Origin of the sequence: Dermacoccus sp. Tok2021 (assembly GCF_019895135.1) — a bacterium.
GTDB lineage: Bacteria > Actinomycetota > Actinomycetes > Actinomycetales > Dermatophilaceae > Dermacoccus > Dermacoccus abyssi.
In genome coordinates this window covers 1-57306 of the sequence record NZ_JAGTHU010000007.1, presented here as the reverse complement: position 1 = coordinate 57306, position 57306 = coordinate 1, and the positions used below count along the sequence as shown (strand labels likewise).

Here is a 57306-nt window from a genome sequence, read left to right as displayed (position 1 = left end):
CTCGTCGCCCAGATCCGTGGCGTAGTCGTCGGAGCGTGGGAGGCGAAGTGCGAGGTGACCTCCAACGCGAAACACCCAGTTGCTGCTGCCGGAGGCCGGGCTCGGGCGCACGGCAAGCTGGGCGAGGTGCGGTGCCTGCTCGCGCAGGAGCTGAGTGGCCAGCGCGGCGTCGGGTGCAGAACTCATGGTGTCGGGAGTTTTACAGCCGGATCCTCGCGCGGCGACCGATTTTCCCCAGCGTCGGGCGAAACGCAGCGTCAGGCGCGCAATGCGACGACGGTGATCTCGTGCCGGTTGTGCTGCAGCTGTCGGGCGAAGGTGATGTCGTACGCCTCGCTCAGCATGTTCATCGCCTCGTCGGCCTGCTTGACCGGGTTGTTCGTGCCCAACTTCAGCGTGACGATCGCCGTTGCGCCCGGGTTCAGCATGTCGGACGCCTCGAGCATCGTGTGGGCCGACAGCTGCGGGGGCATCCGCATGTCGTTGACGATGAGGTCGACCCGACGCGGGAAGGTAGCGACGAACTCCCCGGCCGTCGTCCGGTGGTGTTCCACGCCGCCCAGGTCGAGCACGCGCTGGTCGAGACCGGCCGGGTCGACGGCGTGCACGTGGCCGTACCCGCGCGAACGCAGGATGCGTGTCCACCCGCCAGGGCTGGCGCCGAGGTCGACGGCCACGTCCCCCTCGGGCAGGTCGATGTGGGTGAACAGCTCCTCGAGCTTGAACTCCGCGCGGCTGACCTGCTCCTTGCGCGAGGCAAGACGGATGCGTCCACCCGCCCAGTCGGACAGGGCGTAGCGCGAGGGCGTGACACCCGTCGTCACCCGGTCCTCACCGAGGCAGACCGACAACGCGAGGTCGGCGCCGCTGGGCACGACCCGGACGCCCTCGTCCATGAGTATCTCGAGGAGGGGCCGACGCACCTTGCCGGGCGCCCACGGGCCCTGCCCCGAATCCCATGTGTGCAGGGAGATGGCCGAACCGGGCGTGTACTCGCCGGAGTCGGCCAGTGCCTCGAGGCGCGTGGCGATGCCGTCGAAGGCCCACTCGGCGATCTCCTCGGCGTCCTCGTGCTCAAGGGACTTCGTCGTCGCGTGCTTCTCGACGGCGGCGAAGTGCTTGCAGAAGCGCAGGTAGCCGGACGAGGCGAGTTCGTGAAGTCGCTCGATGCCGCCGTTCTTCAACTGGACGAAGCCCGCGTCCTCACCCACGCGCGTCACCTTCTCCACGTCGGCCTCGCGGCGTAGTTCGACGACGGCGAAGCGGTAGTAGTCGGCGGTCGTGGAGAACAGGACGGGAAGGTCGATCACGTCAGTCAGTCTAGGCGTGAGGACGCGTACGGCCGCCGCCCCGGGAAGGGGACGGCAGCCGCAGCGCGTGGAACGGGTGAGCGATCAGCTCGTGACGTACTCGTCACCGTCGTCGATGTCGTCGAAGACCGCGGCGTCGATGCGGTTGCGCACGAGGAACCAGCCGCCGACGAGCAGGAGTACGAGGATCGGGCCGCCGAAGCGAACGGCAGCGGCCGACTCGGGGCTGCTGTCCGTCGGGTCGATCGCGATGAGCACGAGAACCGCAGCGAGGAACGCGAGCGCGATGATGTTGAGCACCGGCGCACCCTTGAGGCGGAAGTCCGGACGCTCCAGCTCGCCGCGCGCGGCCTTGCGGACCATCATCATGTGCGAGATGAGGATCATCGACCAGACGCCGATGATGCCGACGGTGGCGACCTCGAGAGCGATCTCGAAGGCGTGCGACGGCCACTTGAAGTTGATGACGACGCCGATCGCACCGAAGGCGGCCGTCGCCAGGATGGCGGCGTAGGGAACCTGGGTGCGGCTCATCTTGCCGAGGATGCGCGGCGCCGTACCGGCCACGGCCATCGAGCGCAACACGCGGCCGGTCGAGTACAGGCCCGAGTTCATCGACGACGCGACGGCCGAGATGAGGACGACGTTCATGATGTCTGCCATGCGCACGCCACCGACGTGGAAGCCCACGCGGTCGAGCACAGTGACGAAGGGCGACTCGCCCTGCTTGTACTGCGCGGTCGGCAGGAGGAAGCACAGAAGCGTGATGGTGCCCACGTAGAAGATGAGGATGCGCCACAGCACCGAGCGGACGGCCTTCGGCATGACCTCACGCGGGTTCTCGGTCTCACCGGCGGCGACGCCGATGAGCTCCATGGCGGCGTAGGCGAAGATGACGCCGGTCAGCAGTGTGAACATCGGCGAGACACCGTTGGGGAAGAATCCCGAGTCGGTGATGTTGTGAACGCCGGCGCTGGCGGGCTTGCCGCCGCCCGAGAGGTCCTGGCCCACGATGATGAAGTAGATCGAGGCGAGCATGATCAGGATGATCGTGCCGACCTTGATGGCCGAGAACCAGAACTCCATCTCGCCGAACAGCTTGACGCCGACGAGGTTGATGGCCAGGGCGGTCACGAGAGCGATGGCGGCCCAGCCTCCCTGCGGAAGGGCGTCCTTGAGCGGGCTCCAGAAGATGAGGAAGCTCGCGATGACGGTGGAGTCGGCGATGAGCGTGAACGCCCAGTTGGTGAAGTGGAACCAGCCGGCGGCGTACGCGCCCTTCTCGCCGATGAACTCGCGGCTGTAGGACACGAAGGCGCCCGAGGAGGGGCGGTAGAGCACCATCTCACCGAGCGCGCGCACCACGATCATGGCGACGGCGCCGCAGATGGCGTAGGCGAAGATGAGCGACGGGCCTGCGGAGTGCAGACGCCCGGCCGATCCCATGAAGAGGCCGGAGCCGATGGCGCCACCGATGCCGATCATCTGGATGTGGCGGTTCTTCAGGTGCTTGGCGTAGCCGGCGTCACCGGAGTCGCCGGAGCCGCGAGGTGCGGCCGGCGGCGCGTCGAGAGTTGAGGACATGCCGAGCCTTTCAAGGGGAAGGGCCTTCCCGCTGACCCCGTGACTCGAGTGGGCGGAAAAGTGCCGTGCGTCACGGTAGGGCTCGCTCAACTCCCGAAAAACAAGACGATGCTGCGTCGCCGCGACCAACCTGTGAGACGGACTGCGCTGCAGCGGTATTCGACCTAACTAGAGGTGTGGCTCACTGCAAGATGAAGTCGATCTGTGACCTGTGGAGCGCTTGGTAGACGACTACCGTCAGGTAATGCAGGTCACAATTCGATGCTCCTTCGCGGATCACGTGAACCGGACACGGCAAGAGGCGCACCTCCCGAATCGGGAGATGCGCCTCTCGTACAAGCGGTGTCAGACACCGAGAACGATCAGTTCTTGAAAGCGTCCTTGATCTTCTCGCCGGCCTGCTTGAGGTTGGCGACGCCCTGGTCGCCCTTACCCTCGGCCTCGAGCTGCTCGTTGTCGGTCGCCTTGCCGTAGGCCTCCTTGGCCTGGCCGAACTTATCGTCCTTGGCGTTGTCCAGCTTGTCGTCGAAACCCATTGCTGAACTCCTTTCACTCGATGACAATTGCTTCGACCCTACTCCGGGCCCTTCGCCCTGGCCAGAGGTTTTTCTCCGGCTCACCCGGGTGGGTGGAGCTCCAAGCGCTGACCGGTCCAGCGTCGGCGCAACATCCGGTCATGGCTCGCGACGACGACCGCCCCGGGGTAGTCCGCCAGGGCACGCTCGATGTCTTCGGACAGGAGCAGGGAGAAGTGGTTGGTCGGCTCGTCGAGCAGCAGGACGTCGGGCGGCAGCGCCAACAGGACGGCGAGGTCCAGCCGGCGCCGTTGCCCGACGCTCAGGCTGTTCACCGGCCGGGTCTCGTCGCGCCCGGCGATCAAACCGAACGTGGCCAGCGGACGCCTGGCAGCGAGTTCGGCGCCGACGAGTTGCTCGTACGTGTCGCGGACGCTGTCGTCACCGCTCACTTCGGCGTCCTGGCCGAGCAGGGCGACGCTCACGCGCGGGGCGACGGTGACGCTGCCGCCGTCGGGAGCGATGCGCCCCGCAAGAGCCTCGAGCAGTGTCGACTTGCCGCATCCGTTCGGGCCCTCGACGAGCAGACGCTCTCTGGCTGCGAGCGCGAGACTCGTCGGTCGTAACCGATCTCGGACGGCGACGTTCGACGCCGTGACGAGCGCCCCGCTCGGCAATTCGCCGGCGCGGCGGGCTGCGGCGAGCGACCGATCCGCGTTGAACCGCAGGTGCTTCGGCGGTTTGCGCACCTGCTCGTTCTCGAGGCGCTCGAGGGCGGTGCGGGCATCGTTGACCCGGCGAGCGACGACGGTGGCATTGCGGTCGGAGTAGAACTTCTTCGCGCCGCGCGCCTCGGTGCGCGGCCCGCGCTCGGGGTGCCCGACGCGGTGATCGTCGTGCAGGCGCCCACGCAGCCGGTTCAGTTCGTCCTGCTCGCGCTCGTACTGCTCCTGCCAGCGCGTCAGTTCGTCGGCCCGGGCGACGACGTACTGCGAGTAGGTACCGGTGAACAGGGTGAGGCCGTGGGCGGAGCCTGCGTCGGAGGCGTCGGCGACACGATCGACCTGACGGTGCGGCATCGGCCGCGGATCGAGGTCGAGCAGGTGGCTCACCGACTCGTCGAGGAAGGCCCGGTCGTGGCTCGCCATGAGCACCGGTCCCGGCCATGTGTGGAGCATGCGCGCGAGCAACTCGGCGCCACGGTCGTCGAGGTGGTTCGTCGGCTCGTCGAGCAGGAGCGTCTCCGGTCGGCGCACGAGCATCCACGCGAGGGAGAAGCGGGCGAGTTGGCCCCCGGAGACCTCGCGCACGGGGCGCTCGCGGGGGATGTCGGCGATACCGAGGCCTTCGACCAACTCGTCGATCGTGTGGTCGAGCTCCCACACGCCGCGGCGTTCGGCCTCGGCGAGGGCGAGCTCGAGTCGAGTACCCGCTCCGGGGTCGTCGGGGTGCGCGGCCAGGTGCTCACCGGCCGACGTCACCTCGTCGCCCAGAGCGCGCAGGGGCGCGGCGGCGTCCCGGAGCACCTCATCGGCGGTGAGATCGAGTGAGAACGGCGGCTGCTGGTGGAACAGGCCGACCTCGCCGGGCGCGCTCACCGTCCCCACGTCGGCGTCCTCGAGGCCCGCGACGATGCGCAGGAGCGTCGACTTGCCGGTGCCGTTCTCCCCGATGAGCGCGGCCCGTTCGCCCGCGGCGACGGCGAACGAGATGTCGGTCAGGACGCGGCGGTCGGGGTAGCTCTTCGAGATGCCGTCGAGACGAAGGTGTGTACCGCGGGGTGGGTTCGGATGCATGGGCCTCCTCGGGTCCGGAAGCTCCCACCGTACGAGTGGGGCGCCGTCGCCGGCACCCGATTTTTCGCCGGGCTCAACCGGTCAGCGCGGCTCGTCGATCTCCTCGCGGGTGCGGCCGGTGTCGCGCAGCTTCGTGTCGAGGCTGACGCGCTCGTCGAAGACGAAACACTCGCCCTCCCAGTCCTGCTCGGCGTCCGGCATCTGCTGGAAGTAGTTGAGGATGCCGCCCTGCAACTGGAAGACCTCGAGCCCCAGATCCTGCATCCAGGGGCTCGACTTCTCACAGCGGATGCCGCCCGTGCAGTACATCGCGATCTTCGCGCCGTTCTCGCGCCACTCGTCAGCGTGGTCTTCGACGTAGTCGGCGAAGTCGCGGAAGTTCACGACGCCCGGATCGACGGCGTCACGGAAGCGGCCGACGCCGTATTCGAAGCTGTTGCGGTTGTCGAGGACGACGACATCGTCGCGGCGGATGAGTTCACGCCACTGCTCGGGCGGCACGTCAGTCGCGTGCACGTCGTCCATGCGGTTCGGCATGTCGAGGCCGTCGACGCCGAGGGGCACGATCTCCTTCTTCGCCTTGACGAGCATGCGACGAAACGGCGGGCGCTCGAACGCCGTGCGCTTGACGACGATGCCGTCGAAAGCGTGAGCGACCGTCGCGTCGGCGCTCGCGGTCTCGAGGAAGGCATCGATCTGCTGCGGCGTGCCGGCCAGCATCCCGTTGACGCCTTCGGACGCGACGAGCACCGAACCGCTGAGCCCGTGGGTGAGTGCGCGCAGACGCGCCACGGCGGCGTCGACGTCGTCGAAGGCGACGAATCGGTAGAACGCGATGTGGTCGCCGCGGGTGGGCAGGTCGTTCAACGTCGTCGGGTCGGGACGGCGATCACGCATGCTGCTCATGGCGACCATTGTCGCCCACGGCGCGCTCACAGCGCGGTGACGGGACGTTTGACAGCCTCATCACAGCCGCGGGCCGTTCTCTCGGGCGGTGGGGGTGGCCCGCGTTGTGCGAGCTGCCCTCAACTCCTCATGAGAGAAGGGAAGAAGATGTTGAACAACACGACGAAGATCGTGGCCGGCCTCGGCGCGGCGGGCACGCTGGCCGTCTCCGGAGCAGCGCTGGCGAACTCGCAGTCGCCGGCTCCCACGCCGTCCAGTTCCTCGAGCACGCAGGCTCAGCCCGGTGACGCGGGCAAGGGCGGCCCCGGCGGTCACCAGCACACCGAGGTGACCGGAGCGACGAAGACGAGCGTCGTCAACGCCGTCAAGGCCAAGGATGCCGCGGTCTCGATCGAGCGCGTCATGGCTGATCCGGACGGCTCGTACGACGTGCTGGGCACGAAGAGCGGTGCGAAGGTCATGGTCGAGGTGAGCAAGGACCTCAAGACGGTCGAGGTGCGCACCGGCGGTCCGGGCGGCCCCAGTGGGCGTGATGGGCGCGGCGGGCCCGATGGTCACGACGGCAAGCAGCGCCCCGCCGACGTCACCGGCTCGACCCTGACGAGCGTCAAGAGCGCCGTGAAGGCGAAGGATGCTGCGGTCACCGTCGAGCACGCGTTCAAGACGCCCCAGGGTGGCTACGTCGCGCTCGGCACGAAGTCGGGCCAGCGCGTTGCCTACGCGGTGAGCGCGGACTTCAAGACCGTCACGCTCGACTCCCACGGTCCGCGTGGAGGCCACAGCCCGCACGGCGAGCGCGGTCAGGGCGGGTCGACGCAGCAGTCACCGTCTGCGGGCCAGGGTTCGGCTTCCTCCTCGGCCTCGACGGGCGCCGTCAACTCCTGATTTCGCGGCATCCATCGGCTTCGGGGCCGAGCAGCGCCTCGCGCGTGGCTCGGCCCCGAATGCGTGGGAGCCCTCAGTCGTCGTCCTCGGCGTCCGCCGTGGGGTCGGAGGCACCCGCGTCGACGATGTTCGGGTCGTCCCACCCGACGAAGCGCCAGTCACCCGGGCGTCCCTCGAGCGTCACGACCGTGGTGTTGAGCAGGCGCTTGTGCTCGGCGTCCTTGGGCGTGATGCCGGACGCCTGCGACGTCGCCCAGAGGCGGATGACGGCGCCGTGGCTGACGACGGCGACCGCTGCGTCGTCCGCGAGCCCTTCGACGGCGCGCGCGATGGCTGCCTCGTAGCGTTCGAGAACCGAGTGGCCGTCCGGGCCGCCGGGCATCCGCTCGTCGAGCTCGCCCTCGGACCAGTCGAAGACGGTCGTCAGGTAGGTCATGTGTGACTCGTGCGTCGTCATCATCTCGAGATCGCCGGCCCCCACTTCGCCGAAGCCCTCGTCCTGCAGAGGCTCGAGCGCCCGTGCGCGAGTGAGTGGCGCGGCCGTCAGAACGGCGCGGCGGTGCGCTGAGGAGACGACGCGATCGAGGGGTGTGCCGTCGAAGCGGCGCACGAGATCCTCGGCCTGGCGCATGCCGAGATCGGTGAGGCCGGCGCCGGGCAGTGCGGTGTCGAGGGCACCTGCGACGTTGTTCGGAGTCTGTCCGTGCCGAATGAGGTGCAGCGTGGTCATGCCCCGATTGAATCACCGCAGCCGGCACCCGCCGGGAGCGTGTCTCGCGGTCGAGAAGGTGCGGTGACGCCCGACCTTCGCCATGATGAAGCGATGAAGCCTTCCCCCGCCGTCTTGTGCCTCGTCTCCGTCCTCGGGCTGAGTGCCTGCAGCGGCGACGGTGGATCGGACGGTTCGAGGAACGGCGAGTCGAAGGCATCGACATCGAACTCAGGAACGTCGGCGAACTCCTCGCCGCAGCCGTTCAACGGAAAGACCTCGTGCACGGACGTCGTCTACGTCGGTGACTCGGTGAGTGTCGGCATGGTGAGCAAGGACCAGATTCCGAACCGGGCGGAGCGGCTCGAGGCGCGCTTCGCGAACGTCGGCGTCAAGAACCTGTACGTCAACGCCTCCGGCGGCCGGTCTGTCTTCGAGCGCTTCATGAACCGGCCCAACGTCATGGACGTGCTGACGCCGAAGCTCACCTCGACGTTCAAGGGCTGCTACGTCATCGCCACCGGCACGAACGACGCGGCGAACGACCACACCGGCAGCAACATGAAGATCCGCCAGCGCATCGACACCGTCATGAAGGCGACGAAGGGGCGGCCCGTGTTGTGGCCCCTGCCGGCGACGATCGCGACGAACGGGTCGTACAACGACGCGTACATGCGCGACATGGATGCTCAACTGCGCGACGCGACGAAGCGCTACCCCAATCTGCGTCTCTACGACTGGCGAGCCGAGCGCGAGGAGGAGTGGGTTGAGGGGGATCGGATCCACGACGACCGTCTCGGCTCGCGCTACCGTGCCGCGATGTACGCCAACGCCCTGGCCGTCGCGTTCCCCCAGGGGCGCCCGGCGAACCCGAGCACCGTCGTCGGCTCGGCGTGGGGCAAGAAGCCGTCGCCGGCGAACCGGCCGAAACTGCCGTCGGTCAAGGGGGACGCCGTGGCGTTCTGGGCCGGCGACAAGAAGGCGGTCGAGCTGTACGAGAGCGGTCGCAAACCCTGAGCCATCCGAAAGGGAGTTGGCTGCGCGCCACTCACTACGTCGGTAGTGTGATCTGCGGCACAACTTCCGAGATCTGGTGGTGACGGTGATGACGACGACTGCAGAGCTCGTCAGTGGCGTGGTGACGAACAGGGTGAAGCCCCTCGTGCGCTGGGGCCTGACGCATGCGGTGCCGAGCCGCGTCCTCAAGGACGGAGCCGACAAGGGTGACCTCCAGGCGCGCCTCACGGTCGAGGCCCAGAACCTCTCGCCCGAGGAGATCGCCGAGCTGTTCAGCCAGATCCGCGCGCAGGGTCCGCTCGTGCGCAGCAAGTTTTCCTACGTCAGCGTTGACCACGCCGTCGTCAAGGAGGTGCTCAGCTCCACCCAGTTCCGCACCGGCTTCCCCGGTGACGACCGCCCGGCGATTTCGCGCCTCGTGCAGTGGGCACGGCGCGAGGGCCTGCACCCCGTGGAGCCGCCGTCGATGCTCGTCACCGACGGCGACGACCACACGCGCTACCGCAAGCTCGTCTCGCGGGTGTTCACCGCGCGCGCCGTCGAGGGGTTGCGCGAGCGGACGGAGGCAATCGCTGCCGACCTGCTCGACGAACTCGCGGCCAGGGGCGGGCCGGTCGACCTCGTCGCCGCCTACTGTGAGAAGCTGCCGGTCGCCGTCATCTCGGAGATCCTCGGCGTTCCCGAGAGCGAGCGGGCCAACGTCCTGCGCATGGGCGGACATGCCGCAGCGAGCCTGGACCTCGGCATCGACTGGTCGACGTTCCGCACCGTCGACGGCGCCCTCGACGAGTTCGACGAATGGCTCGGAAAGCACTTCGACCACCTGCGCGCCAACCCCGGTGACGACCTGTTCTCGACGCTGCTGCACGCCACGGACGACGAGGGGCGCCTCAGCGAGCGTGAGCTCAAGGCCACCGCCGGCCTCGTGCTCGCCGCCGGGTTCGAGACCACCGTCAACCTGCTGAGCAACGCCATCCGGCTGCTCGTCGAGCACCCCGAGCAGTTGGCGGGCCTGCGAGCCGACCCGTCCGGTTGGGGCAACGCCGTCGACGAGGCACTGCGCTACGACCCGCCCGTACTGCTCACCGGCCGCTCGGCGGCCGAAGACACCGAGGTGGCCGGACAGCGCGTGGGTGAGGGCTCGATGACGACGCTCGTGCTCGCCGGCGCGAACCGCGACCCGCAGGTCTTCGACAACCCCGACGCCTTCGACGTTGCGCGCGAGAACGCCCGCGACCACCTGTCCTTCTCCGCGGGCAGGCACTTCTGCCTCGGAGCGGCGCTCGCGCGCATGGAGGGGGAGGTGGGCCTGCGTGCCTTCTTCGACCGCTTCGACGTCGAGTTGCTTCCCGGGGCGGGCCGCCGACCGACACGCATTCTGCGCGGGTACGAGACGCTTCCCGCCCGCCTCGTGCAGCGCTCGAACTGAGTGGTTCCGAGGCGTTGTCGCAGCCGCAGGGTAGGGTTGAATTGAGGAAGTAACCGACGCGCAGAGAGGCCGGCATCATGGGTCTGTCACCACTTGAATGGCCTGTCCTGCGTCAGGTGCGCTCGGGCGACTTCCTCGGCCGCGGCCCGGCTGTGACGAGCGAGAAGACGCGCACGCTCGAGCCGCGCACGACGACGGCCGACCGCAGCGTCCAGTCGGTGTGCCCCTACTGCGCCGTCGGCTGCGGCCAGCGCGTCTTCGTCAAGGACGAGAAGGTCGTCGCCATCGAGGGCGACAAGGACAGCCCCATCTCGCGTGGCCGCCTGTGCCCCAAGGGTGCGGCGAGCGAGCAGCTCGTCAACAACCCCTCGCGGATCAAGCAGGTGCTCTACCGCAAGCCCGGCGGCACCGACTTCGAGCCGATCGAGCGCGACAAGGCCATCGACATGGTGGTCGAGCGGTTCCTCGACACGCGTCGACGCACCTGGCAGGAGCGCGACGAGAAGGGCAACTTCCTGAGGCGAACGATGGGTATCGCCTCGTTGGGCGGAGCGACGCTCGACAACGAGGAGAACTACCTCATCAAGAAGCTGTTCACCGCAGCCGGGGCCATACAGATCGAGAACCAGGCGCGTATTTGACACAGCGCCACGGTTCCCAGTCTGGGGGCCTCGTTCGGGCGTGGTGGAGCCACTAATCCACTGCAGGACATGGCGAATGCAGACCTCATCATCATCGAGGGGTCGAACATGGCCGAGTGTCACCCCGTCGGTTTCCAGTGGGTGACCGAAGCCAAGGCGCGCGGCGCCAAGGTCATCCACATCGACCCGCGCTTCACGCGCACCTCGGCGGTGGCCGACAAGCACGTCACCATCCGTGGTGGCTCCGACATCGTCTTCCTCGGTGCGCTCATCAACCACGTCCTGTCGACGAACGCGTACTTCCACGACTACGTCGTCGCGTACACGAACGCCGCGACGCTCGTCAGTGAGGACTTCGTCGACACCGAAGACCTCGACGGGCTGTTCTCCGGCTACGACCCCGAGACGGGTCAGTACGACCAGAGCTCGTGGCAGTACGCCGACCCCTCCGGCGAGCAGGGCACGTCGAGCGACGAGAAGAGTGGTTCGTCCGGGCATCACGCGTCGGGTGGTGCGGAGTCACACGGTTCCGGCGGGCCCTCGCTCGCCCACGCCGAGGTGCTGCGCGACGAGACGCTGACCGATCCCCGCACGGTCTTCCAGATCCTCAAGCGTCACTACGCGCGCTACACACCCGAGCTCGTCGAGGAGGTCTGCGGCGTCTCGCCGGAGGACTTCCGCTACGTCGCCGATGCCCTCGTCGCGAACTCCGGGCGCGAACGCACCACGATGTTCGCCTACGCCGTCGGCTGGACCCAGCACGTCTCGGGCGCGCAGATGATCCGCTCGGCGGCCATCCTGCAGCTGCTCATGGGCAACGTCGGACGCCCCGGCGCGGGCATCATGGCGCTGCGCGGGCACGCGACGATCCAGGGGTCCACCGACATCCCGACGCTGTTCAACCTGCTGCCGGGTTACCTGCCGATGCCGCGCGTCGCGGAACACGAGACGATTGAGGACTACGTCGACTCCATCGTGTCGAAGGACGCGAAGGGCTACTGGGCCAACGCGGACGCGTACGCCGTCTCGCTGTTCAAGGCCTGGTTCGGCGAGCACGCGACGCCCGAGAACAACTTCGGACTCGACCTCATGCCGCGTCTGACGGGTGCCCACGGCACCTACCAGTCGACGATGGGCATGATCGACGGTGACGTCGAGGGCTTCTTCGTCCTCGGCCAGAACCCGGCCGTCGGGTCGGCGAACGGCAAGCTGCAGCGCAACGGGTTGCGTCACCTCAAGTGGCTCGTCGTGCGCGACTTCCAGCTCATCGAAACGGCCACGTTCTGGAAGGACGCGCCGGAGATCGCGTCCGGCGAGTGGAAGACCGAGGACATCGACACCGAGGTGTTCTTCTTTCCGGCGGCCACGCACGTCGAGAAGGCCGGCTCGTTCACCCAGACGCAGCGCCTCGTGCAGTGGCGCCACAAGGCCGTCAACCCGCCGGGTGACGCGCAGAGCGAACTCGACTTCTTCCACGAGGTGGGCGTGCGCATCCGGGCCCGCCTGGCTGATTCCGATGACCCGCGCGACCTGCCGCTGCAGGCCATGACGTGGGACTACGCGAAGGACGAGCACGGCGAAGTGGTGCCCGAATCCGTCATCGCGGAGATCAACGGCACCGACGCCGAGGGCAAGCCGCTTTCGACGTACGTCGATCTCGCGGCCGACGGCTCGACGTCGTCCGGCTGCTGGCTGTACGCGGGCGTCTACGCCGACGGCGTCAACCAGGCAGCGCGACGCAAGCCCGGTGACGAGCAGGACGAGACGGCCGCCGAGTGGGCGTGGGCGTGGCCGGCGAACCGGCGCACGCTGTACAACCGCGCGTCCGCAGACCGCGACGGCAAGCCGTGGAGCGAGCGCAAGAAGCTCGTGTGGTGGGACGAGGAGGCCGGTCGCTGGACGGGCCGAGACATCCCCGACTTCCCGGCGACTACGGCGCCCTCCTACCGGCCGGACAAGGGAGTCGGCGGGCCTGACGGCCTCGCCGGCGACGACCCGTTCATCATGATGGCCGACGGCAAGGCCTGGCTGTATGCGCCGCTCGGCCTCGTCGACGGCCCGCTACCGGCGCACTACGAGCCGGCCGAGTCACCCCTGGCGAACCCGCTGTACCGACAGCAGGCCAACCCGACGCGCGTCGTCTTCGAACGCAAGGACAACCTCAACGCGCCGAGTTTCGGTACGCCCGGCGGCGACGTCTACCCGTTCATGTTCACCGTGAACCGGTTGACCGAGCACCACACCGCCGGCGGCATGAGCCGGTGGTTGCCGTACCTCGCGGAACTGCAGCCGGAGATGTTCGTCGAGGTCTCGCCTCAGCTGGCGCAGGAGCGTGGGCTCGAGAACGGCGGATGGGCCACCGTCGTCTCGGCCCGTGCCGCGATCGAGGCGCGCGTCCTCGTCACGGAGCGAGCGCGACCGCTGCGCATCGGCGGACGCACGGTGCACACGATCGGTATGCCGTATCACTGGGGCTCGAGTGGGTTCGCCCAGGTGGCAGGCGATTCCGCGAACGACCTGTTCGGCGTCGTCCTCGATCGCAACACGCAGATCCAGGAGGGCAAGATCGGCATGTGCGACATCCGTGCCGGCCGGCGCCCCGAGGGTGAGGCGTTGGAACGGTTCGTCGCCGAGTACCAGAGCCGCGCGGGCACGACCGTCCAGACGGGCAACGACCTCGCCCAGGGTGACGTCGAGGAGAGTGAAGACGACGCATGAGCGCACTGACGAGTTACGTGGCGCGCCAGTTCGGCGGCGCGGGCGACCCGGCCGAGGAGGCCGCGTGGGGTACTCGTGCGGCGACGGAACGCACGGGCGGGGCCCCGAACGAGCCGCTCGCGGAGCGGGTCGGCTTCTTCACCGACACGTCCATCTGCATCGGCTGCAAGGCGTGCGAGGTGGCCTGCAAGGAGTGGAACCGCAACCCGGAGGACGGGTACGGGCTCACGGGCCACTCGTACGACAACACGGGTGAGCTCGGTTCCGACACGTGGCGTCACGTCGCGTTCGTCGAGCAGTCGGGGGAGCGCATCGCGGCGGCCCGGAAGTCGGGGCGCAAGCTGGTCGACCTCGGTATGCCGAGTGTGCGCAGTGCTGCGTCGACCGAGACGCCCAGTGGCGCGGTCGGCGTGCAGCCTGAATCCTCGCTCGACGTCGACGTGTTCGCTCTGGCGTCGTCGCCGGAGGGCCTGACGCCGACCGCCGGTAGCGACGTGCCCGATTTCCGCTGGCTCATGTCGTCGGACGTCTGCAAGCACTGCACCCACGCGGGGTGCCTCGACAACTGCCCCACGGGAGCGATTTTCCGCAGTGAGTTCGGCACCGTCGTCATCCAGGCCGACGTGTGCAACGGCTGTGGGTACTGCGTCGGCGGGTGCCCGTTCGGCGTGGTCGAGCGTCGTGAGAAGGATGCCGTCATCAACCACGGCAACGCGCAGAAGTGCACGCTCTGCTACGACCGGCTCACCGAGGGGCGGACGCCCGCGTGCGCGCAGACGTGCCCCACGACGTCGATCAAGTTCGGGCCGCTGTCGGAGATGACGCGCCTCGCCGAGGAGCGGGTGGCTGAGCTTCACGCCCGCGGCATGACGGAGGCGCGCCTGTACGGCGCGGGCAGTGACGACGGTGTGGGCGGCACCGGTTCGGTGTTCCTGCTCCTCGACGACCCGGAGGTGTACGGGCTGCCGCCCGACCCGGTGGCGCCGTCGCGACACCTCGCGTCGTCGTACAAGCGAATGCTCGCCGCGGCCGGTGGCATGGCGGCTGCGGCTGCCATCGCGTTCGTCGGGGGTGGCGTGTGACGAACCCGCTCGATTCCTACCGTGACCCCGAGGGTCCACGCCGCCGCCGTGGTGGCGGTGACAAGCGTCGCCGTCCGACGGACTGGTTGAACGACCGCCGCGAGGGACGCGGCGAGCGCGCGCTCGTGCCGGACGTGGAGTTCGACTCGTACTACGGGCACAACGTGGTCAAGCCGGTGCCGTGGGAGGCGCCGATTCCGATCTACCTCTTCACCGGTGGGCTGGCGGCGGGATCGCAGCTGCTCGCGGCTGGCGCGTACGTGACGGGGAACGCGCCCTTGCGACGCGTCACGCGCCTGACGTCCGGAGTGGCGACGGCGGTCAGCGGCGCTGCGCTCGTCGTGGACCTCGGGCGACCCGAACGGTTCTACAACATGCTGCGGGTGGCGAAACTGAGCTCCCCGATGTCGGTGGGTACGTGGATCTTCTCCGCGTTCGCCGGGGGCGCAGTGCCGCTCGCCGGGTTGGAGGCGCTGCGTCTGCTGCCGCGCAAGAACAGCGGTTCGTTGGCCTCGCTCGTGGGGCGCGCGGAAAACGCCGTTGCCCAGGTCGGTGGTGTGCGCCGCGGGGCGGTGGCGCCTCGGCGCGCCGGCGTTCTCGGATTCATCGAGGACGCACTCGAACGCGTGGAGGCGCCGAGCGCTGCGCTGGGTGCGCTGGCTGCCGGCCCGCTCGCGACGTACACCGCTGTGCTGCTGTCGAACACGGCAACGCCGACGTGGGCCGAGTCGCGTCACCACCTGCCGTTCGTGTTCGCCGGCTCGGCGTCGGCCGCGGCGAGCGGAAACGCGATGGTGTGGACGCCGGTGGCGCACGCGGGGCCGGCCCGTGCACTCGCGCTCATCGGGTCGTCCGTCGACCTCGTGGCTCTCAACCGGCTCGAGAAGCACCTCGACGCCCACGGCGTCGGCGAACCCTTGCACCACGGAACGGCCGGAAAGCTCAACAAGGCGAGTTTGGCGCTCAACGTGGCGGGCTTCGTCGGGACGGCGCTGTTCGCGCGGCGCTCGCGGGTGGCGTCGGTGCTTTCGGGAGCGTGCTTCGTCGCCGGTTCGGTGTGTACCCGTTTTGCCGTGTTCGAAGCGGGAATGGAGTCGGCGAAGGACCCGAAGTACACGATGGCGCCGCAGCGGCGCCGCCTCGACGAGCGCGGCGGGACCGGCAACATCACGGCGGGTCCGCGCACGGCCGACGGACGTCGTCCGCTGCCAGGGCCGGACGGTCACCCGGTCCTTCGGGACTGATGCAGAAACGCGCTGGTTGTGCACGATATTTCGTGCACAACCAGCACTTTCGCGCTCAATCTCTAGCGCACCCGAATGCCGGGTTCACCCGTCACGGTGCGGCCGATGATCGGCGCGCCCGGCACCTCGCCGATGACGAGGAGCCCGCCGGAGGTCTGGGCGTCGGCGAGCAGAAGCAGTTCGTTCTCGTCGACCTCGGACTCGATGTGCGGGGCCACCCAATCGAGGTTGCGGCGTGTGCCGCCGGAGACGTAGCCGTCACGTGCCGCCTCGCGGGCGCCGTCGATGTAGGGAACGGCTGCGGCGTCGATCTCCGCCGCCACGCCCGAAGCGCGCATCATCTTCCACAGGTGGCCGAGCAGGCCGAACCCCGTGACGTCCGTGGCGGCCTTGGCGCCGGCGTCGACCGCGGCGACGGAGGCGTCCCGATTGAGCGTCGTCATCACGTCGACGGCCTGGGCGAAGACCTCACCCGTGCGCTTGTGTCGGTTGTTGAGCACGCCCGAGCCGAGCGGTTTCGTCAGCGAGATCGGCAGGCCCGCCTCGGCGGCGTCGTTGCGCAGCAGCTTGGCCGGATCGGCAATGCCGGTGACGGCCATGCCGAACTTGGGCTCCGGGTCGTCGATCGAATGCCCACCGATGACGGGGCAGTTCGCGGCGCGACCGATGTCCGCGCCGCCGCGGAGCACCTCGGCCATGACGTCGAGGCCGATCCGTTCACGCGGCCACCCGACGAGGTTGATCGCGACGACAGGGGTGCCGCCCATGGCGTAGATGTCCGACAGCGCATTCGTGGCGGCGATGCGCCCGAAGTCGTACGGGTCGTCGACGACCGGGGTGAAGAAATCCGCGGTCGACAGGACGGCCTGGCTGCCGACACGGACCGCTGCGGCGTCATCACCGTCGTCGAGCCCGACGAGGACGCTCGGGTTCGGCTCACCGACGAGGCCCTTGACCGCCTCCTCCAACTCGCCGGGCGGGATCTTGCACGCGCACCCGCCACCGGAGGCGAACTGCGTCAATCGAATCGGCTCCATGGTCCGACCCTACGCACGGCTCTCACTGGGATGTGATCGGGGCCGGTGCGAACCTGGCGGCCTGAGATTCGCCTGCCGCAGGTCATGCACGATCGAATCGCGCCATCCGCGAAAGCGTGTTCGCTTGGTGAATGGACCAACATTCACTACCGTTGAACACGGAGGTGTCAGGGTTCCTGGTGGGCCCCCCGGTCCTCAAAACCGGTGAAACCGAGTATCTCGGTTTGGCAGGTTCGATTCCTGTCCACCTCCGCCAAACTTCTCCTCGCAGGCTCGGAAAGCTTTGGCCTGTTTTGCCGCGTCTTCCGGCCAGCGGCCTCGCAGGCTCGGCCTCTGGCTCGGTGCGACACGGGCCTTCCTCGCAGGCTCGGCCTCTGGCTCGGTGCGACACGGGCCTTCCTCGCAGGCTCGGCCTCTGGCTCGGTGCGACACGGGCCTTCCTCGCAGGCTCGGTCTCTGGCTCGGTGCGACACGGCGAGCTTCCTCGCAGGCTCGCCTGAGAGGATGGCCGGGTGAATGACGACCCGCGCCGCAGCATCCCGCGTACCGACGCACTGCTCGCCGATGCGCGCTTCGCTTCGGCTGTCCGCCGACTCGGCGTCGACGTCGTCAAGGCGTCTGTTGTCGAAGCCCAACGCCGCGCTCGCTCAGGAGAACTCGCGCCCGACGCCGTGGCGGCCGTCGCCCTCGAAGCGCTTCCCGGATCGGTGACGACGCTGCGCCGGGTCATCAACGCAACCGGAGTCGTCGTGCACACCAACATCGGTCGCGCGCCCCTCGGCGACGCTGCCCGCGAGGCGCTGCTCGCCGCGGCAGGTCACGTCGATGTGGAGTTCGACCCCACCACAGCACGTCGGGCACCGCGTGGCCGCGGCGCCCTCGAAGCCCTCCGCGAACGCGTCCCCGCAGCGGGGGGCGCCCTCGTCGTCAACAATGGGGCCGCTGCGTTGCTCTTGGCCTGCCTGACACTCGCCGAGGGGCGCGAGGTCATCGTCAGCCGCGGCGAACTCGTCGAGATCGGCGACGGGTTCCGTCTGCCCGACCTCCTCCAGTCCGCAGGAATCCGTCTGCGCGAGGTCGGTACGACCAACCGCACGCACCTTCGCGACTACGAGGCTGCGTCGGGGGACGCAGGGGCCATCCTCAAGGTGCACACGAGTAACTATCGCGTCGAGGGTTTCGCCGGTGTGCCGCGCGTTGCTGAACTCGCGACACTGGGCCTGCCCGTCGTCGCGGACGTCGGCAGCGGCCTACTCGCGCCCGAACGGGTCCTGCCCGACGAGCCCGACGCCGCGACGTGGCTCGACGAGGGTGCCACCGTCGTCACTGCGAGCGGCGACAAGCTCCTCGGCGGCCCGCAGGCCGGCCTCGTGCTCGGCGACGCCGACGCGCTCGAGCGCATCCGACGTCATCCTCTCGCTCGTGCTGTGCGCACCGACAAGCTGACGCTCGCAGCCCTCGAGGCAACCCTGCGAGGCCCCGTCCCGCCCGTCCTCACAGCCCTTCGGGAAACGCCGGAGACCCTTCGCGAGCGCACGGAACGACTCGCTCGCCGGGTCGGCGGCGACGTCGTCGAAGTGGACGCCCGCGTCGGTGGTGGTGGGGCCCCCGGTGTGCCGTTGCCGAGTCTCGCGGTTGCCCTCCCTGACAGCTTCGCGGAGCCCTTGCGGCTCGGCGAGCCGTGCGTGGTCGCACGGACAAACGGCGGGCGCACCCTGGTCGACCTTCGCTGTGTGCCAAGCGAATCCGATGACGAAGTGGGGGAGGCCATTCTCGCCGTCGCTGCTGCCGTGGGCCACTGACCATGCGGGTCATCGCCACGGCCGGGCACGTCGACCACGGCAAGAGCACACTCGTTCAGGCGCTCACCGGCACCGACCCCGACCGGTGGGCCGAGGAGAAGCGCCGCGGCCTCACGATCGACCTCGGATTCGCGGGTCTGGAGTTGCCAAGCGGTGAGCACGTCGCCTTCGTCGACGTGCCGGGTCACCGAAGGTTCATCGGCAACATGCTGGCCGGTCTCGGGCCCGCTCCCGCCGTCATGCTCGTGGTCGCAGCCGATCAGGGGTGGCAGGCGCAGTCGAGCGAACACCTCGACGCCATCGACGCACTCGGACTCGAGACGGGTCTGCTCGTCCTCACCCGGTGCGGCCTCGCCGACGCCGACCGCGTCGCCGAAGTGCGCCGCTCTGCTCTCGAGCACATCGCGCAGACCTCCCTCGGAGCCGTGCGCGTCGTCCAGACGGACGCCGTGCAGGGCGACGGCATCGGTGAACTCCGTTCGGCCCTCGACGACCTCGTGGCGGGCATGCCACCGCTCGACGGTGAAGGCTCGGTACGGATGTGGCTCGACCGCTCCTTCTCGGTCAAGGGTGCGGGCACCGTCGTCACCGGCACACTCGCCCACGGCACGTTGCGCGTGGGGGACGAGGTGAGCGTCGCGGGCGAGCGCGCGACGATCCGCTCTCTCCAGGTGCTCGGAGAATCGCGTGACGAGGTCGGCCCCGTCTCGCGTTGCGCTGTGGGGTTGCGCGGGATCACCCGGGACGCCGCTCCCCGCGGCAGCGCGCTGCTTCGTCCCGCCGGGGGTCTGGAGTCCACGACGATCGACGTGCGCCGTGAGACGGGTTGCGCGTGGTCGGAGTCCTCGCGTGAGGTCTCCGTGCACGTCGGCACTGCGGCTGTGCCTGCCCGTGTGCGGCCGTTCGACGACGAGACCGCCCGACTGCGGCTCGAATCACCGCTGCCGCTGCGGCTGGGGGATCGCGTCATCGTGCGCGACGACTCGGCCGCGCGCATCCACGCAGGCGCCACCGTGCTCGATCTCGACCCGCCACCGCTCGAGCGGCGCGGTGCTGGAGCCGCCCGCGCCGCGACGTTGGCGGGGTGGGAGAGCGGCCGCGCGTCCGATCTCGTCGTCGACCGGGGGCACGTTTCGGTCGCCTGGCTCGAAGGCGCCGGAGCGACGGGTTGGGGCGACTGGCCACTGGCTCTGCCGAACGGAGACGGCTTCGGGATCGTCGACCGCGTGGCGGTGTCGGCCGCGCAGGTGACCGCGTGGTCGCAACAACTCGACGAACTCGTGAGCGAAGACGCCCGTGACCCGCTGAGCCCTGGTGTCGCTGTTGCAGCGCTCGCGCGCGAACTCGACACGTCCCCCGCCGTCGTCCATCTGCTGGCCGCGGCCTCCGGCCTGGACGTGGACGCCGGACGCGTGCGGGGCGCCGAACACCGACGTGACCTGGGCGGAGCGGACACCGCCCTGGCCCAGCTCCGTGAACGCCTGCAGGCGAGCCCCTTCGATGCTCCTGAGGCCGACGACCTCACCGCTTGGAAACTCGGCTCCCGGGAGATTGCTGCCGCGGCCGAGCGGGGACTCGTGCTGCGCCTGCGAGCGCAGCCGGCGGACATCGTCCTGCTGCCGGATGCGCCGGCGCAGGCCATGCGTGAGCTCGCGGCGCTCCCGCAGCCGTTCACGACGAGCGATGCGCGTCAGGCTCTCGGCACGACCCGCCGTGTCGTCATCCCGCTTCTCGAGCACCTCGACGCTCGCGGCTGGACCCGGCGCGACGGCAATACCCGCACGGTTGTGCGGTGAGCGCTACGTCAGTGCAACGCGGGCGATGACGCCCAACGCACTCGTCGTCGCGAGGGCGAAAACGACCCGCTTGAAGCGAGCCTGATCGATACGGTGACGCAACGGCTGGGCCAGCAGCGCGCCGACGGCCATGAACGGCAGCCACCCGAGGCCGGCCGTCCAGGCGTCGCGAGGTAGCTGACCTCCGACGACGAGACCGGTGAGTGACAGTAGCGAACCGACGAGGAAGAACGGCGCGAGCGTGGAGCGTGCGCGTTGTGGCTGCTCCTCCTGAAGCGCGAGGCTGAAGAAGGGGCCGCCGATCGACGCAGCCGTCGCCGAGACGCCGGTGAGGGCGCCGGCGACGGACGACGTCACGGTCCCGGCGCGTACCCGCACGCGGGTGAGGGATCCGGCCACTGCGACGAGCACCATGAAGGCCACCCCGAGGGATATGGCGTCGCCAGAGGCTTGCGCCACGACCCAGACGCCGAGCGGCATGGTGAGCGCACGGAAGCCGGTGGCCCAGCCGAACGGGCGCCACAGGATGTCTCGCCCGTTGCGCAGGATCTCGACGACAGGCAGGGGCAGGACGACGAGCAGAAGCGCCGCCGGCATGACCTGCGGCGCGAACGTCACGACGAATGGCGCCGCGACGACGGCCAGGCCGAACCCGGCAATGCGCTGGACGAAGGCACCGGCGCAGACGAGGAGCCCGAGCAGGACGAACGTCGTCCCGCTCAGGCCCACGTCACAGCTCCGGTCAGCAGGATGTCGAGCCGCTTTTGTTCTTCTTGTACGTGCAGACGTGGACGGCCTTGCCGGCAGCGTTGCGCAGGGTGGCGGTTTCACCGCTGTTGTTCCACACGAAGCTGTTGCGGCTCACCGGCTTGAGGCCCTTGACGGCCTGACCCCAGTAGAGCGTCGTCGAGGAGTTCTTGCCCTGTCCGGAGCGAATGACGACCGACTTCTTGGCCCCGAGCTTGAAGCCCTTCGGGATGACGTAGACGTGCTTGGAGCCCCTGTCCGAAACGCGGTAGCCGCCGATGGTGATCGTCTTCGCGGTCGTGTTGGTGAGGGTGATGTACTCCTTGTTGAGGTTGGCAGCCGTCACCTTGTCGTTGCCCGGCAGGTCGACGACCCAGCGCGAGAACTTCACGGCGGGCGCCGCCTGAGCGGCCGGTGCCAGCATCGGGGCGGCGAGCATCATCGTGGCAGTGGCGAGTACGGGCATCGTGCGCATGGAAATGTCCTTCAGGATCAGGCGTGGTCGTGCACCCGACCCTGACGCGTCATCCTGACGTGGACCGCGCCTTGTGGGGCGGGCCGTTGCAGGTGCTCGAGGGGAGGCGCTTCGTGGCTGCGATGACAGCCAGGGTGATTCTACGTTCAACTACCGCCGGAGGTGAGCCGTTCGCCGGGAGAGGTGTGACATCCGGGCGTAGGAGGTTTCGGGAACAAAGCAAGAGACCCTCACCGAAGTGAGGGCCTCTTCCATCTGTCTCAACACAGAGTGCACCCGTAGGGATTCGAACCCCAAACCTTCTGATCCGTAGTCAGATGCTCTATCCGTTGAGCTACGGGTGCGGGCTGCGAGGCGCTTATCGCGCGTTGCAACGAGATAGAACTTTACACATCTGCAGGCCGAAACGCGAATCGGCTCCTGCCACGGGCTAACGGCCTGCTCAGCCGCCGTAGGGGAGCGTCGGCAGACCGATGACGCCGGGCGTACAGGCGAAGAGCGCACCGGCCTCGGGTTCCGCGTCGTCGGGCAGGTTCTCGCGCGACGTCGTGATGTAGAGCGTGTCGAGGTTGACGCCCCCGAAGGCCGGGCAGGTCACCTGCGAAGGGCCGACCTCGACGATCTCGGAGAGCTCGCCGGCGGCGTCGTAGCGGCGAACCGCGGACCCGCCGAACAGTGCCGTCCACACGCCGCCCTCGGCGTCGACCGTGAGGCCGTCGGGGTAGCCGATCCCGTCCTCGAGGCGGACGAAGGGGCGCGGGTTCACGAGGCCGTCCTCGGGGTTCCAGTCGAAGACCTGGATCGTGCGCGTCGGGGTGTCGTTGTAGTAGGCGAGGGAGCCGTCCGGCGACCAGCACAGGCCGTTCGAGATCGTCACGTCGCCGAAGACGTGCGACGGCATGTGGTTGGGGTCGAGACGCCACATCGACGCGGCGCCTTCGCTCTGGTCGTAGGCCATGGAGCCCATGTAGAAGGAACCGTCGGGGGAGCATCCGCCGTCGTTGAAACGGGTGCGCGGCTCGTGATCGGCGGGCCACAGGTCGTCGATGCGCTCGATGTCGTCGAAGTCGGCGGAGCGTGTGAGCGCGAAGCCGCGCTCCGTGGCGACGATCGCGCCGCCGCCGAGGCGGGGGCGCAGCGCTGCCGCGACGTCGCCGACGTGGAAGCGACGCACGTCGCCGTCGTCCTGCAGTTCGAGCACGTCGCCGGCAAGCATGTCGACGTAGCGCAGGGCCGCGTGCCCGTTGCCCCAGTCGTTGTGCCAGATGACACCCTCGCCGTGGTACGTGTGCGGTGTGGAGACTGCCTCGGCCTTCATGGCCCCAGGCTAACCTCCCGCGAAGATGGTGGGTTCGAGTGCCGGACTACGCTCAGACGTCCTCGGCCTTCGTGGTGGCCGGGTCCCACTTCGTCAGGCCGTCGTACTGCCAGCCGCGGTCCTTGACGGCCTCGCGCGACTCGAGGCGCATCGTCGGGGTGAGGCGGTCGAGGTAGAGGTAGCCGTCGAGGTGGTCGGTCTCGTGCTGGAGCATGCGGGCGAAGAAGCCGTGCCCCTCGAGGACGACCTCGTTGCCGTCGAGGTCGGTACCCGTCACCTTCGCCCAGTCGGCGCGCGCCGTCGGGAAGTGCTCACCCGGCACCGAGAGGCAGCCCTCGTTGTCGTTCTCCTCGTCGGCCTCGCCGGCGGGCACGCGGCCCTTCTCGAGCTTCGGGTTGATGACGACGCCCTTGCGGTTCTCGCCGAGGTCGTCGTCGGGGCAGTCGTAGACGAAGATGCGCTGCTTGACGCCCACCTGGTTCGCCGCGAGGCCGACGCCGTTCGCGGCCTCCATCGTCTCGAACATGTCGTCGACGAGGGTGCGGATGTCGTCCGTGATCTCCTTGACCCGCTTCGTCGGGGAGTGCAGAGCCTTGTGGCCGACGATGGTGATGGGGCGGATGGCCATGAACGAACCTCTGGTGTGACGTGGGCGGGTGGCCGCTCCGGGCTCGGGGCGACCAGCCAAGTTTACGCGGCCGTTCAGGTGTCCGAGCCGGCACGACGAAGGCCCCGCCCCAGCAGATTGCCGGAGCGAGGCCCTCGTGACCCGAAGGTGAGCGTCAGTGGCGCTCGTCGGACGAGTAGCGCTCGTCCTTCGTGAATCCTTCGCCCACCGAGGAGTCGAGGTCGGTGGCGTACACGCCGTCACCGACGCCGCCCTGCAACTGCGGGTTGCGACCGACGCGCGAGTGGCGCTGACCGTAGGCGAAGTAAATGATGAAGCCGATGAGGAGCCAGACGGCGAATCGCAGCCACGTCTCCACCGGCAGGTTGAGCATGAGGTAGAGGCAGATCGCCGCCGACAGCCACGGCAGAACCGGGCTGCCCGGCACCTTGAACGGACGCTCGAGATCGGGGCGGGCCTTACGCATGATCGGCACGGCCAGCGAGACGAGGAAGAACGCCGAGAGGGTACCGATGTTCACCATCTCTTCGAACTCGCCGATCGGGATGGTGGCCGCTGCAACCGCGATGAGGAAGCCCATGACGAGCGTCATCGGCACCGGCGTACCCGTCTTGGGGTTCGTCTTGGCCATGCCGCGCGGCAGGAGGCCGTCACGCGACATCGCGTACATGACGCGGGTGGCGCCGATCATGAGGGTCATGACGACGGTGGCCAGACCGGCCACAGCACCTGCGGAGATGATCTGCGCATAACCGGGGTGCCCCGCGTCTCGGAAGGCTGCTGCGAGCGCTCCCTTCGGGTCGATCTTGTCGTACTTCACCATGCCGGTGATGACGAGGCAGACGGACACGTAAAGGATGGTGCAGATGACCAGGGAGCCGATGATGCCGATCGGCAGGTCGCGCTTCGGGTTGCGGGTCTCCTCGGCCGTCGTCGCGACGACGTCGAAGCCGATGTAGGCGAAGAACACGAGGGCGGCACCTGAGATGACGCCCATGACGCCGAAGGCCTGCGGCTCCATGCCGGTGAGGATCTCCCACAGCGGGCGGTGCATCGTCTGCGACTCACCCTCGAGCTGCTGAGCCGGCGGGATGAAAGGGGTGTAGTTCTTCGCGTCGATGTACTGGATACCCATCACGATGATGAACAGCACGATGAAGACCTTGACAGCCACGAGCGCGAAGTTGATGCGCAGCGACTCCTTGATGCCGACGGCGATGAGGCAGGTCAGCGCGGCGACGAGACCGAAGGCGGCGAGGTCGAAGTGGTCGAACCAGCCGGTGCCTCCCTGCAGCTTCTCGGGCAGCTTGAGGCCCCACTCGCCGAACAGGATGTTGAAGTACGCGCTCCAGCCCTGAGCGACGACGCCGGCGGCGAGGATCAGCTCGAGGAGCAGATCCCAACCGACGATCCAGGCGATGAGTTCACCCATCGTCGCGTACGAGAACGTGTAGGCCGAACCCGAGACAGGCACGGTCGAGGAGAGCTCGGCGTAGCACAGCGCGGCGAGGCCACAGCAGACGGCGCCGAGCAGGAACGACAGGACGATGGCGGGGCCGGCCATCGTGGCGGCGGCGCTGCCGGTCACCGTGAAGATACCGGCGCCGATGATGACGCCGATACCGAAAACGGTGAGGTCGAGAGCCGAGAGATTCTTCTTCAGCTGGAACTCGGACGCCTCCGAGTCAGCGATCGAAGCCTCGATCGACTTGGTACGCAAAAGGCTCATAGGAGCGACCTTCCACAGGTGAGTTTTAACCGTGTGAGATTACTCGCCGTCTCGCCATGTGGAGGGTGTGTCCGCATACCGAGAGCGCCGGATGGTCTGTGGGGCGGTCGCGTGTTCGCGGCTCACCGACCAAGCCGAGTCATCGTCCGTGTCGTCCGATTCCTCGCCCACGTCACGAAATTCACCGTAAGCACGGTCACACTCGTCGGCCCAGAGCGGACGGCTGAAAGTGACCATTCCGTAAGGATCGGTCTCATCGCTGGAGCGCGGAACCGGTCCGCGGGTGCGACCGGGACGTTCGTCTGTCCCGAATTGCGTGTCGCGCGTGCGAACGCGGACCGGGAGTGTCTTGTTTTCGTCGCGGTACGGGTCGAACACCTCGTCCGAATGATGCGGATGCCGCGAGGGGTGGCCCTCGTCGTCACCGACGCCGAAGATGAGACCGCAGATCTCGCGGTACTTCGAGTCGGGCTCGCTCACGTAGTCGATGACGTTGAGCGCCTGCTCTTGGCCGGCCGACTCGATGACGAACGTGCCGTAACCGAGGATGCGCGCCGCAGGGGAGCGGTTGTACGACATGTCGGTCACCTTGGACAGCGGCATCATCGCGACCTTCTTGAAGAAGAGGCCGTGCAGGAGGATGAGGCGCTTGTTCGTGATGACGAAGGTCTTGTCCCACCACTCGAAGAGGCGCCAGAAGAAGTGAAGGAGGAGGACGAGCCAGATCCACCAGGCCGCATTGGTCACCGGGCCCATCCAGGCGGGGGCGCTGAGGCCCGCGACGACGACGAGGACGAGACCGAGCAGACAGGAGCTGAGGGCGGGCAGGAGCTGCGCCCAGTGCTGCTTCATCTCGAGAACGACGTGCTCGTTCCTGGCGAGGTACCCGGCGACGCTCTCGGACGGGCGGGTCGGGCGCAGCGGGCCCATGGCGTCAGCTCTTGCCGAGCAACGCGTCGAAGAACTCGCCCAGGTTGGTGACCGCGTTGCGCAGGACGTTGCCGATGGAGCGGACGACGTCCGCCGACTGACCGGGCGAGCTGAAGATGGCGTAGATGAGGAACGCGAACAACAAGAACTTCAGGATCGATTTGAAGTTGATCTTGTCCATTTCGATGTCTTCTCTCTCGGGTGGGCGACGCGCCCAAAGAGGGACGGGCAACTCGTGCATTCTTCCAGCGCCTGGGGTATGAGCGAAGAAGGCGCGCCGGGGCACGGATCAGTAGGCTCGCGCCTGTGGATCTGTCGATGACGTTGCGTGAAGCCCTCGAGCGCGAGGCATCGGGGACGGCGCTCAAGCAGTTGACGGCGGCCGTCGAGCGGCTGTCGACGCGTTACCGCGCGGTCGCTGCGGCGTCCGACCCCATCCTCGCCAAGCCGGTCGATGTCCTGGCCTATGCCCACTACCGGATGCCGGCGACGTTCGGCGCGGTGCGCGCCGCGCTGCGGGCGCTCGCGGCATCGGGGACGTTCGAGGCGGGCTCCGTGCGTTCGCTCGCCGACCTCGGCGGCGGGACGGGGGCCGCGGCCTGGGCGGCCGCTGACGTCTTCGACTCGCTCGAGGAAGTGAGCGTTCTCGATCAGGTGCCCGAAGCACTCGACCTGGGGCAGCGCTTGGCGAAGGCCAGCGGGGTGTCCGCGCTCGCGCGCACCGTATGGCAGGAAGGGCGCGTCGGGTCGTGGAACGTCTCCGTCGGGTCGCCGTCCGCGGGTGGGGCTGAGCTCGTCACCGTCTCGTACGTGCTCAGCGAACTGACGAGCGAGCAGGCCGACAAGATCGTCGCCGAGGCGGCTGCTGCTGCGACGCGCGCCATCGTCATCGTCGAACCCGGGACGCCGGACGGCTACCGCCGCATCCTGCGAGCGCGCGATCAGTTGCTCGCGGAGACCTGGCAGGTGGCGGCGCCGTGCCCGCACCAAGGCGAGTGCCCCCTGCTGGCGAAGGACGAGCCCGACTGGTGTCACTTCGCGGCCCGGGTGAATCGCTCGTCGGTGCACCGGCAGATCAAGGGCGGCGAACTGTCGCACGAGGACGAGAAGTTCAGCTACGTCGCGATGGTGCGACGACCGGCGCATCTCGCGCAGGGCTTCGCGGCTCCGGCCGCCGACGCGTCAGCCAGTGAGCAGCCGGCGCGTGTCATCCGGCACCCGCGCAAGAACAAAGGCTTTGTCGAACTGCAGGTGTGCGAATCGAACGATGCCTCGAACGCCAGTGGACAGGTGCGCCGCGCCGTCGTGAGCAAGAAGCGGGGCGCGCTCTACAAGCAGGCGCGTGACGTCGGCTGGGGCGATACGATCGACCTGGGGTGAGCCGTCGCGCCGCCAGTGACGGCGAATCTCAGGCGTCGTTCTTCGCGATGCCGTAGAGGCGGTCTCCCGCGTCGCCGAGGCCGGGCACGATGTAGCCGTTTTCGTTGAGCTTCTCGTCCATCGCGCCGGTGACGACGGTGATCGGAACGTTGATGTGCGCCGTGAGTTCGCGCAGCTTCTCGACGCCCTCGGGTGCCGCGATGAGGACGACGGCGGTGATGTCGTCGGCGCCGCGCTCGACGAGGTAGTCGATCGTCGCGGCCAGCGTGCCACCCGTGGCGAGCATCGGGTCGACGACGTAGACCTGGCGGCTCGAGAGGTCGTCGGGCAGACGGTTGGCGTACGTGGTGGCCTCGAGGGTCTCCTCGTTGCGCACCAGGCCGAGGAAGCCGACCTCCGCCGTCGGCAGCAGCCGCACCATGCCGTCGAGCATGCCGAGCCCGGCGCGCAGGATCGGCACGATGAGGGGACGCGGCGTGGCGAGCTTGATGCCGCGCGCCTTCGTCACCGGGGTCTCGACGTCGACCTCTTCGACGCGCACGTCGCGCGTGGCCTCGTACGCGAGCAGCGTGACGAGTTCGTCCGCGAGGCGGCGGAACGTGGGGGAGTCGGTGCGCTTGTCCCGCAGCGTCGTGAGCTTGTGCGAGATGAGCGGGTGGTCGGCGACGATGACACGCATGGGACAAACTTAACCCGTGGACCTGCCTGCAGCACCTGCCGTCGAGACGACGTATGCGACGTGGATGGCGGACGCCCTCGCCCGAGCGCGCGAAGCGGCGGCTGCGGGGGACGTTCCGGTGGGGGCGCTCGTCGTCGACGAGGGCGGCGCCGTCACCGGTGTCGGCGCGAACTTGCGTGAGGCGGACGGCGATCCGACCGGGCACGCGGAGATCGTCGCGATGCGGCGGGCCGCGACGTCCCGCGGGAGTTGGCGCCTCGACGGCTGCACGCTCGTCGTCACGCTCGAACCGTGCCTCATGTGCGCCGGTGCCGCCGTCCAGGCGAGGCTGCCGCGCATCGTGCTCGGCGCGTGGGACCGCAAGGCCGGCGCGTGCGGTGGGCTGTGGGACGTCGTGCGTGACTCCCGCTCCACGCACCGCATCGAGGTGGTCGGCGGCATCCGCGAAGCCGAGTGTGCCGAGGTGCTCACCGACTTCTTCCACCGCCGCCGCGCCTGACGCAGGAGGCGCCAGAAGTTGGTGACAGTTGGGGTACCTGGTGACGTTCAACCGTCACCAGGTACCCCAACTGCCACCAACTCCGAGTTATCCACAGGGTCGAGATGGCCATGCGTGACAACGTTGCCGAGTCGATCCAGCCTTGAGACATGCCCGCCGCTCCCTTACCGCCGTATCTCGCCCGCCGTCTGGCAGACGGCCTCACCTACGTCACCCGGCGTGATCTCGCCTCCGCAGGGATCGACGTCTCAACGCTGAGGGCGTGGCGTCGCGCAGGCTTCGTGACGTCGTACAGCTACGGGGCGTACGGCATCGTCGATCCGTGCGCCGCGGACATGGACCACTTCGCCGCTCGTCGACTTCACCATGTGCGCCGCTGTGAGGCACTCCTGCAGACGCTCCCGGGGGCGCACCTCATCGGCGGATCCGCCCTCGTGGTTCACCGGCTCGCGGTCCTGCGCTTCCCTGATCGCATCGAAGTGGCGCGCCACCCACGGGTGCAATCGAGGCGCGACGACTTCGTGTGCCGTCGGGCCTGGGGCGAGGCGCCGGAGCAGGTCGATGGGCTGGGTGTGCAGGCTGCCGCTGAGGCCGCCATCGAGGTTGCCGCACACGAAGGTCTGCGGGCGGGTGTCGTGAGTGCCGACTCCTACCTGTTCGAGGGCGGAACCCCGGGGGAGCTCGAATCAGCACTGGTCGCCTACGGTCGCAAGGCCGGTGTCGGGCAGGCTCGTGCAGCGGTCGAGCTCGCCGACGGAGCGATCGAATCCGCCGGCGAATCACTCCTGCGGTTGATCTGCCGGGATGCCGGAATCGCAGTGATTCCGCAGGTGGAGATCTGGGACGACGAGTCGCTCCCGTTCGCCCGCGTTGACTTCCTCGTCGAAGGGACTCGTGTCGTCCTCGAGTTCGACGGCATGGTGAAGTACACGCACCCCGAGGCGCTGCGTGCCGAGAAGCGACGCGAAATGCGACTGCGGCGACTTGGCTACGTCGTGGTGCGCTTCACCTGGAGCGACCTGTCGCCGCCGGTTCGGTTGGTTCGAACGATCCGCGAGGCGATGGCTGTCACGCGAGCGGCGTGAAGCCTCCGGAGAAGTTGGGGACAGTTGGGGTACTTGGTGACGGTTGAACGTCACCAAGTACCCCAACTGTCACCATGTGGGCCGGAGCGTGGTGTCAGCCGCGGGCGAAGGCGTCGAAGAGGCGGGCGCCGTCGGCGAGGGCGTCCTCGTCGAGCAGGAACCCCGGGTGGTGCAGGTCGGTCTCCTCGCCCTTGCCGGAGTGGACGCCGAAGCGTAGGTAGACGCCGGGCACGGAGTCGAGGTACCAGGAGAAGTCGTCGCCGCCGGAGGACTGCTCCGCTGTGCCGACACCCTCCTCACCGAACACCGAGACGACGGCCGCGCGCGCCCGCTCGGCGCACTCCTCGTCGTTGATGACCGGCGGAGGCCCCTGGGTGTACGTGACCTCAGCCTCCACGCCGAACGTGGCCGCGATCGACGCGACGGACGTCGTGACGAGTTCCTCGCCGATCTCCCACACGTCACGCTTCGCGCTGCGCAGCGTGCCCCACATCTCCACCTTCGCGGGGATGACGTTGACCGCACTGCCGCCGTTGATCGAACCGAACGTCAGCACCGCGCCGGCGCGCGGGTCGACGCGGCGGTCGAGCGCCGCCGTCAGCCCGGTGACGATCTGCGCAGCGGCGAAGATCGTGTCGCCCGTCTCGTGCGGACGGGCCGTGTGACCGCCCGACGACGTCACGGTGATGCCGAAGTTGGCGTTCGAGGAGGTGATGGGGCCGGCGATGACCCCGACCTCGCCGGTGGGACGGTGTGGGTCACAGTGCAACCCCATGAGCTGCGTCAGACCGTCGGTGACGCCCTCCTCGACGCACTTTTTCGCACCGCCGGGCTGTGTCTCCTCGGCCGGCTGGAAGATGAGGCGCACGGGCTGCGGGGGCGGGTCGGCCACGAGCAGCGACGCGGCGCCGAGCAGCATGGCCGTGTGCGCGTCGTGCCCGCACGCGTGGCTGACGCCCTCGTTGGCGCTCGCGAAGTCGAGCCCCGTGTCCTCCGTCATGGGCAGGGCGTCGATGTCGGCGCGCAGCCCCACGACGTCCTTCGACGAGGCTCCGTCGGCGGCGGGAACGTCACACCACAGACCGGTGCCCATGTCGAAGCGGTGAACCTTGAGGCCCATGTCCTCGAGCACTGAGGCGACGTAATCCGTCGTCTCGTGCTCCTCGTACGAACGCTCGGCGTTCTCGTGAAGCCACCGCCGCCACTCGACGACCTGCGCGGCGAGGTCGCCCTCCGGCGCCTTGGAACCTTTGCCTCGACCGAACATCAGCCCAGTACCTCCTCGAGAAATGCGACGACCCGGTCACCGAGGCGGTGCCGGTTGGCTCTCTTGACGAACTCGTGGCCTTCGTCCTCGAACAGGAGCAGGTCGGTGCCCACCCCGTTCGACTCCAGGACGGCGATGGCCTGACGTGTCTCGTTGACGGGCACGTTGGTGTCGTGCGCGCCGTGGACGAAGAGCACGGGAACGATGACCTCTCCCAGCCCGTGGATCGGCGACAACTCCTGCAGCAGTTCGCGCTCCTGGAGGGGGTGGCCGTACTTCGGCAGAGCGGCGACGGCGATCCACGGCTCGGTGTCGCGGTAGAACGTTTCGAGGTCGCTCATGCCGCAGGCTGCGATGGCGCCACGCCACAGCTCGGGGTGACGCACGAGCGTCGCGAGGGTGAGGTAACCGCCGTACGAGCGTCCGCTGACCACCAACTTCTCGGGGTCGGAGATGCCGGTCTTCACGAGGTGGGCGACGGTGTCGGCGACGTCGTCGATGGCTGACAGGCGCGAGTAGCGCTCGTCGGCGTGGCTGAACGCACGCCCCTGGCCGGACGAACCACGCACGTTCGGCGCGACGACGGTGTAGCCCGCGTCGACGGCCTGACGCAGCACGTTGTTGTAGCTCGGCCGCGACTGCCCCTCGGGGCCACCGTGGAAGTAGACCATCGTCGGCGCGGGCTCGTCACCGCAGCGGTAGACCCACGCCGTGAGCTCGAGGCCGTCGCGTGCGGGGTAGCGCACGAGTTCGGGGACGAACGTCGCGCTGCCGGCGTCGACGAGCACGGTGAGGGGACGTGAGTCAGCCTCGTCGGCCTCTGGGTCGGGCGCTGCCGTTTCGCCCTTCGGCTCCGCGCTGTAGCGCGCGAGCGGGCCGGGCGCACCGATGGGTGGTCTCGGATCCTCGGGCGACAGGTTCGCGCCGGGCTCGTCGCCGGTCCACGTGCCGTGCGCGACGTCCCAGAGCACGACGCGCGGTGGGAACTCGGGGCCCTGCACACAGAACGTGAGCAGCCGTCCGTCCGCGGTGAGGGACGGCGAGGTGACGACGACCTTCGGCAAGCGCGGCGCGGGGAGTTCGCGGGGTTCGCCGTAGCGCAGGTCGAGGATCTGGATGCGGCTGCGGCCGTCGTGGTTCCACAGCAGCGTGGCGGTGGACCCGTCACGGCTGACGGAGAACTCGTCGAGATCGGCGTCGGCCCGCGCGGCGAGTTCACGGACGTCGGTGCCGTCGGGGCCGACGCGCACGTCGAGCAGGCGGAAGCGTTCGCCGTGGTGGTCGCTGCGCACGAGGGCTCGCATGACTCCGCTCTCGTGCCCTGCGTCGAGCACGACGCCGGCGTCGGTCGTCGACCCGGGGTCGGGCGGCAGAAGCGGCCACCAGGCGCCCCCGACGTCGACGCGCAGCAACTCGCGGTGGCCACGCGAACCGACGCGGAACAGCGCCACGCCATCGCGGACGTGGACGAGTTCGCCGCCGACCCGCCGGTCGACGACGCGCACGTCCTGGGTGACGGCGGACAGGACGCGACCTTCGGCCAGACCCGAGTCGTCGATGGCGGTGAGGGCGAGTTCGACGCCGTCCCAGCAGACGATCTGCACGGTCGCGTCGGTGAACTCGAACGGGTTGACCGCGCTCTGGTCGTCCGGGTCGGTGGTGAACAGCCAGATCTCCTCGCGCTCACCACCGTCGGGGGCGACCTCGCAGGCGATCCAGTGACCGTCGTGGGAGTACGCGACGTTGCGCACCGGGCCCGGCGTCGGGATGGGCACGGTGCGTTCGGGGCCGGCACCGACGCCGTCGGGTGTGGCGAGCGGACGTTGCACGGCGTGCGGGTAGCCGTCCTCGTCGATGACGACGGCGGCGAGCAGCTTGCCGTCGGGGGACAGGCACGGGTGAAGTGAGTGGCGTACCGACGGCCGGGCGGGCGAGGTCTCGCTCGTTCGGGGGTTGAAGCTCACGACTTGATCCAGGTGTCCTTCCCGCCTCCGCCCGCGGAGACGTTGACGATCATCGTGCCCACCGGAGCGACTCGCGTCATCGCGGTGGGCGCCGTCTGGGCGTTCGTGCGAGAGGGGTCGTCCGGGTCCGGGCGTTGCATGACGAAGGCTCGCAGATCGACGTGACTGGGCGCGAATGCTCCGTCGGAGAGCGTCGGCAGTGTGGAGAGCGGGATGATGTCCTGCGCGACGAACCGCGCCGGCGTCTCTCGGATTTCGCTGCGTCGCTCCTCGAGTTCGTCCTCGGAGCACTCGGGACCGACGGTGATGCCGGTGCCGCCGTAGCCGTCGATGGGCTTGACGACGAGCTCGTCGAGCCGGTCGAGGACCTCCTCGCGCTGCTTCTCGTCGGAGCACAGCAACGTCGGCACCTGGCCGATGAGGGGTTCCTCGCCGAGGTAGAAATCGATCATGTAGGGCACGAGTGCGTAGACGGCCTTGTCGTCGGCGAGACCGTTGCCGGGGGCGTTGATGATGGTGACGGCACCGGCAGCCATGACGTCGCGCAGTGTCTCGCCGAGCTTGCGCCCGTCGGCGCCCTCGGAGCCGAACAGTTCCTCCTCGCCCATCCGCGGGTTGAGGAGGTGGACGCGGTGGCGATCGTCACCGTCGAGGCGGTAGAGGATGCCGTCGTCGACGAGCAGTTTGTCGGCGGTGACGAGGGCCGCGCCGATTTCGCCACTGACGAGGTTCTGCTCGTACCACGTGGTGTCGGTTTCACCGGGGGAGACCATGCACAGGCCGAGTTCGTCGTCGGCGTCTGCGCCCTCGACGAGAGCTGCTGCCGCGAGGAAGGCTTCGCGCAGGATGGGGTAGGCCTCGCGGGGGTGACGCAGTTTGCCGGGCGTGGGCAGGATCTCGGCGAAGTGGTCTTCGAGGATGCGCCGGTTGATGTGGCTCATGCCGAGCCCGCCGGGCATCCGCAGGTTGTCCTCCAGGACGATCCACTCGCCGGCGGAGGGGGAGACGAGGTCGAGCCCGCACAGGCCGGCGCGGACGAACCCTTCGGGCACCTTGTGGCCGTCCTTGGAGTAGCCGGGCGCGCGGCGCAGGACCTCGCGGTCGATGCGGCCGGCTTTGAGGATTTCGCCCGGGCCGTAGACGTCACGCAGGAACAGCTCGTGCGCGCGCACGCGCTGTTCGAGGCCGGCGCTGATCTCGGCCCAGCGTTCGGCGGTGATGATGCGGGGCGCGATGTCGATGGGGTAGGGGCGGTTGCCGTCCTTGGAGTTGATCGTGACGCCCAGTTCTTCGAGGTCATCGGCGGTTTCCCGGAGGCGCGCGGTGAGGCGTTCGGGGCCGAGGGCTTCGATGCGGCTGAGGACGGTGCAGTAGTCGGGCCGCATCTTGGCGTCGGCGGTGACGGATTCGTCGTGCACGCCCTTGGTGGCGGGGATGTAGTCGCGGTACGCGGAGAACGCGCCGGGAACGCCCTCGTGGGGGCCGCTGTTGGTGGGGTTTTCACCCGCGGACGTCGTCGTCATGCGATGACGCTACAGCGCGTCGCGGTGCAGCGGAAGGAACGCGAAAACTCCCGTCATGACGCGTCGTAACACTTCACCCCAAAGGGGGAGAAAAGACTCGCGGCATAAGCGCCGGGTACGGCAACGGGGCCGCAACACTCCTCGAGTGCGCGACCCCGTCACGCAGGGAAACGATCAACCCGGCGGGTATGAAGAGCCGGGTACGGCAACGGGGCCGCAACACTCCTTGAGTGCGCGACCCCGCTGGAAGCGGACTCCCCCGAGTGCTGTCGCACCGAGCGTGGCGGCCTCGCAGGCTCGGCCGCCACGCTCGGTGCGACAGCACGAAGGGAATCACTTCATGACGACGACAGGCGCCTGGCTCTTGCCCTTCTTGGCTTCCTTGGCCTCTTCCTCGGCGCGCTTGACGAGCGCCTGCGGCGGGTGGCCGGCGGACTTGGTGTAGTAGTCGGCTGCGCGACGCTCGGCGTACATCTTGGCGGCGGCGAGGGCGCCGGTGGAGATGGCGGCGTAGATGGCGGCTTCTAGGATGCCGGCGTTCGGGTCCTTGGCGCTGCGCGGGCTCTTGCCGGTGGCGGCCTTCCAGCCCTTGGTCGCGACGGTGGTGGCTGCCTTGCTGGCGACGATTCCGGCGCCGAGGCTGAGTACCTTCCAGACGAGGTTGCCCATGTTGTCTCCCCTTCCAAGGGTGGTCAATGTCTTGTGCCCATATTCGCAGGCGGTGTTGTGTGTTCGCCAGTCGTGCGGGCCGATTGGTCGACGTGTAATGTCGCCTGCGAACGACAGGGGAGCGCACGTTGCGCTGAGATCGTGCCGAGGTAGGGCACTAAACCCTCGAACCTGAACCGGTTAGCACCGGCGGAGGAAGTCGAGACTCACCCGTTCGTGCGCGGCTCGTGCCGCTTGCGGACGTGGTCCCTCACTCGAGGTGAGGAGGACGTCGTGATGAGCAAGTTCCACGTGACCGAGCGGACGGGTGGTTCCCACCCCGTGCCGACGACGGTGGCTGCGCTGGTGGCCGGTGTTGCGGTGTTGGCGACGTCGGCGTGCAGCGTCAGTGACACGAAGACGAAGTCGTCGGCGTCAGCGTCGGATGCGAAGAGCAAGACGGTGACGCTCGTGACGCACGAGTCCTGGGCACCCGACAAAGCCGTCATGGACGAGTTCGCGAAGCAGACCGGCTACACCGTGAAGGTGTCGAAGTCGGGCGATGCGGGCACCCTGGCCAACAAGTTGGTGCTCGCGAAGAACAACCCGACGGGCGACGTCGTCTTCGGCATCGACAACACGTTTGCTTCGAGGGTGACGAAGGAGGGCGTGCTCGAGCCGTACACGTCGAAGGCTGCTGCCGGGTCGACGTCGACGTACGACCTGCCGGACGGCCAGGGCAAGGGCGTGCTGTCGCCCATCGACACGGCGTCGGTGTGCGTCAACGTCGACGACGCGTGGTTCACGAAGAACAACAAGAAGAAGCCGGCGGGCCTCGACGACCTGACGAAGCCGGAGTACAAGAACCTCATGGTGGCGCCGGGTGCCTCGTCGAGTTCGCCCGGCATGGCGTTCTTCCTCGCGACGGTCGGCAAGTACGGCGAGAACGGCTGGAAGCCGTACTGGACGAAGCTCATGAGCAACGGCCTCAAGCTGACGTCGGGCTGGAGCGACGCCTGGAACGTCGACTACACCGCCGGTGAGGGCAAGGGCAGCCGCCCGATCGTCGTCAGCTACGACAGTTCGCCGGCGTTCACGGTGGACGGTGCGGGCAAGTCGACGACGTCGGCGCTCGGCAACACGTGCTTCCGCTCGAACGAGTACGCGGGCGTCATCAAGGGCGCGAAGAACCCCGAGGGCGCCAAGGCGTTCATCGACTTCATGAACGGCAAGAGCTTCCAGAAGTCGCTGCCGAACTCGATGTACGTCTTCCCGGTCGACTCCTCCGTCGAGCTTCCGCCTGAGTGGGCGAAGACGGTGAAGCCCGCCGAGAAGACGATCGACGTCTCGCCGGCGCAGATCGACGAGAAGCGTCAGACGTGGCTGACGCAGTGGAAGGACGTCACGTCGAAGTGAGCCGTGACGGCGTGGCTGCGCCGGCAGCACGAGCACGCGCGGGAACCTCGTCCCTCCCGCGCGTGCTCGTGCTCGCGTTGCTCGCCGCGGTGCCGCTCGTCTTCCTCGGCATCTTCTTCGCGTGGCCGGTTCTCGCGATGGCGGTGCGCGGCGTCACGGGCGACGGTGGGGGCGTTGACCTCGCGGGTGCCTGGGACGTCGTCACCCGCCCGCGCACCCTGCGCGTGCTGTGGTTCACGCTGTGGATGGCGGCGCTCGCGACGCTCTGCTCGGTGGCGCTCGGGCTGCCCGTCGCGCACGTGCTCTACCGCCTGCGGGTGCCGTTGGCGGGGCTGTGGCGCGCCCTCGTCGTCCTGCCGTTCGTGTTGCCGACGGTCGTCGTCGGCGTGGCGTTCCGCTCGCTGTTCGCCCCCGGCGGGCCGCTCGCGGCGCTGGGGTGGGACGGAACGTGGCAGCCGGTGCTGCTCGCGATGGTGTTCTTCAACATCTCCGTCGTCGTGCGCACGGTCGGGCCGTTGTGGGCCTCCCTCGACCCGCGCACCGCGCAGGCGGCAGCCGGCCTCGGAGCATCGCCCGCCCAGGTCTTCCGGACGGTGACGTGGCCGGCGTTGCGTCCCGCCGTCGTCAGTGCCGCGACGGTCGTGTTCCTCTTCTGTTCGACGGCGTTCGGCATCGTGCTCATGCTCGGCGGGCTGCGTTACGCGACGCTCGAGACCGAGATCTACTCGCTCACGGTCGAGTTCCTCGACCTGCGCGCCGCCGCGGTGCTCTCGACCGTGCAGTTCGTCCTCGTCGCGCTGTTGCTGCTCGGCGCTGAGCGGGCCCGCTCGGGTCTGCGGCGCAGTGATTCCGTTGTGCGCCGCGGCGTCGCGGTGGCCGACGAGCCGCGCCGAGTCACCCGATCCGACGCCCCGGCGCTCGCTGCCACCCTCTTCGCCTTGGCTCTCGTCGTCACACCTCTCTTCACCCTCGTCCTGCGCTCGCTGCGTGACGGCGACGGCTGGTCCCTCGTGCACTACCGCGCGCTCGGCGGAGAACTGGCCGCCCTGGCCGCCCTCTCGGTTTCGTGGCGCATCGCCCTCGACGCGGCACTGCTCGCGCTCGCGCTCGGCGTCATGGTGTCGGTCGTCGTCTCGTGGCGGGCTCGCACGCCGCGCGGCCGCCGCGTCATTGCGGGCCTCGACGCTGCGTTCATGCTGCCGCTCGGCGTCTCGGCCGTGACGGTCGGCTTCGGTTTCCTTCTCACCCTCGACCGTCCGCCGCTCGATCTGCGCAGCTCGCCGATCCTCATCCCGATCGCGCAGGCCACCGTCGCGCTGCCGCTCGTCGTGCGCGCGCTCGTACCCGTGCTGCGCTCGCTCGACCCGAGGTCGCGTGAAGCCGCGGCCGCCCTCGGCGCGAGCCCGTTGCGCGCCTGGATGACGGCCGACCTGCCACACCTGTGGCGTCCCTTCGTCGCCGCGGCGGGGTTCGCCCTCGCCGTGTCGCTCGGCGAGTTCGGGGCGACGGCGTTTCTCGCCCAGCCCGAGTCGCCGACGCTGCCCGTTCTCATCTATCAACTGCTCGGCCGCCCCGGCGCGGGCAACTTCGGGGCAGCGATGGCGGCTTCCGTGTTGCTCGCGACGGTGACGGCCCTCGTCATGGCTGCCGTGGAACGCATCGGCGGCAGCGCCGCGGGAAGGATGGACGGATGACGCAGCCCCAGGATCGGGAGGACGCCGGAGGCCTCGAGGTGACGGACGCCCGCGTCACCTTCGCCGGCAACGCCACACCGGCACTCGACGACGTCTCCCTCACGCTGCCGCGCGGGCGCGTGCTCGCCGTGCTCGGCCCGAGTGGCTGCGGCAAGTCGACGCTCCTGCGCGCCGTCGCCGGTCTGCAGGCGCTCGAGGCCGGGCGCATCGCCTTCGCCGGCACCGACGTGACACGCGTGCCCACCCACAAGCGCGACTTCGCGCTCATGTTCCAGGACGGGCAACTCTTCGGCCACCTCGACGTGGCAGGCAACGTGGCGTACGCGTTGGCGCGACGGGGCGCACCGGCCGCCGAGCGTGATGCCCGCGTGGCCGAACTGCTCGACCTCGTGGGGCTCTCGGGGCTCGAATCACGCCGTCCGGCAACGCTTTCGGGCGGCCAGCAGCAGCGGGTTGCGCTCGCGCGGGCGCTCGCCGCGCGCCCCCGGCTGCTCCTGCTCGACGAGCCGCTGTCGGCTCTCGACCGCTCGCTGCGCGAACGCCTGGCGGGCGATCTGCGCTCCGTTCTGCTCGCCGAGGGTGCGACGGCCCTCTTCGTCACACACGATCACGACGAAGCGCTCACGGTCGCGGACGACATGGCGATCATGCGCGACGGTCGCATCGTTCAGCACGGCTCGACGCGCAAGGTCTGGGCTCACCCGGTGGACGAGGAGACCGCTGACTTCCTCGGGTTCACCACGCACCTCACCCCGGACGAGGCACAGCGACTCGGCCTCGAACGCGCTGCCTGGGCGCTGCGGCGCGGTGGCCTGCGGGTCGTCGGGGTCGATGTTCCCGGTGCTCTGGCCGGAAGGGTCGTGCGCGTGTCGGCGTCGGGCGAGGCGACGCACGTCAGCGTCACCCTCGACGCGCTGCCGGGACGCGAACTGGAGGCGATCGCCTATCCGAGCGATGACGCGCCGACTGCCGCGACGCTCGACGAGGGCGCGCGTGTCGGAGTCCGCGTCAGTTCCTCGGGGGCGGTGCGCTTCGGCTGAGCGCGCACGAGCGGCGAACCTTCGGGCGCCGTCCACGCGCCGCGGGCGACGAGCACCTCACGCAGCAGGTCCGGTCGGTCGGTGATGACGGAGTCGACGCCCGCGTCGAGGTAGCGGGTCATCTGGGCGCTGTCGTTGACGGTCCACGTCACGAGGCGAAGCCCGGCGTCGTGCGTCATGTCGACCAGGCGTGCGGCGGCTCGCGCATCCGCCATCCACGGGATGCCGCCCAGCCGGGTGGCGATGTGGGCGGCGAACGCGCCGTGAAGCACGCGCCGCGGGGCTCGGGTGCCCGTCTTCGCTGCACCCATGAGCGTCAACAGGCCGCGCCAGCCGAGCGAACGCGCGCAGCCGGTCGTCTCGGCGACATCGCGCAGCCAGGTGTCTCGGCCGTCGGCGACGCAGACGCGCTCGGCACTGCGCGTGCGGCGCACGGCGTCGACGAGTGGGGCCGCTGCGCGCACCGTCTTGAGATCGATGAGGAAACTCGCATCGGGAAAGGCGTCGAGCAGGGTGTCGAGGCGCAGGATCGGCTCACCGCCAACCCGGACGGCGCGCAGTTCCTCCCACGTGAGATCTCGCACACGCGCGTCGATCCCGGCCGTTCGCGCGAGCGTCGCGTCGTGAAAGGCGAGCGCAACACCGTCCTTCGTCACCTGGACATCGGTCTCGAGCAGGCGCAGGCCGAGGGCGTGCGACATCTCGAACGCGGCGAGGGTGTTCTCGGGCGCGAGGCCGGCGCCGCCCCGGTGGGCGACCGCGATGTCGGTGAGGCTCACGTGCTCACCGTCGCCGACGCCGTCAGCGACACGCCAGGGGCTTCACCGAGAGTTCGCCGGACGTTGCGCGACCCTTCCGCGCGATGCAACGTGCCCTCCGACCGCAGGGGCCGGAGGGCACGTGGGGAGAGCGACGGATCAGCTGCGCTCGGGGTAGCGCGAGTGCTCCGGGAAGTTGCCGTAGAGCATCTCGCCCTCGGGCCCCTCGGTCACGGCCTGCACGAGCAGTTCGCCGCCGACGAAGCAGCCGAGCCACGAGGCGCCGTACCCACCGAACGGCTCGGCCTTGTCGCCGCGCGAGCGGGGCTTGTTGATGCCGACCTTGAACGCCTGCAGTTCGCGCGCGAGGCGTCGTGCGAGCACCTCGTCGTCACAGGCCAGGCTCGCCACGAGCGCACCGTTCGACGCGTTCATCTGGGCGAGCAGCTCGGCCTCGGTGTCGACGACGACGATCGTGTCGATCGGGCCGAACGGCTCGGCGTGCATGAGCGAGCTGGCCGTTGCGGGCGACAGCAGCGTCGTCGGGGCGACGTAGGCCGAGGTGTCCTGGCCCTCGAGGAAGCGCCCGCGCGCTTCGACGTCGGCACGGTAGATCGGCACGGCGCCGCGGTGCATCGCGTCGTCGACCTGCTCGCTCAGCTCGCGGGCCTTGGAGGCGCTGATCATCGGGCCGAAGTCGAGTTCCGGCAGATCGTCGTCGTCGTTCTCGACGGCCAGCGGGTGGCCGAACTTCAGCTCCGACACGATGGGCAGGTAGGTCTCGAGGAACTTGTCGACCAGCTCGCGTTGCACGACGTAACGCGGGTACGCGGTGCACCGCTGCTTGCCGTACTCGAAGCCCTTCTTGAGGTGGGCGGCCAGGCCCTCCCAGTCGGAGAAGTTCCAGATGCCCCAGGCGTTGAGGCCCTCCTGCTCGAGCATGTGGCGCTTGCCGGTGTCGACGAGCTGCGCGGCGATCTTGCCGCCGTTCGAGCGCCCACCGACGAAGGCCATGGCCCCGATCTCGGGTGAGCGCACGAGCACCTCGGAGAGGTTGGCGCCGCTGCCGGAGATGAGCGTCGCGGGCAGTCCCTCGCGCGCCATCATCGCGTGCGCGAGCGTCAGGCAGGTCGCGCCGCCCTGTGAGGGCGTCTTCGCGATGACGGCGTTGCCCGCGAGCATCTGCACGAGCTCGGAGTGCACGAGCACCGACATCGGGTAGTTCCAGCTCGCGATGTTGCTCACCGGCCCCTCGAGCGGGCGGCGGCCGTCCATCATCGAGTCGATCTCCTCGACGTACCAGCGCACGCCGTCGAGGGCGCGGTCGACATCGGCGCAGGCCAGGCGCCACGGCTTGCCGATCTCCCAGGCGAGCAGCAGCGCGAGGTCGTCGCGCACCTCGGTCATCGCCTCGACGGCGGCGAGGACGCGCTTCTTGCGCTCGGCCAGCGGAACGTTCTGCCACTCGCGGTGCTGTTGCGTCGCGGCGTGGACTGCGGCCTGAGCCTCCTCGACGGAGAGCTTCGGCAGGTTGATGAGCGAGCTGCCGTCGACGGGGCTCGTCAGCATCTCGTCGGTGCCGTTGGAGAGCCACTCACCACCGACGAGGTTCTTGAGGCGGCCTTCGCCGAAGGCCTCCGGGGCGGCGGTGGCGGCGCGGTCGAGGACCGAACTCCACTCGGTGCCCGGCTTGACGTGCAGGGCGTTGGGCAGGGCTGCGAGCGCTGTGTCGTGCTCGGCGGGCAGGGCAGTCATAGGGACTCCTCACGCGTGAAGGGTGCGCAGGACGGCCACTCGAGCGAGTCACGAAACACGTGATCCGGGTACGCGTGAGCGGCCATCAATTGGGGTTAATCGAACGCCGGGATCGCGGTGGGCGATAAGGGCGGACATCCCGACGAAGGCGGGATGCTCGTCGATCTCCTGGCCAAGTGGGTGCATGACGTTCCGGAGCAATGTCGACGAAGTCGTGCCGGGCGCCTCGAAACGTGGGAGGCGTCGTGCACGGCCTGTGCTTTGCAGTGCCACGACTGTAGCGAGCCGATTCGATTCTGTGTGCCGAATCGCGACAATTGGCGTTGTCGGGCCGATGATGCTGGGGCGGGTCGCCGCAGCAGATCAGCCCTTGAATCAGCCCTTGCTCGGCATCTCGCGCACGGTGAGGCTCTGCGCGATGCGCCCGACGGGGCCGTGGATGTCGTGCAGCGTCGTCATCGTCACGCCGAGGCCGCTCTCGCCCATGGCAACCGTCGTGTCGAAGCCGGTGGCCGTCGGGTCGGGCCGGCGGAAGAGGTGGACGGTGAGGTCGACGTTCGGGAACATCCACTCGCGCGGGTCGACTCGGACGGCAATGCCGTTCGCGCCGTCGATGACGCACAGGAAATGCGTCGTGGGGCTGATCTCCTCGCCGAGGACGCTCGGCAGGTCGGTGCGCAGCCACGTGCGGTTGCGGCCCGGCACGTAGCCGGGAGGTGCGTCGAAGCGCTCGACGGAACGGATGAAGCCGCCGGGCCACATCTGCCCCATGTCGACGCGCTTGCACTCATTCATGGGAGGCAGCGGTTCGAGGTCGGCGCCGGCGACCGGCGAGGAATCTTGAACCGACAGGCGCCACGCGCGCGCCACGATGATGAGGCGCCCGTCGACACTGAACTCGGCCTCGACGAGTTCGATCGTGCGGCCGGGGCGGATCGTGCGCACGCGCACGTGGGTGGGACGCAACGGGATGAAGCCGTAGACGTCGAACGTCACCTTCGCTAGCTGCATCCCCTCACGCGGCTCGTGACGCTCGATCTCGTGCACGATGAGCCCGGCCGACGCCGCGAGGTGCTGCTCGGCCTCGTTCCACGCACCCTGGACGTGGATCGTCGGCTCGAACAGCCGCCCACCGTCGTGCTCGCCCAGCGGGACGAAGTACGCGTCGACGTCCTCGCGGGGCGTGAACTCGGCGGTTTCGGGGGAGGTGCTCGCAGCCATGCTCACACCCTAACGGCCCCCGACGTGGCGCAGACCACGCCCCCGGTTCGGCCTCGAACACGCACGAAGCGCGGGTGAGAGGACGCATCCTCTCACCCGCGCTTCACGCGGTGCTCACCTCAGGCGACCCCGAGGTAGGCCTCCTTGATGGCCGGGTCGGCCTTGAGCTCCCGGCCCGTACCGGCCCGCGTGATCGAACCCGTCTCGAGCACGAACGCGCGGTGCGAACGGCTCAGCGCCTGGTTGGCGTTCTGCTCCACGAGCAGAATCGTCGTGCCCTGCGCGTTGATCTCCTTGATGATCTTGAAGATCTGACGGATGTACTGCGGCGCGAGACCCATCGAGGGCTCGTCGAGCAGGAGCAGCTTCGGGCGTGCCATGAGCGCACGCGCGATGGCCACCATCTGCTGCTCGCCACCGGACATCGTGCCGCCGAACTGGCTCTCGCGCTCCTTGAGGCGCGGGAAGAGCTCGAAGACGCGGTCGTAGTCCTCGTCGATGCCGGCCTTGTCCTTACGGCCGAAGGCGCCCATGCCGAGGTTCTCGCGCACCGTCATGCCGGGGAAGACACCGCGACCTTCCGGCGCCTGGCAGATGCCGAGGCCCGGACGCAGGTGCGGCTTCACCTTCGTGATGTCCTCACCCTGGAACATGATGTTGCCCGACGACGGCGACAGCAGACCGGAGATGGTCTTCATCGTCGTCGTCTTGCCCGCACCGTTCGCGCCGATGAGGGAGACGACCTCGCCCTCCTCGACGGTGAACGTCAGGCCGTGCAGTGCCTGGATGCGTCCGTAGTGCACCGAGACATCGTTCAGCTCAAGCAAGCTCATCGTCGTCGTCCTCCTCGTCCTCGCCCAGGTAGGCGGTGATGACCCTCGGGTCACTCGTGACCTCGGCCGGTGTGCCGTCCGCGATCTTGCGCCCGAACTCGAGCACGACGATGCGGTCGGTGACGCCGGTGACGAGCTTCATGTCGTGCTCGATGAGCAGGACGGTGTACCCGTCGGCGCGGATGGTGCGGATCAACTCCATGAGCTGTTCCTTCTCCGCCGGGTTGAAGCCGGCCGCCGGCTCGTCGAGGCACAGCAGCTTCGGCTCAGTGGCGAGGGCTCGAGCGATCTCGAGACGACGCTGGTAGCCGTAGGGCAGGTGCTTCGCGAGACGCTCGGCCGAGTCGGAGATGCCGACGAACTCGAGGAGCGCTGCGGCGTGGTCGACCGCGTCCTTCTCCTCGCGGAAGTGACGCGGCGAGCGGATGAGCGCACCGGGCACCGAGGTGCGGTGACGCGCGTCGAGCCCGACGACCACGTTCTCGAGCGCCGTCATCTCACCGAACAGACGGATGTTCTGGAAGGTTCGGGCGATACCGGCGCGGGTGATCTTGTGCTTGGCCAACCCGTTGAGGCGCGTGTCCTCGAGGATGACGTCGCCGCTCGTCGGCTTGTAGACACCCGTCATCGCGTTGAAGCAGGTTGTCTTGCCGGCACCGTTGGGCCCGATGAGGCCGAGGATCTCACCGCGGTGGATGTCGAACGAGACGTCGTCCAGGGCGGTGAGGCCGCCGAACTTCATCGTCAGGTTCTTCACCTCGACGAGCTTCTCGCCGACACCGACGGCGATGTCACGGTCGGTGGAGATGACCTTGGCGACCTCGAGAGGAACACCGGCCTCGGCGAGGTCGTCGAGCTTGACGCCCTTCTCCCTCACCTTCTCCATGCTGCTGCCGATGGCTGCGAGCTCTTCCTCGACGGCGGGCGTGTTCTGCTCGTTCGTCATTTCTCGTCAGCCTCCTTCTCGGTTGCGAGGTTCAAGGTCTTGGAATCCCCTGCGAACGGGTTGTCCTCGGACTCGGGGGCAACGATTTCCTTGCCGGTGGCCTTCTGGTACGCGCGCTTGGCGTACGTCAGCAGGTGCATACGAGCCGGCATGAGGCCCTCGCTGCGGAACAGCATGAGCAGGATGAGTGCGATACCGAAGATGAGGTACTTGTACTCGGCGATGCCGGTGAAGCGCACCGGAAGGTACGCGACGATGGCGCCACCGATGGCCGCACCCACCTTGTTGCCGCTACCACCGAGGATGACGGCGGCGACGAACAGCATCGAGGTGACGACGTCGAACTTCGCGTTGTTGACGAAGCCGATCTGACCGGCGAACAGCGCGCCGGAGAGGCCACCGAGACCGGCGCCGAGCGCGAACGCCCAGACCTTGTACTTGAACGTGGGCACACCCATCGTCTCGGCTGCGTCTTCGTCCTCGCGGATGGCGATCCAGGAGCGGCCGACGCGCGAACGCTCGAGGTTGCCGACGAGGATCATGACGAGCAGGAGCACGGTGAGCGTCAGCCAGTACCAGGGCAGACCGTTGCTGTTCGTGAACAGCGGCGTGCCGTCGGACGCGGTACCGGGGGGAGCGCCGACCTTGCTGAAGCCCTCCTGGCCACGCATGGCCGGGATGATCGTGGCGAGCAGGCGGACGATCTCACCGAAGCCGAGCGTGACGATGGCGAGGTAGTCGCCGCGCAGACGCAGCGTCGGAACACCGAGCAGCACACCGAAGATCATCGTGACGATGACCGCGACCGGCAGCGTCCACAGGTAGGGGATCTTGAGGTAGGGGCTGTCGGGGCTCGTCAGCATGGCCGCGACGTAGTTGCCGACCGCGAAGAACGCCACGTACCCGAGGTCGAGCAGACCCGCGTAACCGATGACGATGTTGAGGCCGACCGCGATGAGAGCCATGCGCGCCATGTCGAAGCACGCGATGGAGAAGTCGGAGCCGCCGCCGTCGGTGGAGATGATCGGCGGGTTGAGCACCGGCAGGAGGTAGAGCGCCAATGCGACGACGATGAGCGCCGCCCATTGCTGCCAACGCTCCAGCATGTGCCAGCGCTGCATGAACGTGACCTTGTCGGTCTTCGTCGTCTCGGACGACTCGGCGACGGTGCTCATGCCTTGCTCCTTCCGAGGGTCTGGCCGAGCAGACCCTGCGGGCGCACGACGAGGACGAGGACGAGGACGGCGAAGACGACGACCTGCGACCAGTTGGAGTCACCGAGCAGGAACGGCGCGTAGTTGCTGATCACACCGATGACGAGACCGCCGACGAGGGCGCCGCGGATGTTGCCGATACCACCGAGCACGGCTGCGGCGAACGCCTGCAGGCCGAGGAGGAAGCCACCGTTGTAGATGACGCCCGAGGGCACCTTCATGACGTAGAACAGTGCGGCTGCACCGGCGAGGAGACCACCGATGGCGAACGTCGCGAGGATGATGCGCTCGGAGTTGACGCCCATGAGCGTCGAGGTTGCCGGGTCCTGCGCGACGGCGCGGATGCCGCGGCCCGTCTTCGACTTCGCGATGAAGCGATCGACCGCGATCATCATGACGACGGCCGCGATGATGATCGTCAGCTGCTGGCTGTCGATGATGGTGCCGCCCAAGTCGAAGATCGGCTTCGGCGTGAACATCGTGACGGCCGGCTCCGCGTTCTTGCTGTGGAAGGCGAAGATCGCGTACTGGATGACGAAGCTGACGCCGATCGCGGTGATGAGGAAGACGAGGCGGGGCGCGTTGCGCTTGCGCAGCGGCTTGTACGCGAGGCGCTCGACGGCGACGGCCGTCGTACACGACGCGATCATGCCCACGATCATGGCGAGCAACAGGTTGAGGATGATCGGCCCGATGCCGAGGTTCGGCGGTGAACCGTTGAAGCCGAGCGCCGAGAGCGTGAAGATCACGCCGTACGCGCCGACGATGAACACCTCGGAGTGGGCGAAGTTGATGAGGTTGAGCACGCCGTAGACGAGCGTGTAACCGAGGGCGACGAGCGCGTAGATGGCGCCGAACGTCAGACCGTCGATCGTGGCCGGGCCGAGGTTGGAGATGAGGGCGTTCCAGTCGAAACTGAGCCACTGCGTCGAACCCGACTCTGCCATGGGAAGCAGGGCACTGAGCATGGTGATGCTTTCGTACTCACCGGCAGACGCCGCCCGCACTGGGCCCGATCAGGGCTGGCGGGCGGCGTCGACCGTGGTGGGTGGAGCGGATCAGATCTTGCCGATGGGGACGATCTTGCCGCCCTCGACCTTGTAGCCGTAGACGTCGGGCTTGGCGAGCTCGCCCTTGTCGTCCCACTTGTAGTGCTTGCTCAGGCCGTCCTTGTCGTAGGTCTTGACCCACTCGAGGAGCGACTTGCGGTCCGTCTTGCCGGCGTCGATGCCCGCGAGGAGCACGGTGGCGGCGTCGTAGCCCTCGATGGAGTACGTACCGGGGGCGGCGTTGTTCGCGGTCTTCTTGTAGGCGTCGTTGAAGTCCTTGATGAGCTCACCCGGGATGCACGGGCAGGTGAAGTACGCGCCGTCAGAGGCCGAACCGGCCTGCTTGATGAACTCGTTGTCCTTCACGCCGTCCGGGCCGACGAAGCTGCCCTTGAAGCCCTTGGCGCGAAGCTGCTGCGCGAACGGCGAGGCCTCCGCGTAGTAGCCGGCGTAGAACACCGCGTCCGGCTTGGCGTTCATGATCTTCGTGACGGTGGCCGAGAAGTCCTTCTGCTTGGTCGTCACCTTGTCGGAGCCGACCTGCTTGTCGCCGAGGGCCTTCGTGGTCTCGCCGCCGAGGCCGACACCGTAGGGCGAGTCGTCCTGCACGACGAAGACCTTCTCGGCCTTGAGCTTCTCGGTCATGAGCTTGGCGGCAGCCGGGCCCTGGACCGAGTCGTTGCCGAGGCCGCGGAAGAAGGTCTTCCAGCCCTTCGTCGTCAGCTCCGGGAGCGTGGCGGCCGGCGTGATGTGCACGAGGCCCTTGCTCTCGAAGATGTTGCCCGTGGCGTTGGACTCACCGGAGAACGGCAGACCGACGACACCGACGACCTGCGACTTGTTGGCCATGGTCGTGACCGGGCCCGGAGCCTTGTCGGGGCTGCCTTCGGTGTCGAGCTTCTCGAACTTGACCTGGCAGTCCTTGTTCGCCTGGTTGTGCTCGTTGATGGCGGTCTGGATGCCGTTGTAGATGTTGACGCCGAGCTGGGCGTTGTCGCCCGTCACAGCGCCGACGTAGCCGATCGTGACGTTGGAGCACTTGGCCTTGCCGTCACCCTTGGGCATGACGGGCGACTTGGGGGTGTCGACCGTCTGGACGGCCGGGAGGTTGACGCCCGAGGCGCCACCGCTCTCGGAGGAGTTCGAGGTCTTCGAACTGTCGTTGGCGCACCCGGTGAGGGCGAGTGCGGCAGCCGCGCCGAGGCCGGCGACACGGTAGGTGAGCTTTGCGTTCACGGTGGTTTCTCCCACGCAGAAGGGGCCGAAAGGCGACCCGCTGATAGTGAGAGGAGACTAGAACGGTTTATGGCGGTGCAACTTCTGATGAATGCTGTTGTGACCTTCTTGTTACGGCAAAGCCCGAGAAAAACGGATTAGTTGCCGAACTATGTTTGTTTTCACCGTGCTTTATTTGGCTGCACCGCAGTGGAATTGGATGGATCTGAGCGAGAAACTCCAACGATGAAGATGGGGAATTCCTCGCTCGAGAAACGTCGCGCGAAGCCTCAGACGCGGGGGCCGGAGAGCGGGAGTGACGGCAACGAGGGAATTGGTAGCGCTCGGAGCCACGCGTCGAAGAACTCGCCGAGATCCTGACCGGCGACCTGCTCGGCGAGAGCGATGAAGTCGGCCGTCGTCACCGTGGCATACCGGTGCTCGGTCACCCAGCGGCGAAGGAGGCCGAAGAAGGCCTCGTCGCCGAGGAGGGTGCGCAGCGCGTGCAGCGTCAGGGCGCCCCGCTTGTAGACACGGTCGTCGAACATGTCGTCCGGCCCCGGATCCTGCAGGCGCAGATCCTGCGGCAGCCGCGACAGGCGCCCGTGGTGCTCGTGGGCGCGCTGGATGGCCGTCGCGAGCCCCGCCTCCTCGCTCCACAGCCACTCGCTGTAGCAGGCGAAGCCCTCGTGCAACCAGATGTCCTCCCACGCCGATGAGGTGACGGCGTTGCCGAACCACTGATGGGCGAGCTCGTGCGCGATGAGGCGCTGGGCATCCCACGAGCGGTTCGTGAAGTTCGCGCCGAACGTCGAGAGGGTCTGCGACTCGAGCGGGATCTCGAGGTCGTCGTCGGTGATGACGACGGTGTAGCCGTCGAAGGGGTAGTCGCCGAAGCGTGAGGAGAAGAAGTCGATCATGTGCACCTGGTCGGCGTACGCGGTGCGCACGGCCTCGCGCAGGCGCGGCGGGTAGACGAGGCGCACGTCGGACGGCGAGGTGCGCAGCTGCTTCGTTTCGTACTGGCCCATCTGCAGCGTCGCGAGATAGGGCGACATCGGGCTGGGGCACTCGTAGGTCCACGTCGTGCGACGTCCGGCCTGACGGCGGCGTACGAGCGAGCCGTTGGCGACGACGGCGTAGTCGGAATCGGTCGTCACGACGAAGCGGTACGTGGCCTTGTCCGCGGCGCGGTCATTGCACGGGAACCACGTCGGCGAGCCGTGGGGCTGGGACGCGACGATGACGCCGTCCGTCAGCTCCTCCCAGCCTGCGTCGCCGTCGAGGCCGCGCATGGGGCCGGGCGAGCCCTTGTAGGCCACCGTCACCGTGAACGGCGTGCCGGCCGCGAGGGGCTGCGCGAAACGGACGAACAGGCGCGAGTGGTCGTGGCCGTACCGTCCGACGCGGGCGCCGGCGACGGCGAGCTTCGTCACCTTGAGTCGGCTGTGCAGGTCGAGCTCGATGCGTGCCACGGGCTCGGTGACGTCCTCGGCGATGCGGCACGTCAGCACGGCCTTGGCGTCAAGGTGGTTGCCGGCTGGGGAGTAGTCGAGCGTGAGGTCGTAGGCGTCGACCCCGAACGTCGTGTCGCCGTGTCCGGGCACGTACGGGTCGGCGCCGCCGGTGGGGGTGTGGTGGCGTCTCATGCTCGTGCGCTCCGTTCACGGGTGGTTTCCGGGGTGTCGTCGTCGTCCTCGAGCCACGGGCCGATGGGGTTACCGAGCCAGCGGGTCTTGTCGGGGACGCTCTCGCCACGCATGACGAGCGACGTCGGCCCCACCGTAGCGTGACGGCCCAGCGCGGCTGCGGGGAGCACGACACTGTTGGGCCCCAGGGTGGCGCCGTCGCCGAGGGTGACGGTGTCCATGGCGAGGATGCGGTCGTGGAAGAGGTGGGTCTGCACGACACAGCCCGCGTTGACGCAGGCTCCGTCGCCGAGGCGGATGAGGTCGGCCTCGGGCAGCCAGTACGTCTCGCACCACACGCCGTGGCCGATCTTCGCGCCCATGAGGCGCAGCCAGAGGTTGAGCACCGGCGTGCCCGCGTTCGCGCGGATGAGCCACGGTGCCGCGATGACCTCGGTGAAGGTGTCGGCGAGCTCGTTGCGCCACACGAACGAACTCCACAGCGGGTACTCCGTGACGCGCAGCCGGCCCACGAGAAGCCACTTCGCGACGACGGCCGAGAGGCCGCCGAGGGCCCCAGCCACGACGAGGACGCAGCCTCCGGTGAGGGCGGCGACGAGCCAGCTGAAGCGGTCGGCGACGGCGAGCATCGTGAGGGCCGATCCCGCGATGAGCGCCGAGTGGAGGCTCTGCGGCACGATGCGCAGTGCCTCGACGACGGCGCGGGCCACGCGCAGGCGCTGCGGCGGCGCGGTGGTGCGGCTCGTGTCGGACTCGCCGGCCTCGCGTCGTAGGCGCTGCGGGGGAGAGCCGAGCCAGCTCGTGCCCTTTTTCGCGCTGCCGCGAGCGGGTGCCGCAGAGAGGACCGCGACGAGTCCGCGCTTGGGCACCTTGCGGCCGGGCGCGGCCATACCGGAGTTTCCGAGGAAGGCGCCCTTGCCGACCTTGACCGGCGCGATACGGATCCAACCGCCGCCGAGCTCGTAGTTCGCGACGAGGGTGTCGTCGGCGAGGAACGACCCGGCGCCGATGTCGGCCATCTTCGGGAGCATGAGCACGGTCGAGGCCTCGACCTCCTTGCCGATGCGGGCGCCGAGCGCACGCAGCCAGACGGGCGTGAGGGTGCTCGAGTAGAGCGGGAAGAGCCAGGTGCGGGCCTCGTCGAGGAGGCGGATCGTCGTCCACGCGCGCCAGCCCTGGCCGCCGTGGATCGGGTGGTAGCCCTCGCGCAGACCGTGGCCGAGCAGGCGCACGGCGCCCAGGATGACGAGGGCCGTCGTGACGAATCCGACGAGGGTGGCGGGCACGACGCCGATCGCGGTGATGCGAGCGAGGTCGGCGACCGAGTCGGCGTCCTTCAGCCACGGCCAGCAGACGGCGATGCCGGCTGCGGCCCCGACGGCGGGCACGAGGGAGGCTGCGATACCGGAGGCGGCGTAGGCGCCGAGCCAGATCGGCTTGTTCGGCGGCGCCTCGTCCTCCCACGGGCCGCGTGCCTCGCCGATGTGGACGGCCGGCGCTCCCGACCACAGTTCACCGGCGTGGACGTCGCCGAAGACGCCAGAACCGGGGGCCACCTCGGCACGCTTGCCGATGCGTGCGCCCGGCAGGAGCGTCGAGCGGGTGCCGACCCGGGCGTTCGCGCCCACCTCGATGCGCCCGAGGTGGAAGACGTCGCCGTCGATCCAGTGCCCGCGCAGTTCCACCTCGGGCTCGACCGAGCAGCCCTTGCCGAGCGTGAGCAGGCCGGTGACCGGAGGCAGGCTGTGCAGGTCGACGTGTTTGCGGATGTCGCAGCCGAGCAGTCGTGCGTAGAACTTCACGAGGGGAGCGCCCGCGAGCGTCGTCGCCCCGAGTTCGTCGGCCAGACGCTCGGCGAGCCAGACGCGCAGGTGGGTGCGTCCACCACGGGTGTAGGCGCCGGGCTGCACGCCCCGCAGGATGACGCGGGCGGCGAGCGCGGCGAGGATCATGCGTCCCGGCGGCGCGACGAAGAGCACCCAGCCGAGGGCGATCCAGAACCAGTCGAGCGTCGGAATCCACGCGAGTCCGACGGCGTGGGCGAGGTTCGCGCCCGCTCCGAGCCACGTCAGCCACCGCAGCGCGGAGAACTGCCGGACGGCGAGGGAGGCGACCACCTGCATCGTCTGGGTACTGCGTCGCACCCGGACCACGTCGTCGTTGAGGCGCGTGGTCGGCGAATCCATCGCGTCGATCGCGGCGGCGAGCTCGGCGATCGACTCGTTCTCGTAGACGTCGGCGACCGTGAACTCGGGGTGCGTCTCGCGGACGCGGGCGACGAGTTGGGCGGCGCTGAGCGAACCGCCGCCAAGGTCGAAGAAGTTGTCCTCGGGGGAGGCCGGCGGTGCGCCGAGGATGGCGGTGTAGAGCTCGCGAAGGCGGGCCGCGGTGCCGGTGAAGGCGCCGTCCTCGTCGTCGGAGGCCATCTCGAGCGGCCACGGCAGGGCGTCGCGGTCGATCTTGCCGGAGGTGCGCGTCGGCAGCGTGTCGACGACCGCGAGTTGAGGCACGAGCGCGGCGGGCATGGTCTCGCGCAGATGAGCGGTGGCGGCCTTGCGGTCGAAACCGTCCTCGACGGTGAGGTAGCCGACGAGAAGCTTGTTGCCGGTCTGGGAGGTACGCACTGCAGCGGCTGCGCCGCTCACTCCGGGAAGCTGGAGGAGGTTCGAGTCGATCTCGCCGAGCTCGATGCGCCGGCCGCCGAGCTTGATCTGGTCGTCGGCGCGGCCGTTGAAGACCAGGCCCTGTGGGTCGTTCACGACGATGTCGCCGCTGCGGTAGGCGCGCTCCCAGCCGAGCGTCGGCATGGGGGCGTACTTCTCTGCATCCTTGGCCGGGTCGAGGTAGCGGGCGAGCCCGACGCCGCCGATGATGAGCTCGCCGGGCTCGCCCTCGGGCACGGGGTTGCCCTCGCCGTCGACGACGGCGAGATCCCAGCCGTCCAGCGGCAGGCCGATGCGCACGGGTGGTTCGCCCGTCAGCTGCGCGGCACACGCGACGACGGTGGCCTCGGTGGGGCCGTAGGTGTTCCACACCTCGCGTCGCTCGTTCGCCAGGCGCGCGCCGATCTCGGGCGGGCAGGCCTCTCCGCCGAGGATGAGCAGGCGTACCTCGGCCAGCGCCTCGTGCGGCCAGAGCGCGACGAGCGTCGGCACGGTCGAGATGACGGTGATGTCGTTGGCGCTCAGCCACGGGCCGAGATCCATGCCGGACTTCACGAGGCTGCGCGGCGCGGGCACGAGGCAGGCCCCGTAACGCCACGCGAGCCAGATCTCCTCGCAGCTCGCGTCGAACGCGACGGACAAGCCCGCCATGACGCGGTCGCCCGGGCCGATGGGGGCGTCCTGGAGGAAGAGGTTCGCTTCGGCGTCGACGAAGGCGGCGGCGTTGCGGTGCGTCACGGCGACGCCCTTGGGCTTGCCCGTGGAACCCGACGTGAAGATGATCCATGCGTCGTCGGTGAGGCCCGGGTCGCCGGTGTGGGTGTTGCCGTCGTCCGCGTGCTCGTGTTCGCGGGGGCTGATGACGAGGTCCTTGCCCGCGATGGCGGCGACGTCGGCCTCACCGAAGACGGTGTCGGCGCGCTCGTCAGGATCGTCGAAATCGACCGGGACGTAGGCGCATCCAGCGACGAGGGTGCCGGCGATCGCGACGTAGAGGTCGAGCGTTCCGGACGGGATGCGGATGCCGATCCGCTCGCCGGAGCCGATACCCATCTCGTGTAGGGCGTCGGCGAACTGCTCTGCGGCGTCGGCGAACTCGGCGTACGTCATAACGTCGACGCCGTTGTCCACGGCCGGCGCGTCCGGGTTGGCGGCCACCGTCTCGCGCAGGATGTCGACGAGCGTTCGTGGCGCGGGTGCCCGGTCGGCCCGCAGCAGCGTACTTTCGGGTGAATCGCTCGTCATGAGGCGCATTGTCCTACCTCCAGATGACCTGGAGGTGACATGAGCCGCACCGGTGAGCCGAATCACTGCGCTAGCCGGTGGCTGGGCGGGGCGTCCGGTGGGAGAGACGCCGCCGCCTCCATTCGTCCCGCCGGGGCGAATGCGTGAGACTGGAACCATGAGCATCGGCATTCTCACCAGCGGAGGCGACTGCCCCGGACTCAACGCCGTCATCCGCGGCGCCGTGATGAAGGGTGACAAGATCTACGAGCAGGAGTTCGTCGGTATCCGTGACGGATGGCGCGGGCTCATCGTCGACGACATCTCGCCGCTGCCGCGTCGGCGCGTGCGAGGGCTCTCCAAGGAGGGCGGCACGATTCTCGGCACGTCCCGCACGCACCCCTATAACGGTATTGACGGCGTGGGCGGGCCGAAGGCGATCCGTGAGGTCATGGATCGCCACGGCATCGAGGCCGTCATCGCCATCGGCGGCGAGGGCACGCTCTCGGGCGCCGCGCGGCTCGCGATCGACGGGCTCCCCATCGTCGGCGTCCCGAAGACCATCGACAACGACCTGTCCGGCACGGACTACACCTTCGGTTTCGACACGGCGGTCTCGATCGCCACGGAGTCGATCGACCGTCTGCGCACGACCACCGAGGCGCACCACCGGTGCATGGTCGTGGAGGTCATGGGCCGCCACGTCGGCTGGATCGCGCTGCACGCCGGTATCGCGAGTGGCGCGCACGCCATCCTCATCCCCGAGGTGTCGGTGACGCTCGAGCAGATCGCCGAGTGGGTGCGCCTGACTCAGGCCCGCGGTCGCGCGCCTGTCGTCGTCGTCTCCGAGGGCTTCCAGCTCAAGAACGACCGCGGCGAGTCGGAGAACATCGTCGCCGAGCGCGGCCTCGATGCCGCCGGGCGTCCGCGTCTGGGTGGTATCGGCGAGGCGCTCGCGCCGCTCATCGAGGCGAAGACCGGCATCGAGACGCGCGCTGCGACGCTCGGCCATCTGCAGCGCGGCGGTGTACCGACGGCGTACGACCGTGTGCTCGCCACCCGGTTCGGGCACGCCGCCATCGACGCGGTGATGCAGCGCAAGTGGGGGCAGATGGTGGCGCTCAAGGGAATCGACATCGAGACGGTGCCGATGGACGAGGCCACCAAGGAACTCAAGAGGGTCCCGCGTGAGCAGTGGGACGACGTCGCCGTCCTCTTCGGCTGATGGCGTCGAGGTTCGTGCGGACGGCGCTCGCCTACCTCGGAATGGTGGGCGACGAGTCCGCTGAGTCGCGCCAGGTGGGCACCGTTGCCGCTCCGGCCCGTCAGGATCGTTCGCGTTCGGGCGGGCTGGTCGTCGTCGTGGTGTTCGTGCCGCGGGAGGCTGCCGACCGTGTTCGACGGGCGGCGGCCAGCGCCGGCGCGGGGGCGATCGGTGACTACCGGGCCTGCTCGTTCAGCGCGGCAGGTGAAGGGCGATTCGAGCCGCAGGTCGGGGCCCGCCCGACGATCGGTCGGGTCGGTGAGCCGGAGGTCGTCGACGAGATGCGCGTCGAGATGGTCGTGCCTCGGCCTGACGCTCGCCGCGTCGTCGACGCCGTCCTGGCGGCGCACCCCTACGAGGAGCCGGCCTGGCACGCCTACGAGACGCTGGGGCTTTCCGAGCTCTAGCCCTCGGGCGTGAAGATGTCCTCGATGCGGCACGTGAAGACGCGCGCGAGGCTGAACGCCAGGGGGAGCGAGGCGTCGTAGCGTCCCTTCTCGATCGAGATGACGGTCTGTCGCGAGACGCCGAGCTCGTCGGCCAGCCGCTGTTGCGACCAGCCGCGCTCGGCGCGCAGCGCGGGCAGATTGTTCTCCACGTCAGCTCTCGCGTCGCTTAATGAGCAGGTAGCGCACGCTGACGTCCGCAGCGGCGAAGACCATGCAGGCGAGGAGGGCGTCCGACGCGGTGAGTCCGTCGCGCCACTGCGGCACGACGCTCAGTGCCATCGCGGTGAGGCCCATGACGGCGAGCAGGTCGTGGAAGGTACCGCGCGTCGCCCGGTCGTACCACTGCGCTTCGACCGACTCCTCCGGGTTGCGCACCGCGCCCTTCACGGTGCGGCGGTCGACGACGAGGATCCACCCGAGCGCGAGACCCGGCATGAAGGACGCGGCGGCGAGAACGATGCCGTACACGACGCCGTTGGTACTGCTGGCGAACGCCCAGGCGGCGAGGCCGAGGACGGCGGCCACTGCGACGCCGATTCCGATGGCTCCCGGCCAGGGTGAACGGCCCGAACGTGTGGTGCCCCAGGTGCTCTGCGTGGTCATGATGACTCCTCTTCGCGATGTCAAACACGCTTTACTGTTAAGGTTCCTTTACAGTAAAGCGTGTTTGACATCGCGGTCAAGGGTCAGCCCGAAGCCGGCGTTGTTCGAACGCCGAGAATCCTCGGGTGGGGATCAGGGCCAGAGCCAGCAGTAGATGTGCTTGCCCTCGTCCTGCGCGCGTAGCGTCAGAGCGACGAACTCGGCGAGGAAGTCGGCGAGATCACGCGGGCGAGGGTTCCACTCGTCGGCGTCCTCGGGTGCTTCGACGGCGGCCCACTGGGCGGCCAGCCCGTCGAACGGAGCCTCGCGCGTCGACATGAGCGCCACGAACCCCGGATCGACCTGGAGAACGAACTTCTGTTCGTCGGCGCTGACGGCCACCGGTGCGGGCCAGCCCGAGTCGAGGAACTCCTCGACGGGGACTCCCGTGAGCAGCTCGTTGAGGTAGCCGAGCGCGAGGCCCGGGTCGACGTCCTGACTCGCGACGACGTCGTACTCGGGTGCAGCGGAATCGGACTCGTCGTCGAAGGGGAGGGAGCGCAGGCCGGATTCGAGATCGACCGTGCGAGCGGCCTCCTCGTCGGTCGCGGCGGCGAAATAGTCGATCTGAAGGGCCATGCCGTCAGCCTACGGCCGACGAGCCTACTGCGAGCATTACCGCAGGCGTGCCGTGCCGTCGACGAGGAGGCCCAGGGCTGCCGTGTAGGTGGACATGACGATGCCGTCTGCGACGTCGCGGCTAGGCCCCTCGGGCAACAGTTGCCGCGCGACGATGACTGCGTCGGAGACGAGGAACAGTGGGCCCCCGATGCGGATCGCCGCGAAGGGGCCGGTGCCCGCCGGTGCCCCCTGCGACAGAGCCGCCATCGAGGCGAGCAGGACACCGTACCCAGCGACGACGGGGCCGGGTGTGCTGCCGGGGGGGGGGGGGGGGGGCCCCCCGCCGGCGGCGGGGGGGCGGGGGGGGGCC

The 57306-nt window shown here is 68.8% G+C and carries 50 protein-coding genes, 2 tRNA genes and 1 riboswitch (1 of these 53 only partly in view); of the genes, 17 read left to right on the top strand and 35 right to left on the bottom strand.

What is annotated here, in order from left to right:
• The 6 genes from K9D12_RS05865 to K9D12_RS05840 all read right to left on the bottom strand — a co-directional run.
• Positions 1–186, bottom strand: partial view of a phosphotransferase gene (locus K9D12_RS05865; protein WP_225910976.1) — the start only. Its footprint begins 720 nt before the window's first position; only the first 186 of its 906 coding nucleotides appear in the window; its start codon is at positions 184–186; its stop codon lies beyond the left edge, outside the window.
• 71 nt (positions 187–257) lie between these two features.
• Entirely contained in the window at positions 258–1310 is a 1053-nt protein-coding gene (locus tag K9D12_RS05860) for an SAM-dependent methyltransferase (RefSeq protein ID WP_240730132.1), read from the bottom strand.
• A gap of 84 nt (positions 1311–1394) precedes the next feature.
• A complete protein-coding gene (locus K9D12_RS05855; protein WP_223059689.1) occupies positions 1395–2894 on the bottom strand; it encodes an amino acid permease in 1500 nt (499 codons plus the stop codon).
• Between the two features lie 362 nt (positions 2895–3256).
• Entirely contained in the window at positions 3257–3430 is a 174-nt protein-coding gene (locus K9D12_RS05850; protein ID WP_129663954.1) for a CsbD family protein, read from the bottom strand.
• A gap of 80 nt (positions 3431–3510) precedes the next feature.
• Positions 3511–5205, bottom strand: a complete 1695-nt coding sequence (locus K9D12_RS05845) for an ABC-F family ATP-binding cassette domain-containing protein (protein ID WP_129663956.1) — start codon at positions 5203–5205, stop codon at positions 3511–3513.
• 81 nt (positions 5206–5286) lie between these two features.
• On the bottom strand, positions 5287–6111 hold the full coding sequence (locus tag K9D12_RS05840) for a rhodanese-like domain-containing protein (RefSeq protein WP_225910975.1): 825 nt from the start codon (positions 6109–6111) through the stop codon (positions 5287–5289).
• Positions 6112–6258: 147 nt separating this feature from the next.
• On the opposite strand from K9D12_RS05840, the gene K9D12_RS05835 reads away from it, so the two are divergent.
• Entirely contained in the window at positions 6259–6996 is a 738-nt protein-coding gene (locus tag K9D12_RS05835; protein ID WP_223059688.1) for a hypothetical protein, read from the top strand.
• Between the two features lie 73 nt (positions 6997–7069).
• Here K9D12_RS05835 and K9D12_RS05830 read toward each other — a convergent pair whose 3' ends face one another.
• Positions 7070–7726 (bottom strand): histidine phosphatase family protein, encoded by a 657-nt coding sequence (locus K9D12_RS05830; protein WP_129663962.1) that lies wholly within the window; start codon positions 7724–7726, stop codon positions 7070–7072.
• A 93-nt stretch (positions 7727–7819) separates the two neighbouring features.
• On the opposite strand from K9D12_RS05830, the gene K9D12_RS05825 reads away from it, so the two are divergent.
• From K9D12_RS05825 to nrfD, 5 genes are all read left to right on the top strand, one after another.
• Positions 7820–8722 (top strand): hypothetical protein, encoded by a 903-nt coding sequence (locus K9D12_RS05825; protein ID WP_129663964.1) that lies wholly within the window; start codon positions 7820–7822, stop codon positions 8720–8722.
• Between the two features lie 88 nt (positions 8723–8810).
• Complete coding sequence (locus K9D12_RS05820) at positions 8811–10151, top strand: cytochrome P450 (RefSeq protein WP_047310567.1); 1341 nt, start codon at positions 8811–8813, stop codon at positions 10149–10151.
• Between the two features lie 74 nt (positions 10152–10225).
• A complete protein-coding gene (gene fdh, locus K9D12_RS05810; protein ID WP_370448527.1) occupies positions 10226–13510 on the top strand; it encodes a formate dehydrogenase in 3285 nt (1094 codons plus the stop codon).
• Positions 13507–14592 carry a 4Fe-4S dicluster domain-containing protein gene (locus K9D12_RS05805; RefSeq protein WP_129663970.1) on the top strand — a complete coding sequence of 362 codons (1086 nt, stop codon included), beginning with the start codon at positions 13507–13509 and terminating at the stop codon, positions 14590–14592. The genes fdh and K9D12_RS05805 overlap by 4 nt, the downstream gene beginning before the upstream one ends.
• Positions 14589–15836, top strand: a complete 1248-nt coding sequence (gene nrfD, locus K9D12_RS05800) for an NrfD/PsrC family molybdoenzyme membrane anchor subunit (RefSeq protein WP_129663972.1) — start codon at positions 14589–14591, stop codon at positions 15834–15836. The genes K9D12_RS05805 and nrfD overlap by 4 nt, the downstream gene beginning before the upstream one ends.
• Before the next feature lie 62 nt (positions 15837–15898).
• Here nrfD and selD read toward each other — a convergent pair whose 3' ends face one another.
• Positions 15899–16873 carry a selenide, water dikinase SelD gene (gene selD, locus K9D12_RS05795; RefSeq protein WP_129663974.1) on the bottom strand — a complete coding sequence of 325 codons (975 nt, stop codon included), beginning with the start codon at positions 16871–16873 and terminating at the stop codon, positions 15899–15901.
• A gap of 160 nt (positions 16874–17033) precedes the next feature.
• Between selD and K9D12_RS05790 the strand changes: the two genes are divergently transcribed.
• The 3 genes from K9D12_RS05790 (at position 17034) to selB (ending at position 20471) form a co-directional block, all read left to right on the top strand.
• Positions 17034–17129: transfer RNA gene (locus K9D12_RS05790), tRNA-Sec, on the top strand.
• Between the two features lie 256 nt (positions 17130–17385).
• Complete coding sequence (selA, locus tag K9D12_RS05785; RefSeq protein WP_129663976.1) at positions 17386–18675, top strand: L-seryl-tRNA(Sec) selenium transferase; 1290 nt, start codon at positions 17386–17388, stop codon at positions 18673–18675.
• Positions 18676–18677: 2 nt separating this feature from the next.
• A complete protein-coding gene (selB, locus tag K9D12_RS05780) occupies positions 18678–20471 on the top strand; it encodes a selenocysteine-specific translation elongation factor (protein WP_129663979.1) in 1794 nt (597 codons plus the stop codon).
• A gap of 3 nt (positions 20472–20474) precedes the next feature.
• Here selB and K9D12_RS05775 read toward each other — a convergent pair whose 3' ends face one another.
• The 8 genes from K9D12_RS05775 to K9D12_RS05740 form a co-directional block, all read right to left on the bottom strand.
• A complete protein-coding gene (locus tag K9D12_RS05775; RefSeq protein WP_165357883.1) occupies positions 20475–21200 on the bottom strand; it encodes a sulfite exporter TauE/SafE family protein in 726 nt (241 codons plus the stop codon).
• 13 nt (positions 21201–21213) lie between these two features.
• On the bottom strand, positions 21214–21693 hold the full coding sequence (locus K9D12_RS05770; RefSeq protein WP_129663983.1) for a lamin tail domain-containing protein: 480 nt from the start codon (positions 21691–21693) through the stop codon (positions 21214–21216).
• Between the two features lie 271 nt (positions 21694–21964).
• Positions 21965–22037: transfer RNA gene (locus K9D12_RS05765), tRNA-Arg, on the bottom strand.
• Between the two features lie 98 nt (positions 22038–22135).
• Positions 22136–23011, bottom strand: coding sequence for an SMP-30/gluconolactonase/LRE family protein (locus K9D12_RS05760; RefSeq protein WP_129663985.1), 876 nt, complete (start codon positions 23009–23011; stop codon positions 22136–22138).
• Between the two features lie 52 nt (positions 23012–23063).
• Positions 23064–23639 carry a peptide deformylase gene (def, locus tag K9D12_RS05755; protein ID WP_047310558.1) on the bottom strand — a complete coding sequence of 192 codons (576 nt, stop codon included), beginning with the start codon at positions 23637–23639 and terminating at the stop codon, positions 23064–23066.
• 154 nt (positions 23640–23793) lie between these two features.
• Positions 23794–25368, bottom strand: coding sequence for an APC family permease (locus K9D12_RS05750; RefSeq protein WP_129663987.1), 1575 nt, complete (start codon positions 25366–25368; stop codon positions 23794–23796).
• Positions 25369–25407: 39 nt separating this feature from the next.
• Complete coding sequence (locus K9D12_RS05745) at positions 25408–26298, bottom strand: PH domain-containing protein (RefSeq protein ID WP_129663989.1); 891 nt, start codon at positions 26296–26298, stop codon at positions 25408–25410.
• Between the two features lie 4 nt (positions 26299–26302).
• Positions 26303–26479 (bottom strand): hypothetical protein, encoded by a 177-nt coding sequence (locus tag K9D12_RS05740; protein WP_165357884.1) that lies wholly within the window; start codon positions 26477–26479, stop codon positions 26303–26305.
• Positions 26480–26604: 125 nt separating this feature from the next.
• Here K9D12_RS05740 and K9D12_RS05735 point away from each other — a divergent pair, with 125 nt between their 5' ends.
• A complete protein-coding gene (locus K9D12_RS05735; RefSeq protein WP_240730133.1) occupies positions 26605–27678 on the top strand; it encodes a small ribosomal subunit Rsm22 family protein in 1074 nt (357 codons plus the stop codon).
• A 28-nt stretch (positions 27679–27706) separates the two neighbouring features.
• Here the strand turns inward: K9D12_RS05735 and upp are convergent, their stop codons facing one another.
• On the bottom strand, positions 27707–28357 hold the full coding sequence (upp, locus tag K9D12_RS05730) for a uracil phosphoribosyltransferase (protein ID WP_129663991.1): 651 nt from the start codon (positions 28355–28357) through the stop codon (positions 27707–27709).
• Between the two features lie 64 nt (positions 28358–28421).
• Between upp and K9D12_RS05725 the strand changes: the two genes are divergently transcribed.
• Positions 28422–28856: a nucleoside deaminase gene (locus K9D12_RS05725; protein WP_129664367.1), complete on the top strand. Its 435-nt coding sequence runs from the start codon at positions 28422–28424 to the stop codon at positions 28854–28856.
• A 149-nt stretch (positions 28857–29005) separates the two neighbouring features.
• Positions 29006–29941: a DUF559 domain-containing protein gene (locus K9D12_RS05720; protein ID WP_129663993.1), complete on the top strand. Its 936-nt coding sequence runs from the start codon at positions 29006–29008 to the stop codon at positions 29939–29941.
• Positions 29942–30035: 94 nt separating this feature from the next.
• Here K9D12_RS05720 and K9D12_RS05715 read toward each other — a convergent pair whose 3' ends face one another.
• The 4 genes from K9D12_RS05715 to K9D12_RS05700 form a co-directional block, all read right to left on the bottom strand.
• Positions 30036–31208, bottom strand: a complete 1173-nt coding sequence (locus K9D12_RS05715; protein WP_129663995.1) for an amidohydrolase — start codon at positions 31206–31208, stop codon at positions 30036–30038.
• A complete protein-coding gene (locus K9D12_RS05710) occupies positions 31208–33172 on the bottom strand; it encodes an alpha/beta fold hydrolase (protein WP_205744859.1) in 1965 nt (654 codons plus the stop codon). Before K9D12_RS05710 ends, K9D12_RS05715 begins: the two co-directional genes overlap by 1 nt.
• Complete coding sequence (locus K9D12_RS05705; RefSeq protein ID WP_129663997.1) at positions 33169–34695, bottom strand: circularly permuted type 2 ATP-grasp protein; 1527 nt, start codon at positions 34693–34695, stop codon at positions 33169–33171. The genes K9D12_RS05710 and K9D12_RS05705 overlap by 4 nt, the downstream gene beginning before the upstream one ends.
• 333 nt (positions 34696–35028) lie before the next feature.
• Positions 35029–35364 carry a DUF4235 domain-containing protein gene (locus K9D12_RS05700; protein ID WP_129663999.1) on the bottom strand — a complete coding sequence of 112 codons (336 nt, stop codon included), beginning with the start codon at positions 35362–35364 and terminating at the stop codon, positions 35029–35031.
• Between the two features lie 105 nt (positions 35365–35469).
• Positions 35470–35579, top strand: a riboswitch (TPP riboswitch).
• A 61-nt stretch (positions 35580–35640) separates the two neighbouring features.
• Here K9D12_RS05700 and K9D12_RS05695 point away from each other — a divergent pair.
• The 3 genes from K9D12_RS05695 to K9D12_RS05685 are packed head-to-tail and all read left to right on the top strand — an operon-like array spanning position 35641 to position 39493.
• Positions 35641–36759, top strand: a complete 1119-nt coding sequence (locus tag K9D12_RS05695) for a thiamine ABC transporter substrate binding subunit (RefSeq protein ID WP_129664001.1) — start codon at positions 35641–35643, stop codon at positions 36757–36759.
• Positions 36723–38453 carry an ABC transporter permease gene (locus K9D12_RS05690; RefSeq protein ID WP_370448524.1) on the top strand — a complete coding sequence of 577 codons (1731 nt, stop codon included), beginning with the start codon at positions 36723–36725 and terminating at the stop codon, positions 38451–38453. The genes K9D12_RS05695 and K9D12_RS05690 overlap by 37 nt, the downstream gene beginning before the upstream one ends.
• A complete protein-coding gene (locus K9D12_RS05685) occupies positions 38450–39493 on the top strand; it encodes an ABC transporter ATP-binding protein (RefSeq protein ID WP_129664003.1) in 1044 nt (347 codons plus the stop codon). Before K9D12_RS05690 ends, K9D12_RS05685 begins: the two co-directional genes overlap by 4 nt.
• Here K9D12_RS05685 and K9D12_RS05680 read toward each other — a convergent pair.
• The 10 genes from K9D12_RS05680 to K9D12_RS05635 form a co-directional block, all read right to left on the bottom strand.
• Positions 39397–40272, bottom strand: a complete 876-nt coding sequence (locus K9D12_RS05680) for a glycerophosphodiester phosphodiesterase family protein (protein ID WP_129664005.1) — start codon at positions 40270–40272, stop codon at positions 39397–39399. The genes K9D12_RS05685 and K9D12_RS05680 overlap by 97 nt on opposite strands.
• Before the next feature lie 138 nt (positions 40273–40410).
• Positions 40411–42006, bottom strand: a complete 1596-nt coding sequence (locus K9D12_RS05675) for an aldehyde dehydrogenase family protein (protein WP_129664007.1) — start codon at positions 42004–42006, stop codon at positions 40411–40413.
• Between the two features lie 375 nt (positions 42007–42381).
• Positions 42382–43227: a thioesterase family protein gene (locus K9D12_RS05670; protein WP_129664009.1), complete on the bottom strand. Its 846-nt coding sequence runs from the start codon at positions 43225–43227 to the stop codon at positions 42382–42384.
• Between the two features lie 119 nt (positions 43228–43346).
• Entirely contained in the window at positions 43347–44060 is a 714-nt protein-coding gene (locus K9D12_RS05665) for an ABC transporter ATP-binding protein (RefSeq protein WP_129664011.1), read from the bottom strand.
• Positions 44047–45006 (bottom strand): ABC transporter ATP-binding protein, encoded by a 960-nt coding sequence (locus tag K9D12_RS05660; RefSeq protein ID WP_129664013.1) that lies wholly within the window; start codon positions 45004–45006, stop codon positions 44047–44049. The genes K9D12_RS05665 and K9D12_RS05660 overlap by 14 nt, the downstream gene beginning before the upstream one ends.
• The gene (locus tag K9D12_RS05655) at positions 45003–46181 is read right to left on the bottom strand and encodes a branched-chain amino acid ABC transporter permease (RefSeq protein ID WP_047310547.1); all 1179 of its coding nucleotides are present in this window, start codon (positions 46179–46181) and stop codon (positions 45003–45005) included. Before K9D12_RS05655 ends, K9D12_RS05660 begins: the two co-directional genes overlap by 4 nt.
• Positions 46178–47188 (bottom strand): branched-chain amino acid ABC transporter permease, encoded by a 1011-nt coding sequence (locus K9D12_RS05650; protein WP_118913020.1) that lies wholly within the window; start codon positions 47186–47188, stop codon positions 46178–46180. Before K9D12_RS05650 ends, K9D12_RS05655 begins: the two co-directional genes overlap by 4 nt.
• 90 nt (positions 47189–47278) lie before the next feature.
• On the bottom strand, positions 47279–48505 hold the full coding sequence (locus K9D12_RS05645; RefSeq protein ID WP_047310546.1) for a branched-chain amino acid ABC transporter substrate-binding protein: 1227 nt from the start codon (positions 48503–48505) through the stop codon (positions 47279–47281).
• Positions 48506–48774: 269 nt separating this feature from the next.
• On the bottom strand, positions 48775–50133 hold the full coding sequence (locus K9D12_RS05640) for a M1 family metallopeptidase (RefSeq protein ID WP_129664015.1): 1359 nt from the start codon (positions 50131–50133) through the stop codon (positions 48775–48777).
• The gene (locus K9D12_RS05635) at positions 50130–54041 is read right to left on the bottom strand and encodes a Pls/PosA family non-ribosomal peptide synthetase (protein ID WP_129664017.1); all 3912 of its coding nucleotides are present in this window, start codon (positions 54039–54041) and stop codon (positions 50130–50132) included. Before K9D12_RS05635 ends, K9D12_RS05640 begins: the two co-directional genes overlap by 4 nt.
• Before the next feature lie 157 nt (positions 54042–54198).
• Here K9D12_RS05635 and K9D12_RS05630 point away from each other — a divergent pair, with 157 nt between their 5' ends.
• On the top strand, positions 54199–55245 hold the full coding sequence (locus K9D12_RS05630) for a 6-phosphofructokinase (RefSeq protein WP_129664019.1): 1047 nt from the start codon (positions 54199–54201) through the stop codon (positions 55243–55245).
• Positions 55245–55691 (top strand): hypothetical protein, encoded by a 447-nt coding sequence (locus tag K9D12_RS05625; protein WP_225910973.1) that lies wholly within the window; start codon positions 55245–55247, stop codon positions 55689–55691. Before K9D12_RS05630 ends, K9D12_RS05625 begins: the two co-directional genes overlap by 1 nt.
• Here the strand turns inward: K9D12_RS05625 and K9D12_RS05620 are convergent.
• The 4 genes from K9D12_RS05620 to K9D12_RS05605 form a co-directional block, all read right to left on the bottom strand.
• Complete coding sequence (locus K9D12_RS05620) at positions 55688–55882, bottom strand: helix-turn-helix transcriptional regulator (RefSeq protein WP_047310542.1); 195 nt, start codon at positions 55880–55882, stop codon at positions 55688–55690. The genes K9D12_RS05625 and K9D12_RS05620 overlap by 4 nt on opposite strands.
• Before the next feature lies 1 nt (position 55883).
• Positions 55884–56336, bottom strand: a complete 453-nt coding sequence (locus K9D12_RS05615; RefSeq protein WP_129664021.1) for a hypothetical protein — start codon at positions 56334–56336, stop codon at positions 55884–55886.
• A gap of 132 nt (positions 56337–56468) precedes the next feature.
• On the bottom strand, positions 56469–56954 hold the full coding sequence (locus K9D12_RS05610) for a hypothetical protein (protein ID WP_129664023.1): 486 nt from the start codon (positions 56952–56954) through the stop codon (positions 56469–56471).
• 36 nt (positions 56955–56990) lie between these two features.
• The coding region (locus tag K9D12_RS05605) for a lysoplasmalogenase family protein (RefSeq protein ID WP_223059687.1) at positions 56991–57306 on the bottom strand (316 nt) is incomplete at its 5' end.

Bases quoted from the DNA above. Each gene is read 5' to 3' on its own strand.
- K9D12_RS05825 (WP_129663964.1), top strand. From the start codon at position 7,820: ATGAAGCCTTCCCCCGCCGTCTTGTGCCTCGTCTCCGTCCTCGGGCTG.
- K9D12_RS05650 (WP_118913020.1), bottom strand. From the start codon at position 47,188: ATGCTCAGTGCCCTGCTTCCCATGGCAGAGTCGGGTTCGACGCAGTGG.
- K9D12_RS05630 (WP_129664019.1), top strand. From the start codon at position 54,199: ATGAGCATCGGCATTCTCACCAGCGGAGGCGACTGCCCCGGACTCAAC.
- K9D12_RS05660 (WP_129664013.1), bottom strand. From the start codon at position 45,006: ATGACGAACGAGCAGAACACGCCCGCCGTCGAGGAAGAGCTCGCAGCC.
- def (WP_047310558.1), bottom strand. From the start codon at position 23,639: ATGGCCATCCGCCCCATCACCATCGTCGGCCACAAGGCTCTGCACTCC.
- K9D12_RS05740 (WP_165357884.1), bottom strand. From the start codon at position 26,479: ATGGACAAGATCAACTTCAAATCGATCCTGAAGTTCTTGTTGTTCGCG.
- K9D12_RS05715 (WP_129663995.1), bottom strand. From the start codon at position 31,208: ATGTTCGGTCGAGGCAAAGGTTCCAAGGCGCCGGAGGGCGACCTCGCC.
- K9D12_RS05850 (WP_129663954.1), bottom strand. From the start codon at position 3,430: ATGGGTTTCGACGACAAGCTGGACAACGCCAAGGACGATAAGTTCGGC.
- K9D12_RS05720 (WP_129663993.1), top strand. From the start codon at position 29,006: ATGCCCGCCGCTCCCTTACCGCCGTATCTCGCCCGCCGTCTGGCAGAC.
- K9D12_RS05725 (WP_129664367.1), top strand. From the start codon at position 28,422: ATGGCGGACGCCCTCGCCCGAGCGCGCGAAGCGGCGGCTGCGGGGGAC.
- K9D12_RS05695 (WP_129664001.1), top strand. From the start codon at position 35,641: ATGAGCAAGTTCCACGTGACCGAGCGGACGGGTGGTTCCCACCCCGTG.
- K9D12_RS05840 (WP_225910975.1), bottom strand. From the start codon at position 6,111: ATGAGCAGCATGCGTGATCGCCGTCCCGACCCGACGACGTTGAACGAC.
- K9D12_RS05705 (WP_129663997.1), bottom strand. From the start codon at position 34,695: ATGACGACGACGTCCGCGGGTGAAAACCCCACCAACAGCGGCCCCCAC.
- K9D12_RS05835 (WP_223059688.1), top strand. From the start codon at position 6,259: ATGTTGAACAACACGACGAAGATCGTGGCCGGCCTCGGCGCGGCGGGC.
- K9D12_RS05805 (WP_129663970.1), top strand. From the start codon at position 13,507: ATGAGCGCACTGACGAGTTACGTGGCGCGCCAGTTCGGCGGCGCGGGC.
- K9D12_RS05770 (WP_129663983.1), bottom strand. From the start codon at position 21,693: ATGCGCACGATGCCCGTACTCGCCACTGCCACGATGATGCTCGCCGCC.
- K9D12_RS05670 (WP_129664009.1), bottom strand. From the start codon at position 43,227: ATGGCTGCGAGCACCTCCCCCGAAACCGCCGAGTTCACGCCCCGCGAG.
- K9D12_RS05700 (WP_129663999.1), bottom strand. From the start codon at position 35,364: ATGGGCAACCTCGTCTGGAAGGTACTCAGCCTCGGCGCCGGAATCGTC.
- selB (WP_129663979.1), top strand. From the start codon at position 18,678: ATGCGGGTCATCGCCACGGCCGGGCACGTCGACCACGGCAAGAGCACA.
- K9D12_RS05665 (WP_129664011.1), bottom strand. From the start codon at position 44,060: ATGAGCTTGCTTGAGCTGAACGATGTCTCGGTGCACTACGGACGCATC.
- K9D12_RS05615 (WP_129664021.1), bottom strand. From the start codon at position 56,336: ATGACCACGCAGAGCACCTGGGGCACCACACGTTCGGGCCGTTCACCC.
- K9D12_RS05625 (WP_225910973.1), top strand. From the start codon at position 55,245: ATGGCGTCGAGGTTCGTGCGGACGGCGCTCGCCTACCTCGGAATGGTG.
- K9D12_RS05855 (WP_223059689.1), bottom strand. From the start codon at position 2,894: ATGTCCTCAACTCTCGACGCGCCGCCGGCCGCACCTCGCGGCTCCGGC.
- K9D12_RS05640 (WP_129664015.1), bottom strand. From the start codon at position 50,133: ATGAGACGCCACCACACCCCCACCGGCGGCGCCGACCCGTACGTGCCC.
- K9D12_RS05610 (WP_129664023.1), bottom strand. From the start codon at position 56,954: ATGGCCCTTCAGATCGACTATTTCGCCGCCGCGACCGACGAGGAGGCC.
- K9D12_RS05675 (WP_129664007.1), bottom strand. From the start codon at position 42,006: ATGACTGCCCTGCCCGCCGAGCACGACACAGCGCTCGCAGCCCTGCCC.
- K9D12_RS05685 (WP_129664003.1), top strand. From the start codon at position 38,450: ATGACGCAGCCCCAGGATCGGGAGGACGCCGGAGGCCTCGAGGTGACG.
- selD (WP_129663974.1), bottom strand. From the start codon at position 16,873: ATGGAGCCGATTCGATTGACGCAGTTCGCCTCCGGTGGCGGGTGCGCG.
- K9D12_RS05830 (WP_129663962.1), bottom strand. From the start codon at position 7,726: ATGACCACGCTGCACCTCATTCGGCACGGACAGACTCCGAACAACGTC.
- K9D12_RS05845 (WP_129663956.1), bottom strand. From the start codon at position 5,205: ATGCATCCGAACCCACCCCGCGGTACACACCTTCGTCTCGACGGCATC.
- K9D12_RS05820 (WP_047310567.1), top strand. From the start codon at position 8,811: ATGACGACGACTGCAGAGCTCGTCAGTGGCGTGGTGACGAACAGGGTG.
- K9D12_RS05745 (WP_129663989.1), bottom strand. From the start codon at position 26,298: ATGGGCCCGCTGCGCCCGACCCGCCCGTCCGAGAGCGTCGCCGGGTAC.
- K9D12_RS05760 (WP_129663985.1), bottom strand. From the start codon at position 23,011: ATGAAGGCCGAGGCAGTCTCCACACCGCACACGTACCACGGCGAGGGT.
- upp (WP_129663991.1), bottom strand. From the start codon at position 28,357: ATGCGTGTCATCGTCGCCGACCACCCGCTCATCTCGCACAAGCTCACG.
- K9D12_RS05635 (WP_129664017.1), bottom strand. From the start codon at position 54,041: ATGACGAGCGATTCACCCGAAAGTACGCTGCTGCGGGCCGACCGGGCA.
- K9D12_RS05655 (WP_047310547.1), bottom strand. From the start codon at position 46,181: ATGAGCACCGTCGCCGAGTCGTCCGAGACGACGAAGACCGACAAGGTC.
- K9D12_RS05750 (WP_129663987.1), bottom strand. From the start codon at position 25,368: ATGAGCCTTTTGCGTACCAAGTCGATCGAGGCTTCGATCGCTGACTCG.